Below are 57,671 nucleotides of genomic sequence, written 5' to 3'. Positions count from 1 at the left end.
ACGGCTATATTGTCGCTGTTACCACGATGTTGCGGGGAAGCGAAAGCGGCTGGCAGCCTGAGGAAGTCGCCTTTTTCCAGCCTGCGCTAAGCTACATCGAGCATCATGTAGCCGAGCACGACGCGGCACCAATTCACGCCTGAACTGTCCAACTTGAGCCATCCATGTTTAATATATGGCTATCTGTATTAATCCACGGTCAGGACGAACATGCCTTTTTTTCCATACTCTCGTGCCATCATCATGGCGCCCGTCATGCTGTTGCTATCATCCCAGGCATGGGCTGAAGAGCAGTGGCTGGTTGTCGCACAGGGCGAAACGATCAGCATCGGCCAGCCGGTGTCATTCCAGGTGGTCAAGCCGCAGAACATCCCTGCATGGCCTGCCAGCATGCGCTTGAAGCTTTCAGGCGCCGGCGTCAGCGATGAAATCGAGCTGACGGCGCAGGACGGCAATAGCAACCAAGTGAGCAAGGTGTATAGCGGCACCCCGCGGCAGGATTTCGTCGGCGTAGTGCGCGCGTCCCTGATCGAGCAATCCTCCAATACGGTGCTTCTGGTCGCCAGTAATGAAAATGTGGCGGCAGCGGTTGAGCCGCAGGTGGCGGCGGAGCCCGCGGCAAGCAGCAATGCGGCGCCGCAGGTTGTCATCGCTGCGCCTGACGACGAACCGGCATTGAGCCCCGAGGAGCCCATCTACTTCTTGTTCGGCAACGGCGATGATCATGGCGCAGATGCGCGCTTCCAGATCAGCTTCAAGTACAGGCCGTTCGAGCCCAAGGGTTCCGTGGCGCAATATGCGCCGTTCCTGAGCAACCTCTACTTCAGCTACACGCAGACCACCTTGTGGGACATCGGCGGCGATTCCAGCCCGTTCCGCGATACCAGTTACCGCCCCGGGTTGTTCTACCGCTGGGCGGGCAGCTCCAAGGGATTGTTCTCCGACAGCTGGCGTATCGGCATAGAGCATGAGTCGAACGGGCAGGGCGGGGTGGATTCGCGCTCGCTCAATACCGCCTATGTGCGCCCGAGCTGGCATCTTGATTTTGCCAACGGCCGCCGGTTGACGTTCTCCCCAAAAATCTACGCCTATATCGACAAGGATGAGAATTCCGATATCCAGCATTACCGCGGCTATGCGGACTGGCAGTTGCGCTACGGCCGGGAGGACGGCCTGATGGTCACCGGGCTTTACCGGCAGGGGACGAAAGGCTATGCGACGGGCCAGCTGGACATTTCCTATCCCTTGAGCGACCGTATCCTGTCGCGCACCGGCACCTTTGCACATCTGCAGATTTTCTCCGGGTACGGCGAGACCTTGCTTGATTACGACAAGGACAGGGATACCCAGATCAGGTTGGGGATTTCCGTGACGCGGTAGGGTACAGGCAATAAAAAACCCAGCGGATGCTGGGTTTTTTATATTGGCGTCCCCACGGGGATTCGAACCCCGGTTACCGCCGTGAAAGGGCGATGTCCTAGGCCTCTAGACGATGGGGACTTCATCGTCAGATGCCCGGAACCATCCGGGCATCTATTTTTGGTGGAGATAAGCGGGATCGAACCGCTGACCTCTTGCATGCCATGCAAGCGCTCTCCCAGCTGAGCTATACCCCCGAAAAAGAGCCGCTATATTAATGATCCAGGCCGCGCCTGTCAACGCTTGGAGCGCAATTAATTCAAATAATCCGCTATTTCCTCTTGAACAGGCGCTTGATGGCTTTGCGGCCTACGCGTTTTTTCATGCCGACCTTGAAATCGTACAGGTGAAAGGGCAGGCGCTGGCGCCAGCCGAACTCCTGCTTCATGGCTTTGAGGTACATCCCGACCAGCTGCTCGCGGCTATGCCAGGGCAGCTTGACGCATACGCGCGTGAGGTCTGAAAGCCGCTTGGACAACGGGATGCCGTGGTTGAAGAAATGGGCGCGGTTGGTATCGATGAGCGAGAATGCGAGCTGGCCGTCTTCAAGTTTGGTGACCAGGATATTGCCGCCGGATAGGTCGCGGAAGAATACGCCCCTATCGTGCATATTGAGCAGGTAGCGTGTCAGCTGCGGGTAGATTTGCTCGGCGGTGACGCCTTCGTATGAAGTCTCGCCGTTGTAGAACGCCGCAAAAATGTCGCGGATGGAAAAGTCGGTGCGGACGAATTCGCAGATATAGTAATTCTGCAGCAGGGAGCGGTCGCCGTGCTTCTCGAAATAGGCAATCGGCGCTGCCGCCTCAACACCACGGCGCAGCAGTTCGTTGGTGCCGTTCCAGCTGCGCTTGGCTTTCGAGAGCTTGAACTGGTCGAGCATTTTCTTGTGCACATGCATCTTGACCGGCTGCTTTACCACAAGCTTGCGGGCAGGATCGCGCGGGTCTTCTATGGTCCAGATCGCATTGCGCGCCTTGCGCAGGATGGCGTCCTTGGGCGGCTTGCCCAGCCGGGATGGGTGGAGCGCCTGGCTGAGCAGGGCAGCCTCCTCGTCGCTGCCGGCGACCAGGATGCCGCGCCATTCATCATCCTGGTAGGCGTGGTGGTGTTTGTCTTCACCCTGTTCCCCGTGCCGTTGGATCGACAGGTTCGCAAACAGGCCTTTTTCCGTTTTCAAGATGATGTTCCTTCCTGCTGGCCATGTGATATAGATCGGCGACTCGCTGGCGAGGCCGGGGCTTGTCGCCAGCTGCACTCCCTCGCGGCTGGTGTAGCTGGCATGCTGCAAGTCATCCAGCTGGTAATGGTCGGCCAGCACGGCGCCCTTGCCATTGGTGGTCCAGACCGCATGCACCAAGGTCTGGCTGTTCTTGAAGGCGTGAACCTCCACACCGTGACTGCTGCGCAGCGCCCCCAGGTAATGCCGTCCGGGAATCAAGCGTGCGAAAGCCTGCATGGTGTAGAAGCTCGGCCGTGGCCGAAACAGCTTGATATCGCCCGTGACGCTGGCATAGTGGGTGATGCGCTCCAGTGCCGGATAGCTGTCGCTGCCGTCATCGATCAAGCCCTCGCGATGGCAGATCAATGGGCCCCAAAATGCCTGGCGCAATGCCCCGGATGCCGCGCACAGGATCATGTAGCGGGCAAGATAGTCCGCCTGTTTCTGCTCGCCATCCGGCAGCAGGCGCAGGATGCGTGGCAAGGTCCAGAAAGCAGAGGGCGACATGACTTCGCGCACGCCGTAATCGGCTGTGATCTTGTGCAGCAGGCGCGCCTTCTTCACCAGGTTGAACTTGAGCGCGGTGGCTTGTCGGTATTTCAGGATGCGGTGGTCGAAGCGCTCCGGTTCGGTCGAGCGTTCGCTGAACAGGTTGTTCGTATGGATGTCCGGCAATTGGCCGCGCTGCTGGAAGATTTCCAGCAGGCCGATATTGTATAGCGGTTCAAAATCGCTGATATTTGGCCCGGCAAGGGTAATGTTGCGTTGCTTGACTTCGTGATAGGCAATTTCCCAGGCCTTGAGGAACCCTTGCGGCGTATAGCCGGCCCAGCGTTTGCGATTGACTGTCGAGCCAATCTCGACCATGGAGATGCGGCTGCCATAGCGTTCCAGCACCTGTTGCAGGAATGCCAGCCAGGCTTGCTGCGCTGGCGCTTGCTCCATGGCGATGGCAGCCTCGAACGGCTGCACCAGGTGCAGCATGACGCTGAACCCCTTGTCGAGCAATGTCTCGAGCAAGCGGGCGGCATCATGGTCAATATCTCCATAGCCGAAGTCCAGCCTGACTTGGCGCAGGCCTAACTCGTCAAGGCGGGCAATCACGTAGTCATCCACCTCGGGGTTGCCTGAAGTGGCGACCCCTACACCGGCAAAATCCATAGGCACGTCATGGGCGGCAGGGGGGAGGTGGCTGTCTGGCACCATCATCTTGCCCTTAAGAATGTACGCCAGCCCTTTGCGTATGATCTCCCAGGTCAGCATGGACGGCTGGTGCAATTGCGTCTTGGATCCGGATGGTGGGACGTATCCCTGAATAGGCGTTTTCTCGATCGTGTCCATAACGCTTTACTGAGGTTGGCTTTCTTGAGGCAGGACGTGATAGAGGCGTTCACGGTACAGCAACGACGGCAGCAGGGAGTTCGCCAATGCGCGCGCCTCGAACTCTGTCCGGTCCGCGGCAGGCTGCGCCTGGCTGAACTTCTTTTGCTTGACGTCCCAGGTGCCGTGCGCAGGCTCCTTGCCGGGGCGCAGCACCACTACCTGGTTTCCTTCCATCCAGGCGAAGTTGTTCTCGAACTGCATCATGGCGCGGCCGGGCTGGTCGCCGTTGCCATGGCTCAAGTCCCGTCCCGTCATCGGGTGTTGCGCCTTGATGCCCATGAGGGAAAGCGCGGTCACCGGCAAGTCGATCTGGCTTGCCACGGTCTGTATGCGGCGCGGCTCGATATCCGCACCCAGGATCAGCGCCGGGATATGGAAGTGGTTGATGGGCACCATGTCGTGCCCATGGACGCGGATGTCGTGGTCGGCAACCACGATGAACAAGGTGTCTTTCCAGTAATCACTCTTCTGCGCCTTGGCAAAGAATTGTCCGAGCGCGTAGTCGGCATATTTCACCGCGTTATTGTCGGTCGCCTTGACCGGGTCGTAGAGATCTATGCGGCCGTCGGGAAACTCAAACGGCGCATGGTTGGACGAGGTGAAGACCAAGGTGAAAAAGGGCTTGCCGCTGGCATGGCTGGCCATGATTTCGTCATGCGCCTTGTTGAACAGGTCCTCATCCGAGACGCCCCAGCTGCCGACGAACACGGGCTTTTCATAGCTGTCGAAATCCTGCTCGCGCTGGAAGCCGTTGCCCATGAAGAATCCCACCATATTGTCGAAGTGGGATTCGCCGCCGTAGATGAACTCGGTGCTGTAGCCTTGCTGCTCCAGTAAGGATGCGATGGTGAAAAAGTTGCGCTGCGACAGGGACAGCTTGACGACGCTTTGCGCCGGCGTCGGCTGGAAACCCGTGACGACGGCCTCGATGCCGCGTACGGAGCGCGTGCCCGTCGCATACATCTGCTCGAACCACCAGCCTTGCTCCTTGAGCTTCTCTAGGTTGGGGGTCACGGGCGTTCCGCCCAGCGATTCGACGAAGGTCGCGCCCAGACTTTCCTCAAGGATGATGACCAGGTTGAGCGGGCGCTCACGCGTGCGTGATGGCGTCAGCTGCGACAGGGTGGGCAAGCCGGGATGGTCCACGGGCGCAAAGCTCTCATCGAACCTGGCGCGGGTTTCCCTCACGATACGGTAGATTTCCTCATCCGGAAGGATGCCGTACATCTCGCTCGACTTGTTTTCATGCTTGAGGCTGTATACCGCATGGATGAGCGACCAGGAGGAGTCCAGGATCACACTGTTGACCATGGAGTCCGTCGTGCGCGAAAACATGGCCGGATTGGCCGGGCGGTGGCTGATCGTGCCGCGCACCACCAATGCCGCAACGATGAAAACGAGGGGCCAGCTCAGCCATACGGTCCAGTTCTTCCAGTGTTGCTGCTGCCTGAGCCAGGGGTGCATGAGCCATCCCATGGCCAAGGCCGCCAGGAACGTGCCGAGGACGCCGGCGAACAAATGCACCCTGAAACCATTCCACAGCATGGACCACACTTCGTTCGGGTATTTGAGGTATTCCACGAAAAGCCGGTTGGGGCGTGCATCGTATTCCCCGAGGAAGCCGGGCGTTGCGAGCTCCAGCAGTATCACTAGGCTGACGCAGAGCACCACCCAGGAATAGGTAAAGCCGCGCCACAGGCGCCAAAACTTGCCGATGGCGAGCAAAGGCGCCAGCAATAGCGCAGGCAGCCACATCAAGCCGATCTGGATGCTGTCCACGCGCAAGCCGTTCAGCATGACTTCCTGCCAGCTGGAGACGGCTGCAACCCGGTCATATTGCCAAGCGACCAAGCCTGCCCGGGAGAGGCTGAAGATGATGAAGCTGACCAATGTCATGACCAGCAGCGGCGCATAGGGGCCAAATCTACCAGCCAGTGTCCAGAGTGAGCTGCGGCTACGTTCCAACAAACCGACCATGTGATGACGACTTTCGTTAATTGATGGAATGTTTAACCGCGGATATTCGATTGTGGCGCAAATTCGGCCAGTTCGACGCGAGGCTGCGGCTGCCAGCCCGGCTTGCGGTGTTCGGCAACCACGTTGGTAAAGATGCCGCCGCGCACGTAGAACTTGGCGGTAAGGCGCATGAACTTGGGATCGGTCGCCGCTACCAGGTCATCGAGGATTTGGTTGGTCACGGCCTCATGGAAGCAGCCTTCGTCGCGGAAAGACCAGATATAAAGCTTGAGGCTCTTCAACTCGACGCATTTCTGGTCGGGAATGTAATCCAGATAGAGCACGGCGAAATCCGGCTGGCCGGTTTTCGGGCAGAGGCAGGTGAATTCGGGGATCTCCATATGGATGTGGAAATCGCGGCCGGGATTGGGGTTGTCGAAGGTTTCCAAAGCTTTGCTGGGTTGACTAGACATAAGGGCTACCGTATAAATCGGATTATCAAAAAAGTGTCATTATAGCCAAGACCTCCATCAATTGCGCCTGACTCATCTAAAGCTCGCTGGTTTTAAATCCTTCGTCGACCCCACTACATTGCACATCCATGGCCAGCGCGTAGGCGTGGTGGGCCCCAACGGCTGCGGCAAGTCCAACGTCATGGAATCGATACGCTGGGTACTGGGCGAGTCCAGCGCGAAGGAAATGCGCAGCGAATCGATGGCGGATGTCATCTTCAACGGCTCAGGCAACCGCAAGCTGGCTTCCCGCGCCAGCGTGGAACTTATCTTCGACAACAGCCTGGGCGGCGCGGCAGGGGAGTGGTCGCAATATGCCGAAATCTCCGTCAAGCGCGTGATCGAGCGCGAAAAAGGCTCGAGTTACTTCATCAACAATGCGGCCGTGCGCCGCCGCGACGTGGCCGACTTGTTCCTGGGCACAGGATTGGGCGGCCGCGCCTATGCCATTATCGGCCAGAACACAATTTCCAGGATTGTCGAGGCAAGGCCCGAGGAAATGCGCGTATTCCTGGAAGAGGCCGCCGGCATTTCCAAGTACAAGGAGCGCCGCCGCGAAACCGAGAACCGCCTGCGGGACACGCGCGACAACCTGGTGCGGGTAGAGGATATCCGCCAGGAAATGGACAAGCAGATCATGCGCCTGGAAGCTCAGGCTGCAGTCACCTTGCAATACCAGGGCCTGCAAAACAGCCTGCAACTGGCGCAAGGGCAGCTCTGGCTGTTGAAGAAGCGTGATGCCGGCAACCAGTGGGAGAAGTCGAAGGCCGCCATGAACCGGCTTGGCATCGAGCTCGAGGCGCAGATGGCGGCGCTGCGGCAGGCCGAGAGCGGCCTCGAGGCCTTGCGCCAGCAACACCAGTCAGCCTCGGCGCAACTGCAGGCAGCGCAGGCGGCTTATTACGAAGCCAACGCGGAAGTCTCCAACCAGGAGCAGCAGTTGCGCCACACGCAGGAGGCGCGCTCGCGCCTGCAGGCGCAACTGCAACAGATAGAGTCGCAATCGCACAAGCTCGACCAGCAGCACGAGGAATTCAGCGCCAAACTGCAGGCACTGCAAGGCCAGCAGCAGGTAGCCAGCGCCGAGGAAACCGAGGTCGGCGAACAACTGCAGGCATTGAAACAGAAACTGCCGGAAATGGAGCGCGCCTTCCAGTCCGCGCTGCATATCCACTCCGCCGCGCAACGGGCATTGCATGAGGCGGAGCAGGCCATACGTCTGGAAGAGACCAACCTCAAGCATGCCGAGCGCAGCCTGGAGGATGCCAAGTTGCGCCTGCAGCGCATGCAGCAGGACGCGGGCAATCTGAAGATGCCAGATGAGGGTAAGCTGCATGGGCTTGAAGCCGAATTCAAGCAGGCGGTTGGCCAGCAAGCCGGGCTTGAACAAGACTTGCAGCAACTGCGGGAGCATGAGCAGCAACAGGCCGAGCAGATCCGTGCATTGCGCGATCAACTGCTGCAACATGAACGCTGGTTGGCACAAGCGGAAGCCGAGGCTGCCTCCCTGCGCAAGATACAGGCAGGCCTGGGCAAACAGGGACAATTGGAGGGGTGGCTGCGCGCGCATGGCCTGCATGACAGCGAGCGCCTCTGGCAAAAGATCAGGATCACCCCGGGGTGGGAAACCGCGGTCGAGGCGGTGCTTGGTGCCCGCCTCAATGCGATTGTCGGCCTGCCGGAGCAGGACATGGCACGTGTCGTGGTAGATCGCCCTCCCGCAGCGCTGGTGCTTGTATTTCCAGGCAACCCGGTGTCGGCTCCCGCTCATGCGCAGCAATTGAGCGTCATGGTAGAGGTGCAGGAGCCGGGATTGCAGGGGCTGCTGGAAAACTGGCTGGGCAACGTCTTGGTCGCACAAACGGCGGACGAAGCAGAGAAGCTGCGCTTGTCATTGGAAAACGGGCAGAGCGTGGTCACTGCGGCGGGCGACATCTACGACCGCCATAGCATCAGCCTGCATGCGCAGAACTCGGAATTGCACGGCGTGCTGGAACGCCAGCGCGAACTGGAGATGCTGGAGGCGGGCCTGCCGCAAATGCAGCAGACGCTCCATGATGCCAAGCATGCCTTGCAGCAGGCAGAACTCAAGCAGCAGGAGTTGCGCCAGCAGCAACAGCAATTGCAGCAGCAATTACGCGGCACGACACAGGCGCAACACCAGCGCAGCTTGCAAATCCAGCAACTCACCCAGGAAAGGCAGCATATCGCCCAGCGCCGCCAAGGCCTGGAGAAAGACATTGCCGTCCTTGGCAAGCAGCACGAAGAATTGCAGCAGGCCCGTCAACAGCAGCAGCAAAAGCTCGGTCAGTTGCAGGCATCCCTCGGCCAACTGCAATCCGAGCGACAGGAAACCCAGGCCAGGCGCCATACCGCTGAAAACGAGCTGAATGCGGTGCGGGTCGCTTGGCAAAAAGCCGAGCGTGCCGCACAGGAAAAAACCTTCAACCACAAGCTGCTGGCGACCACCATCGCGGATAGCCAGAGCAGGTTGAACGCCATCCAAGAAGAACAGCAAAGCCTCGTCATCCGCCGCCAGGAAGCGCAGGCGCTGCTCGAGGCTGCGGCAATGGAAAACCTCAAGGCCAATCTGGAAGCCGCGATCGTCCGCAAGCAGCAGCAGGAGGCCGCATTGGCCGCCGCACGCGATGCGTTGGCAGAGGCCGACAATGCCTTGCAGCAGCAAGAGCGCAGCCGCATGCAATACGAGCAGGGTCTGCATCCCCTGCGCGACAAGCTGGAGCAGTCGCGGCTCAATGAGCAGCAGGCGCGCCTGCACTTTGAGCAATGCCAGCAGAACCTGCAGGAATGCGGGCTGGAGGAAGGCGCGCTGGCCCAGGGGCTGACCGTGAATACAAAAACCGGCGACCTGGAACGCAGGATTACGGCATTGGCTGCGGAAATCGAGAGTCTCGGGCCGGTGAACCTCGCCGCATTACAGGAATTGGAAAGCGAGCGCGAGCGCAAGCAATACCTGGATAGCCAGTCGGCAGACCTGGAGCAGGCCGTCGCCACGCTCGAAGACGCGATACGGCGCATAGACCGCGAGACGCGCAGCCGCCTGCAGCACACCTATGACGAGGCCAACCGCAACTTTGCCGAATTGTTCGCGGAATTGTTCGGGGGCGGGCAGGCCAAGCTGGAAATGCTGGGAGATGAAATCCTCGATACCGGCATGCAGGTATTCGCCCAGCCGCCGGGCAAGAAGAATAGCACCATCCACCTGTTATCCGGCGGCGAGAAGGCGCTGACGGCATTGGCGCTGGTGTTCGCCTTGTTCCGCCTCAATCCGGCCCCGTTCTGCCTCATGGACGAAGTGGATGCGCCATTGGACGACAGCAATACCGAGCGTTTTTGCGCCTTGGTGAAAAAAATGTCCGAGCGCACACAATTTTTATTTGTCAGCCATAATAAAATAACCATGGAAATGGCTCAGCAGCTCATAGGAGTCACCATGCAGGAATCCGGCGTCTCCCGTATTGTGGAGGTGGATATTGCGGCGGCATTGCAGATGCATGAAGCAGCGTAAAAAAGATTCCGCCCCTGGCGCCATTGGCATTCATGGCGCATAGGCAACACCCTTGAATAAACCAGGATCATTTATCAGATCAAGAAGCATGGAGTATTAAAATAATGACTGATCTACATTGGGCCTTATTGGGACTGGGCGCCCTTATCATCGGCGCTGTGCTGGCCTTCAACTGGTGGCAGGAGCGCAAGTTCAAGCAGGAGGCCTTCAAGCGTTTCGACGAGCCCAAGTACGATGCCTTGATGGAAGAGGCGCGCACCATCCGCAATGAGGAATTCCATATTGACCCTCATGCCGTACAGGATGACGAGGACGCTTCCGACGCTGAATATGTTGAGCGCACCGATACATCCGCCCAACCGGCGAATAGCCTGGATGATGAACCCCAGTACGAGTCTGAATACGAGCCAGCCGGGGAGGGCGCATCCTTTGCGGCAACGTATGAAGCCAAGGAAGATGCTATAAAGCAAGATGCTCTAGAGGAAACGATAGTTGCCAATATCCCGGAAGAGGCAGAGCTGCCGCCATGGGAAGATGCCATCGAAGAGGAAAACTTAGAGAAGCTCGAGGCACTGCAAGCGGCTGTTCCCGAGCAGGCGCCAGAGCCTGAATATGCTCCGGAAGCGGCTGCCCGGCCCGTCCTGACGATTCCTCCCGAGGTGAATCCCGAGATCGATTTTGTCGGTGTGCTTTCGCTGGCAGCGCCAGCCAGCGGCCAGGCGCTGCGTGAGTTCCTGCTTTCGATCACGGATATCGACAAGCCGGTGTATGCCTACGGATTGGGTGGAGATCAGCGCTGGCATCTGTTGACGAGAGAGCAGGAATCGGCGCATTTCAGCGCCGCCATCTGTACTTTGCAGCTAGCCGACCGCGCTGGCGCGGTCTCGACCGGCACCTTGTCGCGCTTCCACCTGGCAGTCGAGGAGCTGGCCCGCTCCCTGGGTGCGTCGATTGAATGGCTGAACACGGACAACCCATTGCAGCAAGCTGCCGAGCTTGACCAGTTCTGCATCGAAGTCGACCAGATGGTCGGTTTCCACCTCACGCAGGGCACCAGCGGCCCGTTCACCGGCACCAAGTTCCGCGGGTTGGCGGAAGCGGGCGGCCTGACGTTGGGCGAGGACGGCGCGTATCACTACATCGTCGAGGATGGCAGCGGTAATCCGCATGCATTGTTCTCGGTGGTCAACCACGATAAATTGCCATTCAGCGCCGAGATGCTGCGCACATCGGTAATCCGCGGGCTCACTTTCCAGCTCGATATCCCGAGGGTGCAGAACTACACCGATGCCTATCACCATATGGTGCTGCTGGCCAGGCAGATGGAGCATGGCCTGGGCGCCCACCTGGTGGATGACAAGCAGCGCGAATTGAGCGATGCGCAGATCGACAAGATTCGCCAGCAGATCAAGCTGATCCACGACAAGATGATCGCGCACGGCATTGTGCCCGGCCAGGCTTACGCCTTGCGCCTGTTCTCCTGAGATGGCGGACGTGCAAGCGGGCCTGTTTCCTGAGCCCACACCAGCGACGCCTTCCGGCTTGACTGACAAGGCGGAAGCCTTGCGCGCCACGATACGGCGCTACGATCACGAATATTACGTGCTGGACGCGCCCAGCGTGCCGGATAGCGAATACGACCGCGTGTTCCGCGAGCTCAAGGCATTGGAAGAGGCGCACCCTGAGCTGGTCACGCCGGACTCGCCCACACAGCGCGTCGGTGGCGCCGCCATGACGGAGCTCGTGCCGGTGCGGCACCGTATTCCCATGCTGTCGATCGAGACCGAAACCGACATTACTCCACAGGGAGCCTGCAACTTCGACACACGCGTGCGCAAGAAGCTGGGGCTGTTGCCCGACGATGCGCCGATTGAATATGCTGCGGAACTGAAATTCGATGGCCTGGCCTTGAGCTTGCGCTACGAACATGGGCTGCTGGTGCAAGCCGCCACGCGCGGCGACGGCGAGGTCGGCGAAGACGTGACGCACAATATCCGCACCATCCGCCAGATCCCGCTGCAATTGCACGGCGAAGTGCCGGAGGTGCTTGAAGTCCGTGGCGAGGTGTACATGAGCCGCCCGGATTTCGAACGCTACAACGCGCGCCAGCGCGAGCACGGCAAGCCTACCTTGGTCAATCCGCGCAACGGCGCGGCAGGCAGCATCCGCCAGCTCGATCCGCGCCTTGCCGCACAGCGGCCTTTGTCGTTATTCGCTTACGGCCTTGGGGAGACCAAGGGCTGGAAAGTGCCGCCCACCCACGCCCAGGTGCTGGACGCGCTCAAGGCGCTCGGCTTTCCTGTATGCAGCGAGCGCACCGTAGGCATGGGCGCGGAGGCATTGGCGGCTTTTCACCAGTCCATAGCCGCCAAGCGCGACCAGTTGTCATACGACATCGATGGCGTGGTCTACAAGGTGAACCGGCTGGACCTGCAGCGCGAGCTTGGTTTCCGCTCCCGCGAGCCGAACTGGGCGGTGGCTCACAAATTCCCGGCGCAGGAAGAAATGACCGTGCTCGAGCATATCGACGTGCAGGTGGGGCGCACCGGCGCCATCACTCCCGTGGCGCGTCTGAAGCCGGTATTCGTGGGCGGGGTGACCGTCACCAATGCCACATTGCACAACCAGGACGAAATCGACCGCAAGGACGTGCGCATCGGCGATACCGTGGTGGTGCGCCGCGCCGGCGATGTCATCCCTGAAGTGGTGTCCGTCATCAAGGAGAGGCGTCCCGAAGGCTCCCAGCCCTACGTCCTGCTCGATGCGATAGGCCACTTGTGCCCGATATGCGGCTCCCATGCCGCCAGGTTGCCGGACGAGGCTGCCGTGCGCTGTACGGGCGGCCTGTTCTGCCCGGCGCAACGCAAGCAGGCCATTCTGCATTTCGCCTCCCGCCGCGCCATGGATATCGAGGGCCTGGGGGAAAAGCTGGTCGACCAGTTGATCGACCAGAACAAGGTCGAAACCCTGGCCGACTTGTATGACCCGGAGAAAATTAATCTGGAGATATTGTCCAACCTGGACCGCATGGCCGAGAAATCGGCCCGCAATCTGCTGGACGCCCTGCAGAAAAGCAAGCGTGCGACATTGAACAGGTTTATCTACGCGCTGGGCATCCGCAATGTGGGGGAGGCCACGGCCAAGGACCTGGCGCGTTATTTCGGCAAGCTGGACGCACTGCAGGCCGCGGATGCCGAAGCGTTGCAGCAAGTGCCGGACGTCGGGCCGGTGGTGGCGCGCTCGATCGCCGAGTTCTTTGCCGAGGAGCACAACCGGGAAGTGATCAGGAAACTCACCGACGCCGGCATCCACTGGGAAGAAAGCGAAGGGCAGCCAGCCAGTTCCGGTACGCTCGAAGGCAAGACCTTCGTATTGACCGGTACGTTGCCGACCCTGTCGCGGGAAGAAGCCAAGGAGCGCATAGAGGCGGCTGGCGGCAAGGTCAGCGGCAGCGTGTCCAAGAAGACCAGCTATGTCGTAGCAGGCAGCGAGGCCGGCAGCAAGCTGGCCAAGGCGCAGGAGCTGGGGCTGGCGATACTGGACGAGGCGGGGCTGTTGGACCTGCTCGCTGAATGAGCAATAGCCTGCTACCTGCGCTGATCAGGCTGGCGCACGAGGCCGGCGAGGCCGTCATGCAGGTCTATCGTGGCGATTTCGCAGTGCAGCACAAGGAGGACCATTCGCCTTTGACCGAGGCGGATCTGGCCGCCCATCGCGTCATCAAGGACGGCCTGCAGCGCTTGGCGCCGGACATGCCCTTGATCTCCGAGGAGTATGAGCTTGCGCCGTTTGCAGAGCGCCAGCAATGGCAGCGATACTGGCTGGTCGATCCGCTCGACGGGACCCGTGAATTCGTCAAGCGCAATGACGAATTCAGCGTCAACATCGCCTTGATCGATGATGGCCGGCCCGTGCTCGGCGTCGTCCATGCGCCGGCCCTTGGTCTCAGCTATTATGCCGACGGCCAGGCGGCCTACAAGCAGCTGGACGGCCAGGCGGCGCAGCGCATCCATGCTCGCGCGCTTGACCCTGGCCGTATTACCGTCGCCGCCAGCCGCTCCCATCCTGGCAAGAAAATCCAGGCCATGTTGCGAAATATCGGCATCCGGCATAGCGAGCCGCATATTGTGCATATGGGCAGCTCGCTCAAGATATGCCTGGTGGCCGAAGGAAAGGCCGATGTCTACCCGCGCCTGGGCCTAACATCGGAATGGGACACCGCGGCCGGGCAATGCGTGCTCGAATGCGCAGGCGGCCAATTGGTCGACCGGCATGGCCTTGCCCTGCAATACAACCGCAAGGACACTATCCTCAACCCGGAATTTTTTGCCCGTGGCGCGACAGCGCACGATTGGAACCAATACCTGGAGTAACCATGCCGTTTTTTAGAATCCTTCTCATCTGCATGCTGACAGGCAACCTTGCGCATGCCGGCGCCAACCCGGCCGAGAACTGTCTCCGAGCGCTGGATGAAGACGATGCCGACGCAGCCTTGGCACAGGCGGAGCAGGGCCTGGCAAAACAACAAGGGCAGCGCGAACTGTTGCTGTGCAAGGGCAGGGCGGAACTGGCCCTGGGGCGCGGCGAAAATGCCGTCAAGAGCTTTACGGCCGCCGAGGCGCAGGCAGTCACGGCGCATGAGCGCCTGGTGACCCATTTGTTCAAGGGCAACGCCTACAATACATTGCAGCAATATGCGCAAGCCCAATCCAGTTATGAAGCGGCGCTGGCGCTCGCCAAGCAGGAGAAAAACCAGAAATTCCAGGTCATTTCGCACTTGCTGGCAGGCGAGGCACAGGTGCAGCAGGCATTGTTGCCCCAGGCGCAGCAGCATTATGAATCCGCCCTCCAGCTTGCAGGCAACAACAACGAGCGCGCCGATGCCAACGAGCATCTTGCCCAGCTCAAATCCAGGCAGGGGCTTTATGACGATGCCATCGCATACCAGGTCAAGGCCCTGGTCATGCAGGCGAGCGACGGTAGTTTCGACGCCTATGCGAATGCCGGGCTGGAGCTCGGCTCGATTTACATCAATGCCAAGGATTTCAATAATGCCGAGAAAAACCTCAACAGGATCATCGCCAAGGCAAAAGAAGCCGGCGACGGTTACTGGGCGGCCAAGGGCTACTATTACCTGGGACTGAATTTCATCGCTGCCGGGCAATCCGGCAAGGCGAGGGAAGCATTGAGCCAGGGGCTGGAAATCGGCGAGGCGATAGGCGCAGAAAAGTTGACGGCGGAAGTGAACTTGCAGTTGCAAAACCTATCACAGCGTTAATGCCAGCTTGCCTGTTCCAGGCGCAATGGCGCATCCGCGCGAAAGGTAGCCCATGCTGATAGGCAAGTCGTCCGATATCGTCGCTTCCGACATCACCCCAGCCCACTTGTTCAGGCAGAGGCGCGAACTCATCAAGGCCGCGGGCCTGGGCACCATGATGGCATTGGGCGGCTGGAGCAGCCTAAGCCTTGCAGCCCAGACCGAGGAAACACATCAACCCGCCATCAAGGGCTACAAGAAGACCGCCTACGGCCAGGGAGAAAAGCCGACTTCCTACCGCGACATCACTACGTACAACAATTTTTACGAATTCGGCACCAGCAAGGAGCAACCGGCGGAAAATGCCGGCAAGCTCAAGACTTCGCCCTGGACCATTTCCATCGAAGGGGAGGTCCTCAAGCCGCGCAAGCTGGGGATGGAGGAGCTCATGAAGCTTGCTCCCCTTGAGGAGCGTATCTACCGCATGCGCTGCGTGGAAGGCTGGTCGATGGTGATCCCCTGGGTGGGCATACCGCTGGCGCGCCTGGTCAGCCTGGCGCAGCCTACCGGCAATGCGAAATTTATCGAGTTTATTTCCGCAGCCGATGAGGCCGTCATGCCCGGCGTGCGAGCGCCTATCCTGGATTGGCCTTATCTCGAAGCCTTGCGCCTGGACGAAGCCATGCATGAGCTTGCCATTCTCGCGGTCGGGTTGTACGGAGAGATGCTTCCCGCGCAAAACGGCGCGCCAGTGCGCCTCGTCGTGCCGTGGAAATACGGTTTCAAGGGAGGCAAGTCCATCGTGCGCATCCGCTTCGTGGAGAGAATGCCGCAAACCACCTGGATGCGCGCGGCGCCAAGAGAGTACGGCTTCTACGCCAACGTGAACCCTACTGTAGACCACCCTCGATGGTCGCAGGCTAGTGAGCGCCGTATCGGCAGCAGCCTGTTCACGAAACGGATGCCAACGCAGATGTTCAACGGCTACGCCGACCAGGTTGCCCACCTGTACGGCGGTATGGACCTGCGCAAACACTTCTAGTGTGCTGTCCCGTCAATACTTGCATGAAATAAAAGCGATGCATTCGTTCTCCTGGCAAGGCACATATCACAGCGATAGCGGTTGCTATCGCTCGGATTACAACGCCTGCAAGGAGACGATGCACGTTATTGGCGAGACAGTTCACTAGGTATGGTGTCCGTTTAAGTATGGCTCCTGGCAAAATTGCAGTCGCCTGGATTAAGCGCAGCATATTCATCCTGGGATTGCTGCCGCTGGCGAGGTTGTTATGGCTGGGCTTCACGGACCAGTTGGGTGCAAACCCGGTTGAGTTCATCGAGCACTCCACGGGAACATGGGCCCTGGTCAGTTTGCTGCTCAGCCTGGCGATCACCCCGTTGCGGCTATTGCTGGGCTGGGGCTGGCTGCTCCCGGTGCGTCGCATGCTCGGCCTATTCATGTTCTTCTACGCCTGCCTGCATTTCATGGCTTATCTGTGGCTGGACCATTGGTTCGATTGGCCGGAGATAGCCCAGGATATCCTCAAGCATCCCTATGTGCTGGTCGGTTTCCTCGCCTTGATATTGAGCGTTCCGCTTGCCGCGACATCCAGCGACGCCATGATGCGCAAGCTCGGAAAGCGCTGGAAGACATTGCATACCCTCAGTTATCCGGTCGCTATCCTGGCGGTATTGCATTACCTTTGGCTGGTCAAGCAGGATATTTCACAGCCTGTGATGTATGCGTTGATTTTGCTGGGCCTGTTATCAATCCGGATAATTTATAGACTGAGAAATAAATTTAAATTGATTAATAATCAATTAACTAAGTAATTAATCTAATCTTAAATGTTAATATAAAAGGGTTATTTGTTTGCGGCCAATCCGCATTTACGAGAAAATACCCGACCTATCCTGGACGGCCGGGCATTACCGCTCTGGTTCAAAAGGCCTTGCTCATAGAGAACCTGTTCAAGGCCTTTTTATAAGTACGCATGGCTTCAAGATGCGTCTGATCAAGACGCAGTCCGCAGGTAATGCTCATTGCCTTGCCAAGGACTGCAACGCGGAACGGGCGCATCTTGGAGCCATGCCCTTCGGGTTGGCCTATCAAGGCAGCCGCTGCTGCGTTGCAAATCCTCGCCGTGCAATGAGCACGTCTGTGGTTTGCGCCTTGCTTCGACTGCCTTGACAGGTCAACGTATCTTATAAAAAGGCCTTGAACAGGTTCTGGGGTCATCAATAAATAAAAAGGAGTGTGCTTATGCAACAGCAGATTGACATTTTTCTCACATCACTCAATGAATTCTGGAGTCAGGTAGCCTATTTCTTTCCCAAGCTGCTGGCCGTGATCGTCATCCTGGCGTTCGGCTGGGTATGCGCCAAGGTGGCATGTCTGGGCGTCAAGCGCATTCTCGAACTGGCACAGTTCGACAAGTTTGCCGACCGCTCCGGCCTCGAGGCTTTTCTCAAGCACGGGGATTTCGACCTCACCTTGAGCGGCGTCATCAGCCAGGTGATCTATTGGCTTGTAATCCTGCTGTTCGTCATCACCGGCGCCAATACGCTAGGGCTCACCGAAGTCGCCCATATGCTGAACAACTTGGCAAATTACCTGCCCAAGATCATTGTCGCCATCCTGGTGTTGATTTTCGGCACCTTGCTGGCACGCTTCGTCAACCGCCTGGTATTCGCATGGCTGCATGGCATGAAATATGACGGCGCGCTCAAAATCAGCACCACTGTCGAGTACGGCATTCAGATTTTCGCGCTGTTCGTTGCCTTGGAGCAGCTGGATATCGGCACGCAGTTGCTGACTGCATTATTCGTGATCGTATTCGGCGCCATCTTTCTGGCGCTTGCCATTGCGTTCGGCCTGGGGGGGAAGGACAGGGCAGCGCGCCTGATCGAAGAGATACAGTCCAAGCGTAGATAACCCCAAGGATTGCTTGCCGCAATTTTCAAGGGCCGCTTATGCGGCCCTTGGCGTTTCGAACTGTAGGAAAAAGCCTACATCATAATCAGCTATTGCTTATCCGCCCGCCTGCATTGTTGTTTTAGCATGCAATTGCAGTCAGTTAGTTTCTATTTGGGAGAATGATATGGCACTTGGTACGGTTAAATGGTTCAATGATGCAAAGGGTTTCGGGTTTATTTCCCCGGACGAGGGCGGCGATGATTTGTTTGCGCATTTTTCCGAAATTCAGGCAAATGGCTACAAGAGCCTGAAGGAAAACGACAGGGTACAATTCGAAGTGACTCAGACAGCGAAAGGTAAGCAGGCCTCCAATATTCAAAAGGCCTGACAATCCAGACACCTACCAAAGGGCCGATATGAGATCGGCCTTTTGTTTTATTCCTACACTCTCAAGCTCCACCCCATCCCCGGATAGGCCACGCTTGCCCTGGCTTATCCCCGATTTGCCTGCTTTTTCCCCGGCGTTATGTTTTATAGTCACCTATGCTAGAATCTCTAGTTAATATTCATGTCCAATTCTTACCCAGCAATGGGTAAGATTGCAGCGAATGCTGGCGTGAAACTGGAGTTAGGGTTTTGCGATTTTTTAATTTTCAATAAGTTGACTCGCGCGAATGCTGCATTGCCGGCATGGTGCGCTAGGTCAAATAACTCGATTTAAGGAACACAGCAATGCAAGCAACCGTTGAGACCATCAGCAATCTTGAGCGCAGGATGACGGTTTCCGTACCAGTACAGCCGCTGGAATCAGAAGTAACCGAGCGTATCAACCGCCTGGCCCGTACTGCCAAGTTGCCCGGCTTCCGCCCAGGCAAGGTGCCATTGAATATCGTGCGTCAACAATACGGTGCGCAAGTGCGTAACGAAGTGCTCTCCGATGCGGTGGAGCGTAGCTTCAATGATGCTGTCGAGCAAAACAAGCTGCGCGTGGCTGGATATCCCAATATCGAGCACAAGCCTTATGCCGAGGCCGATCAACAGATCGAGTACATCGCGACTTTTGAAATTTTCCCCGAAGTGAAGATAGGCGACCTCTCCAAGGTGAAGATCGAGCGTCCAGCGCTCGAAGTCGGCGAAGCCGAAGTCAAGAAAACCATAGACGTATTGCTGCGCCAGCGCGCCACATTCGAGCCAGTCAAACGCGCCTCCAAAAAAGGCGACAAGATCAACATCAGCCTGATCGCCTCTATTGACGGCCAGGAAGTAGAGCGTACCGATGAGAACGGCCTCGACCTGGTCATCGGCGAAGGCGGTCGCTTCCCAGCATTCGAGAGCGAGCTGTCCGGCAACAAGGCAGGCAGCAACAAGGTGTTCGAGATTACTTATCCTGAAGACCACAGGCCGGAACAACTTGCAGGAAAAACTGTCAGTTACGATGTCACCTTCAACTCGGTTGAGCAGGCGAAATTGCCCGAATTCGATGCCGACTTCGCCCGCAGCCTGGGCGTGGAAGATGGCGACGTGGAAAAGATGCGCGAGGAAATCACTGCCAGCCTGAAGCAGGAAGTAGAAAAGCGCGTGCGCACCAAGCTCAAGGAACAGGCATTCCAGGCCCTGCTGGAGAGCACTGCGCTGGAAGTGCCCAAGGCATTCGTCAATGCGGAAATCGGCCGTCTGATCCAGAGCACGCAAAACAACCTCAAGCAGCGCGGCGTCGACCTCGCCAACGTCAACCTTGAGCCTGCATTGTTCGAAGAGCAGGCAAAGCGCAACGCAAGCCTGCGCCTCATTCTTTCCGAGCTGGTCAACAGCGAGAACCTGCAGGCGAATGCCGAGCAGGTTCGCAATATGGTGAATGTCTTCGCGCAAAGCTTCGAGCGTCCTGACGACGTGGTGACCTGGTACTACGCCGACACCAAGCGCCTGGACGAGCCCGCAGCGCTGGCTACCGAAGACAACGTGGTGGAGTGGGTATTGAAGTCCGCCAAAGTCACAGACAAGAAAGTCAAGTTCGACGACCTGATGGGAAATAGCTAATGATCCATTATCCTGCAACTGCGCAGAGCCAGTTTGAGGCACAAGGCCTGGGGTATATCCCCATGGTCATCGAGCAGAGCGGCCGCGGCGAGCGCTCCTATGACATTTATTCCCGCCTGCTCAAGGAGCGCATCATTTTCCTGGTTGGCCCGGTCAATGACGCCACCGCCAATCTGGTGGTCGCCCAGCTGTTGTTCCTGGAAGCGGAAAATCCTGACAAGGACATCTACTTCTATATCAATTCCCCAGGCGGCTCGGTCACTGCAGGTATGGGCATTTACGATACCATGCAGTTCATCAAGCCTGACGTCAGCACCTTGTGCGTAGGCCAGGCTGCCAGCATGGGCGCCTTGCTGCTTGCGGCAGGCGCGCAGGGCAAGCGCTTCTGCCTGCCCAATTCGCGCGTCATGATCCACCAGCCGCTGGGCGGTTTCCAAGGCCAGGCCTCCGATATCGAGATCCATGCCAAGGAAATCCTGTTCCTGCGCGAGAAGCTCAACTACATCCTGGCCAGCCACACCGGCCAGCCTGTCGAGAAAATCGCCCAGGATACCGACCGCGACAATTTCATGAGCGCCGAGCAATCGGTGGCTTACGGCTTGGTGGATAAGTTGATTGCCAGCCGAGCAGATGCTGCATAACATAGTAGGCAGACTTTAGTTTATTTTTAGGATAGTTTGATGACGACAAAAGCCGAGGGCGAAAAGCTACTCTATTGCTCGTTTTGCGGCAAAAGCCAGCATGAAGTGCGCAAGCTGATCGCCGGCCCGTCCGTGTTTATCTGCGATGAGTGCGTTGACTTGTGCAACGATATCATTCGCGAAGAAATCCAGGACGAAGACGGCCTCAAGCCCAAGAGCGGCAAATTGCCGACTCCTAAGGAAATTTGCGCCATTCTCGACCAGTACGTGATTGGGCAGACGCAGGCCAAGAAGAACCTGGCGGTTGCCGTCTACAACCACTACAAGCGCCTGGAGCAGGGCGGCCAGAAGGATGACGTCGAGATCGCCAAGAGCAATATCCTGGTGATTGGCCCCACGGGCTCAGGCAAGACCTTGCTGGCGCAAACCTTGGCGCGCCTGCTGGACGTGCCTTTCGTCATGGCCGATGCCACCACGCTTACAGAGGCCGGCTATGTCGGCGAGGATGTTGAGAACATCATGCAGAAGCTGCTGCAGAAGTGCGACTACGACGTCGAGAAGGCACAGCGCGGCATCGTATATATCGATGAAATCGACAAGATCTCGCGCAAGTCCGACAATCCGTCCATTACCCGCGACGTATCGGGCGAGGGCGTGCAGCAAGCCTTGCTCAAACTGATCGAGGGCACGGTGGCCTCGGTACCGCCACAAGGCGGTCGCAAGCATCCCAACCAGGAGTTCGTCCAGCTCGACACCACCAACATCCTGTTTATCTGCGGCGGGGCGTTCGACGGCCTAGACAAGGTCATCCGCCGCCGTTCCGAGAAGGGCGGCATCGGCTTCGGTGCCGAGGTGAAGAGCAAGGAAGACGCGCGCGCGATCGGCGAGGTATTGAGGGATGTCGAGCCCGAGGACCTGATCAAATTTGGCCTGATCCCTGAATTCGTTGGCCGTCTGCCTGCCGTCGCCACGCTGGAGTCCCTGGACGAGGCCGCCTTGGTCACGATCCTGGTCGAACCCAAAAACGCGTTGACCAAGCAATACACCAAGCTCTTCAAGATGGAAGGCGTCGATCTCGAGTTCCGTGAAGCCGCGCTCCACCTGATTGCTAAAAAAGCGCTGGAACGCAAGACGGGTGCTCGTGGTCTACGTTCTATCATGGAGCATTCCTTGCTGGAAATCATGTACGATCTGCCCTCCATCCCCAACCTGCGCAAGGTGGTCGTGGACGAAGGCGTGATCAAGGGTGATTCGCCGCCTATCCTGATTTATGCAGACGAGCCCAGGCTCGAGACTGCAAGTTAAACTCGGATCAAAAGGCTGCTCTGCAGCCTTTTTTATGTGAAAATCCAAGCACGGGCACTTGAAGTGACGGTGCTTGTCCCCATTGATGTATAAAGCGGTCGGCATGTTGCCTTGCTGCTGACAACATTGAAAGTTTCCTCATGACAGAACAAACATTACCGGTTTTCTCCCCAGAATCTGGCTTGCTACCATTACTGCCGCTGCGCGATGTGGTGGTATACCCGCATCTTGTCATTCCATTGTTTGTTGGCCGCGAGAAATCGGTGAAGGCGCTGGAGCTTGCCTCCGAGCAGGACAAGCAAATCCTGTTGGTGGCGCAGAAGTCCCCCAACAAGGACGAGCCCGATGCCGAGGATCTGTACGAGGTCGGCACGGTCGCGACCGTGCTGCAAATGCTCAAGCTGCCTGACGGCACTGTGAAGGTGTTGGTAGAAGGCCTGCACAGGGTGAAGGTACTGGAGTTCGTCGAAACCCAGGAATGCTTTGCCGCACGTACGGAGAAGATCGAGAGTCCGGCAGGCGACGACAGCCAGACCCAGGCCCTGATGCGCACCGTGTTCACGCAGTTTGACCAGTACGTCAAGCTGAACAAGAAGATTCCGCCTGAGATCCTGACTTCGCTTGCCACCATCGACGACGCAGGTCGCCTGGCCGATACCATTACCGCCCACCTGACGCTGAAGCTCGAGGAAAAGCAGAAGATACTGGAAATGTTTAGCGTTTCCGAGCGCCTCGAACATTTGCTGAGCCTGCTCGAGTCCGAAATCGACATCCTGCAGGTGGAAAAGCGCATCCGCGGCCGCGTGAAGCGCCAGATGGAAAAGAGCCAGCGCGAGTACTATCTGAATGAACAGGTGAAGGCCATCCAGAAGGAACTGGGCGAACAGGACGAGAATGCCGACATCGAAGAGCTGGAAAAGCGAATCGCCGATGCGCGTATGCCCAAGGATGCGCTGACCAAGGCCAATTCCGAGCTCAAGAAGCTCAAGATGATGTCGCCCATGTCGGCTGAAGCGACTGTAGTGCGCAACTACATCGAAACCCTGGTCGGCCTGCCGTGGAAGAAGAAAACCAAGATCAGCCGCGACCTCGGCATTGCCGAGGATATCCTGGACGCAGACCACTACGGCCTGGAAAAGGTCAAGGAGCGCATTGTCGAGTACCTTGCGGTGCAACAGCGCGTGGACAAGCTGAAGGCGCCTATCTTGTGCCTGGTCGGGCCTCCCGGCGTGGGCAAGACCTCCTTGGGCCAAAGCATTGCCAAGGCGGTGAACCGCAAGTTCGTGCGGGTGGCGCTGGGCGGCGTGCGCGACGAATCCGAAATCCGCGGCCACCGCCGTACTTATATCGGCTCTATGCCCGGCAAGATTCTGCAAAGCATGACCAAGGTCGGCGTCAAAAACCCGCTGTTCCTGCTCGACGAAGTCGACAAGATGGGGCAGGATTTCCGCGGCGATCCGTCTTCCGCGCTGCTGGAAGTGCTGGACCCGGAACAGAACCATACTTTCGTCGACCATTACGTCGAGGTGGAATACGATCTGTCGGACGTCATGTTCGTCGCGACGGCGAACTCCCTGAACATCCCTGGTCCGTTGCTTGACCGTATGGAAGTCATCCGCGTGGCTGGTTATACCGAGGATGAGAAGGTCAATATCGCCATGCGCTACCTATTGCCCAAGCAATTGAAGACGCACGGCCTTGAGGAAAGCGAAATCAGCATCTCCGAAGCGACGATTCGCGATGTCGTCAGGTTCTACACCCGCGAAGCCGGGGTGCGTAGCCTCGACCGCGAGATATCCAAGATTTGCCGCAAGGTGGTCAAGGAAATCCTGACTTCCAAGCCGAAGGCTGGCACAACCGCCCGCAAGGTGACCGTCACGCCGAAGAACCTGGAGAAATACCTGGGCGTGCAACGCTTCGACTATGGCGTGGCAGCGAAGGAAAACCAGGTCGGACAGGTGACAGGCCTGGCCTGGACCGAGGTAGGAGGGGAGTTGCTGACGATCGAATCCGTCCTGCTTCCAGGCAAGGGCAAGGTGATTACCACCGGCAAGCTGGGCGAGGTGATGCAGGAGTCCATCCAGGCGGCGATGAGCGTTGTGCGTAGCCGGGCCAAGCGTTTGGGCTTCCCTGAGGATTTTCATGAGAAGAACGACATCCACATCCACTTGCCGGAAGGCGCCACGCCCAAAGACGGCCCGAGCGCCGGTATCGCGATTTCGACAGCGCTCGTATCGGTATTGAGCAACATACCGGTGCGCTCCGATGTGGCGATGACGGGGGAAATCACGTTGCGCGGCGAGGTGTTGCCGATTGGCGGCTTGAAGGAAAAGCTGTTGGCTGCACACCGCGGCGGCATCAAGACCGTGCTGATCCCGGAGCAGAACGTCAAGGACTTGAGCGATATTCCCGCCAACATCAAGAACCACCTTGATATTCACCCGGTGAAATGGATCGACGAGGTGCTGCAACTGGCGCTTGAGCGCATGCCGGAATCGGCGGATGCCGAGGTGGCAGTGGCAGACGTCAACCCCAAGGGAAAAACCAGCAAACCATCCCCTGTGACCAAACATTAAGGTCGAGGTTGTTGGGAGCCTCTGTATAGCTCCAACGCGTGTCCCATCAACGCGCAGTCCGCAGGTAATGCAAATTGCCTTGCTGGACTGCAGCGGGGCTGTGTTGGAGCTATTTCTTTAGGATTGCCCCGGATACACAGCCGCAGCTGCGTTGCTACTCCTCGTCGGGCGGTGAAGGCTGCAGCGGTTCGCGCCTTACCTCAACTACTCTGCCGGGACAGCGTATCCTATGAAAAAAGATTGTAAACAGGCCCTTAGCGCGGGAAAGGCTTGACACAGCCTTTTTCCGCTTGATATAAAGCAGGGCACAGGGTCTTTTCGCACCTGTTCTTAAACAATGTCGAAAGGGGATTTACATGGCAAACAAGTCTGAACTGATTGAGCAAATCGCTAAATCTGCTGGTCTATCCAAAGCTGCTGCTGGTCGTGCTTTAGATGCTACAACTGCTGCAATTACCAAGTCTTTGAAAAAGGGGGAACTTGTTACCCTGATCGGCTTCGGTACCTTTTATGTTGGTAAACGTGCTGCACGCAATGGTCGTAATCCCCGTACTGGCGCCACAATCAAGATCAAGGCTGCCAATTCTCCCAAATTTAGGGCTGGCAAAGCGCTCAAAGATGCTGTAAACTAGCGGTCTTCGTTGGTTGAGACGGGTGCTTAGCTCAGTTGGTAGAGCGTCGCCCTTACAAGGCGAATGTCGGCGGTTCGACCCCGTCAGCACCCACCATCAATCATCGTAAAAGTCGTTGGTTTTGGAGAAAGCAACGCGAAGTCAAGGAGCGGTAGTTCAGTTGGTTAGAATACCGGCCTGTCACGCCGGGGGTCGCGGGTTCGAGCCCCGTCCGCTCCGCCAAGAAAAAAGCGAACCGCATGGTTCGCTTTTTTTGTTTCCAGCATCGGCTTTTCCCGGCTAGCCAAATCTTCCTTCCAATCCCTCATTGCCTTACTGGGCATGTCGTGCGTCCGGCATGTGTGGTATATTCAAGAGTTAGGTTTACAAGTCAGTCTTGGTTCAGGCTGATCATTTCAAAAGATTGAAAACAAAGAAGGCATATTGTTATGTTGGAAGCAATTCGTGATCGTTCCAAAGGGTGGCTGGCCAAAGCCATCCTAGCTGCCATTACCATCCCGTTTGCATTGGTCGGCGTCGATAGTTATCTGCGCGATGCCGGTTCAAGCGTCGCTGTGGCCAAGGTGGGAGGGGAGTCCATTACCGCACAGGAATACAGCAATGCCTTGCAAAACCTGCGTAACCGCCTGCAAAGCGAGGGCAAGGTCGACCAGTCCGTGATCGACGGCCCTGAGCTGAAGCAAGCCGTGATCGACCACCTCGTCGAAGGCAAGCTGCTGAACAATGAAATCAAGCGGGCCAAGTTTGTCGTCAGCGATGATCAGCTTTCCAACTACATTACACGGGAAGAGTCGTTCCACCAGGACGGCAAATTCTCGCAAGAGTTATACGACCAGTTCCTGGCGGAGCGCCGCCGTACACCTTCGCAGTTTGAAAACGAAGTGCGCGGCGACCTGCTGACGATGCAAGCGCGTGAAGGCCTGTCCGCCCTGGCTTTCGTGCCCAACGGCGTTGCCAACAATGCGATCAAGATCGAGCACCAGTCGCGGGAAGTCAGCATTGCCGAATTCAAGACCGCGGACTACATTTCCCAGGTCAAGGTGACAGAAGAGGAAATCAACGCCTATTACAAGGAGCACCAGGACAAGTTCAAGGTGCCCGAGCAGGTCAAGCTTGAGTTCGTGTTGCTGTCCGCTAACGCATTGATTCCGAGCCAGCAGGTGACAGAAGAGGAAGCGCGTGAATATTACGCCCAGAATGCGACCCAGTTCCAGGGCGATGAACAGCGTCGCGCCAGCCACATTCTGATCGGCTTTGGCGTGAGCCCCACTCCGGAGGCAAAGCAGAAGGCCAAAGAAAAGGCACAGGAAGTGCTGGCCCTGGTGAAAAAAGACCCGGAACAGTTTGAACAGTTGGCCCATCAATATTCGCAAGACCCAGGCTCCAAAGACAAGGGCGGTGACCTCGGCCTGTTCGGCCCTGGCGCCATGGTCAAGCCTTTCGAGGATGCGGTATTCTCGATGAAGCCGGGCACCATCAGCGACCTGGTCGAAACCGATTTTGGCTACCATATCATCAAGCTGACCGAAATCCACGGCAGCGGCCAGTCGTTTGAAAACGCGCAAGGCCAGATCCGCGCGGAGCTGATGTACCAGAAAGCCCTGGCCAAGTTCTCCGAACAAGCCGAGAACTTCAGCAACATGGTATACGAGCAGGCGGATAGCCTGGAGCCTGTTGCCAAGGAATTCGGCTTGCAAGTGCAGAGCAGCGGCTGGCTGAGCCGTGATGACGGCGCAAAGTTCTTCAAGAACGACAAGCTGATGAACCTCGTGTTCAGCGACGAAGTATTGAAGGACAAGCGCAATACCGAGGCCGTCGAGATTTCGCCCAACAACCTGATTTCAGCCAGGGTTGTAGAGCACAAGCCTGCAGCCGCCCGCTCTTTTGAGGAAGTGAAGGCTGGTATCGAAGACTTCTTGAAGCAGGAAAAAGCCGCCAAACTGGCCCGCGAGAAGGGCGAGGCTGCGCTTGCCGACTTGCGTACGGGCAAGGCCGCTGCGCTTAACTGGACTGAGCCGGTTACCGTGGACCGCCGCAACCCGCAAAGCCTGACCGATTTGTCGGTGTCGACAGCGTTCAAGGCGGATGCTGCCAAGCTGCCGGCCTATAACGGCGTGGCGGACCGCAACGGCTATCTCCTTACCAAGGTCACTTCCGTCAAGTTCGCGGTGGAAAGCGACGAGGACCAACGCGTCGCCAAAGCGCAGTTACAGTCGGCGCTTGCGGCAGAGTACAGGCATGCCTATATCAGCTCCTTGAAGCAAAAAAGCAAGGTGACGATCAATAGCCAGCTGCTCAACTCCGACCAAGTCAATCCTTAATACGGCCTTCATACGGACCGAAAATGAAAAAGCCCCGTCAGGGGCTTTTTTTATAATATCAATTGACCGTCATATACGGCCTGTCAGCAGCAAGATGATCAGGATCAGGACGATCAGTCCCAAACCGCCGCTCGGGCCATAGCCCCAACTCTTGCTGTATCCCCAACTGGGCAGGGCCCCGATAAGCAGCAGAACCAAAATAACCAACAATATGGTAGAAACAGGCATATATTCTCCTCCGGTTGATTTAATACATTATTGAGGACGGTCTGCGACCGCTTTCTATCAGCCCATAAGCCAGCAGGCTGTCGTTAATGTAAAACTCTACGGTCATGGTGATTATCCGATTCCTACCTAAACCGCTGTCGGCGATATCTGACATTGTCTACGAAAAACAAGAAGCCACTCCTTACGTAGAGAGTGGCGCACTTGACTGCCAACCTAGTTGTTTTGCTTCAGGAAGAATCCTTCAGGCGGTGGCGCTATCTTCTCGCGCTGGCCATCTTCGGTTTCATTTTCGTCGATGATTTCAGGCTGGACATCAGGCTCGTCAGGCTCCACCGGGGTATAAGGCTTCTCGGGGTCGGGTTTGACGGGCCTGCCGTTATCATGCGGATTGGAAGCTTCTTTCAAAGACTGGATCGCTTCCTTCTCATTGCCTTTTTCCTCGGAGTTTTGCAGCTTGTTGCCGGCATGATGATGGTCGTCCTCTACGGCATTCATCAGGTGGTGGATATGGCTTTTCATAAGATTGCCCCTATTCATGACTGCGATGAATGCACTATAGGCTGGGCCGTGTCATGGACAACATCAGCCAAGCACGCATACTGTTGTAAGAAACTGATACAACGAGCTTATTCAGGCTGCAGGTCGACAGCCAGCGTTGCCCAGGACAGCTTGGAGAACAAGTCGCGGACGACGATCTGCCCGGCATAAATGTGGTACGAAAGGCCGGAAACGATGTTGTAGGCTTCGGTATTGAGTTTTGCCGGCAGATGGACAACGGTGTCTTGCCAAATCTCAGCAGGAATGGCCAATTGTTTCCGCTCTTTCATCAGCGTGGCCGTCAGTCGCGGTACCACCACGATCAGCGACTGATGGCCGTTGGTCCGCATGAAGGCGAGAATATGCGCGGCCCGCGAACCGCTTACCTCCAATGGTTGGTAGTCTCCGCAGTTGAATAAGGCTGGGTGTTGCCTGCGCAACTGCAGCAACTGCTGGATGAAGTGCTGTTTGATGCCGCCGCTCTGCCAATTGGCCATTTTCTCGTCCAAGTTCGTCTGGGCCGCCAAAAGCTGTTCCCTCTGCCCATATTCCACCGCGGAGCGGTTGTCAGGGTCCAGCAGGCTGAAATCCCAGATATCCGTCCCCTGATAAAGGTCGGGAATGCCTGGCGTGGTCATGCGCAGTATTGTCTGGGACAAGCTGTTGGCGGCGCCGACAGCTGAGATTTCCTGCACGAAAGAATACGCGGAGTGCAGGAAGGGCTGGCTTTGCTCTGGGTCGAGGATATTGAACAGCAGGTTGCTGCACGCATTCTCGTATTCCTCGTTCGCCTGCATCCAGCCCGAGAGGCGCTTGGCTTCGCGTATGCTCTTGATTAGCCATTGGTTCAGGCGTTCGGCATAGGCTTTCAGCCCTTCACGGTCATCAGCCTGCAGGTGATAGGGCCAGGCGCCGACGAGAATCTGGTAGAGCATGATTTCGTGCTGGGGGCGGGGCGCGCTGTAGCTGACGGCAAGATTTTCCTCTGGAAAGATGTTCTGGTGGAAGCGGGCGTTCATGACGAGCCATTCCTGCAGTAGCGACTCCCACCGCTGCGGCACCTGGCTCAGGGCGGCAATGCGCATGCGCGTATCCTCGCCGCGCTTGTGGTCGTGCGTGGCCGTGGCGAGCATCGTAGCCGGGAAGCGCTCGCGACGCTGGATGCAGGCCTGGTGAAATTCCTCGGTTGATAGCGAGAACATATCCGGGTTGCTGCCGACTTCGTTGCGCGACAACAAGCGTCCGAAACGGTAGAACGCGGTATCTTCCATGGATTTCGCGCATAACGCAGGCATGAGTTGCTGGAAGCGGGTAATCGCACGTTGCGACAGGTCGGAAAGCGGGCTGTCAGGTTCGGCGACGACCAGGTCGGCGCTCAGCCAACCCAGCACGATGTCCACCAATGGCTTGTCGACCAGGCCGAGCGTGCGGCGTGCCTGGTAGGCGGTCTGCTCGAACAGCTCGCGGTCAACCTGGTCCGGCCCGTTTTTGCCCACGTAGCTGCGATAGACGGGAAAGTGCACCAGGATTTCCGTGAGCACCCGCTTGATGGCCGCCAGTGAATAATCCCGCGTGCGGATCTCGGCACGCGCAATGCGGTGGATAGCGATGGCCGTGGCATTGAACTCGCCGACCAGGTTTTCCGAGAGCAGCTGGTAGCGGGCGCTGCGCACATGGCGGGCAAAGTCGTATTGGTCGCCGGTATATTTCTGCCAGCAGTCAGTCAGCGGCCTCGCGCCGCGCGGGTCGTGCAGGACGGCGCTGACCTGGTCCATGAATTCGTAGCCGGTCGTGCCGTCAAGGTGCCAGCCGCTGCGCAGCCATTCCCCCGGTGCGAGGATTTTCTCGGCGATGATGTAGGGCGTTTGCTGCAAGTGTTTGGGCCTGTGCTTGGACAAGCGCTGCAGGCGTTGCCGCAGCTTGTTGCAATAATCCTGCGGATAGGCCAGGCCGTCTATATGGTCAAGCCGCACGCCATCGACCAACCCTTCGCGGTACAGGCTGAACAGGAGCGAGTGGGTGGCCTCGAACACTTCGTCCAGTTCGACGCGGATCCCGGCCAGTTCGCTGATTTCGAAGAACCGGCGCCAATTGATCTCATCCGCCGCATTGACCCACCACGTGAGGCGGTAATGCTGCCGTTCCAGCAATGCATGGAGCTGCATGCGGCGCTCGCTGTTGTCCCGGTTATAGTAGGCCAAGGCAGACTCGAGCTCGGTGTTGCCAGCAGGCGTGCCTGCCAGCTCCTGCAGCATTTGCCTGGCTTGCGCAGCCTTCTTCTCCAATACTTGGTAGGGCTGCTGTCTTTCCAGCGTATCCAAGTGTTCTATCAACGGCTCCAGCAGCTTGTTGTCGGCACGTTGCAGGATGCCTGCATAGTCGAACGGCGAAACCGGGAATTGGTTGTCGAAATAGGCCACCACGATTTGCCCCGTATCCTGGAGGTAGGTCAGTTTCAGCTCCCCCTTGTTCAGCACGTCGCCATAAGGTTCTCCAAGGAAGGGGGCCAGCACCTTGTTATGCAGGGCGGGGTCGGGGGAGTGCCAGTCGATGTCGAACCAGGAAGCGTAGGGGCTGGCCTGGCCCCATTCGAATACGTGCTGCCACCATGGATTTTCCGCGCCGCCCACCCCCATGTGGTTGGGCACGATATCCATGATCAAGCCCATGCCCGCATTGCGCAGGCCCTCGACCAAGCGCCTGAACCCTGGTTCTCCCCCCAGCTTTGCATCGATCTGGGTCGGGTCGACAATATCGTAACCGTGGGTGGAGCCGCTGCGGGCGCTCAGGATAGGAGATGCGTAAATATGGCTGACGCCCAGCTTGGTGAAGTAGGGGATTCGTTCCAACGCGTCCTCGAAGGTGAAGCCCTGGTGGAACTGCAGGCGGATGGTGGCTGTGATGTCGGTTCTGGGCATGATGCGCCTATCCTTGCGGATGCTCCAGGCAGGCGAAAATGCTGAAGGCAGGCATTTCCCCCGTCTTCAGGGCGGCATGCGCATTGCCGTGGTCCAGCAATATCTGCGCCGGTCCGGATACCAGCTGGTCGAGGTGCTGGGCGGCAGGCTCCGCGCCCAGGTTGGCGACGACGGTCAGCATGTCGCCATTTTCCAGCTGCCATTGGGCATTGACGGCATAAGGCCCGAAAGCGGCATATCGCAGCGCGCGGCACAAGCGCAAGTGCGGCAGCAGGTACTGGTGACGTAGTTGCAACAAATGAGTCACCCATTCGCGCCATGCGGTTTGCGCCTTGGTCTGGCCGTCACGGGGAATCGATTGCTCGAAGCTGGATTCCGCATTGGGGTCGGGAATGCGGTCGGCAAGCGAGGTGTCCTGGAACTGGGGAAAGCTGGCAAATTCGGCCCTGCGTCCTTCCCGCACGGCAGTGGCCAGACCGGGGTCGCCATGGCTGGTAAAGTAGAGGAAGGGTTCCGTCGCGCCGAACTCCTCCCCCATGAACAGCAGCGGCACCTGTGGGCTCAGCAGCAACAGAGCGGTGGCCACCTTGAGCGCGGGTTCCGGGGCCAGCGTGACCAGCCGCTCGCCGAAGGCGCGGTTGCCGATCTGGTCGTGGTTTTGCAGGAACATGACGAAACTGGATGGCAGCATCCCGCTGCTGGGCTCGCCGCGCGGCGAGTTGTGGCGATGCGCCGAGATTTCTCCCTGGTAGATGAAGCCTTCCCCCAGGCAGCGCGCCAGTTGCTCGATGGTGTTGTCCGCGTAGTCGGAGTAATAGCCGCCGGTTTCGCCAGTCAGCAATACATGCAGGGCATGGTGGCCGTCGTCGTTCCACTGGGCGTCATAGCCGTTCTGCAGCAGTGTGACCGAATTGTGGTCGTTTTCCGCTATCAGGTGGATATGGCGCTTGCCGTGGAACTCGGTGCGTATGCGTCCGGCAATACTCACCAGGAACGCCGGGTCCCAGATGGCATGGCAGGCATCGAAGCGCAGCCCGTCGAACTGGAACTCCTCCAGCCAATAGAGCGCGTTCTCGCCATAGAACTCGATGACCTCCTGCTGGGCGAAATCGATGGCGTCCCCCCATGGCGTCTGGTGCTCGTGGCAAAAGAACTGGGGCGCGTAGTGGGCAAGGTAATTGCCCTCCGGGCCGAAATGGTTGTACACCACGTCGAGGTAGACACTGAGACCCAGGCCGTGCGCCTCATCCACCAGTGCCTTGAGCTGGTCGGGCGAGCCATAGCTGAACTGCGGGGCGAACTGCAGCACCCCGTCGTATCCCCAATTGCGCTCGCCGGGGAAGCTGGCAATCGGCATCAGCTCGATAGCGGTGAACCCCATGGCGGCCAATTGCGGCAATTGCGCGCGCAAGCCCTCGAATCCTCCCAGGCAGCCGACGTGGGCCTCATACACGATAGACTCGTGCCATGGCCTGCCTGCCCATCTGGGATGACGCCAGGTGTAAGCCCGCGGGTCTACCACGATGCTGTCGCCGTGCACGCTCTCGGCCTGGGCGCGCGACCAGGGGTCGGGCACGGTGAGCTCGTGGCCTTGCTTGTTGAGGATACGGTAGCGGTAGCGGCTGCCCGCATTCGCGGCGATTTCACTGCTGAACCAGCCTGCCTTGGAGTCGGCCACCATTTCATGTTCTTGCTGCTCGCGCGGTTCGTCGTCCGACTGCAACCCAGATAGAACGACCCACACTTTTTCCGCATTCGGCGCCCATATCCTGAACCTGACCTTGCCAGGCTGCACGATATGCGCACCGGCAGGCAGCGAGCGGGAATGCGTATTCTCTCCCTCAGGCGCACGCGGCTTGGCGTCCTGCTTGTCATCAATGTGCAGTTGCAAGGTCATTGTCTCGTATCCTTAAGGGTGAAGTGAGGGGGAGGGTAGTGGCTCAAGGTTGTTCCGGATTGCCATAGGCCCGTATTTCATCCAGGAGGCCGAGCAGGCCGCGCATGGGTATGCCGATCCAGGCAGGCCGGTTTGCAGCCTCGTAGGCGATTTCATAGATCACTTTTTCCAGCAGGCACAGGTTCAGGATGGCCTGATCCCCGGCAGGCAATTCTTCAGCTAAGACTGGAGCGGAATCAGGCGCTTGAGATGTCGGTGGCAACTGGGAATGTGCAAAGTAAGCCTGCATGAAGGCGCGCTTCGAGCATCCCTCATAATCGCGCAACAGCCCCTGGCGCCGCTCCGCATCCTCGCCGGCAGGCTTGTCCATGTCGCTCTTCTCCACATGGGCGGCCGCATAGGAAAAGGAGCGCAACAGGCCTGCCACGTCGCGGAACGGATGGTCTTTCTGGCGCCGCTGCTCCAGGCTGCGGGCCGGCTCGCCCTCGAAGTCGATGATCATCACGTCGCCGGAAATCATCAGTACCTGGCCCAAATGGAAATCACTGTGGATGCGGATGCGGGGTTGACTAACCACATGCTGCACCAACTCATCGATTGCGTGGAACAACTGCTCCCTGCGCGAACATATCGCCGATGCATGCTGGGCATCCGCATCGCCGGACCATGGTCCGCGGTCAAGCAATGCCAACACATCATCCGCCTGCTCATGCAGCTTATCGCGCCAAGTCTCGACCTGCGCGGCGGAAAATATCTCAGGGCTGAAGCTAGGGTTGTCCGTATCCTTTGTCAGCGCAATATGCAGCTCAGCCAGGCGCTGCCCAAGCATGGCGGCGAAATTGGTCAGCTCCTTGAGCGGGCTGGCGTCGTCCACGGCCAGCGCCTGTTTCATGAGGTCGGCGGAGAGGTTGTCGTGCAATAGGCGATTGAGCCTGTCCAGCGTCCACTGCCATGCGTTGCCCTGGTTGTGCACGAATGCCTGCATGATCACCTGGGTATGCGGCATGCCGTCGGCATCGATGAAGGTAACATCGCCCAGCAGGGGCGGGGTGTTGGCATAGCCGACCTTGGCCAGGTGGCGGGCCACCTCAAGTTCCGGATTGATTCCGGGTTGCACGCGCCGCAGCAGCTTCATGACGGCCAGGTCGTTGATGATCAGGGAGCTGTTGGACTGCTCCTGGTCCGTACGCCTGATTTCAAGCTCGGTTTTGAAGTCGACCTGATGCAGCGATGCCGTGCTGTTGAAATAGATGCTGCCTTGTTCGCTGTCCAGCGTGCTGTCATTCCTCAGGTGGTGGAGCATTGCCCGCACGAAGCCATCGAGCGCGAAAGCGTCGGTGAGGGTGCCTACACGCGGACCCCTCCGTACGTGGGCCAGTGCCAGCCTGCGCACCAAGGCTGGCATTTCCTGCTCGTCGGACACTACGCCCATGGGCAGGAAATACTGGTCGGTTCCTGTGGCGGTGGACGTTTCGACCTGCGCTAGCAGGAATGGAGGTTCAGCAGGGTCGATGGCGTCCAACACACCCAGCAAGGTAAGCTGGATTGCCGCCAGGGTATCTTTCTGTTTGCCTGCGTACCAGCGCTGGCAGGGGAGGTAGGCCGGGAGAATGTCCTGTTCCATGGTCCTGCGCAATTGCGGCGCAAACAGGCTGGTCAGTTGCTGGTTCAGCACCAGGGTGAGGTATTCCGGCAGGCTGCCGTCCTGCTCGCCTGCGCCATTGAGCGGTTGCTTGTTCTTGGTCAGGCGGAACCAATAAAAGTCGTAGGCGCCCAGGGTCAATACGTAAGGCTGCTGCCCGATGCGGGGGAATACCGAGCCTCCCATCATTTCCATCGGGTCGTAGCCGGAGAACTCGGCAAGATCGAGCTCCACCGCCTGCGCAGTGCTCGAGATATTCGCCACGCAGAGGATGATCTGCTCTTCATCGGCGCTCTCGCCGCCAGGGGTATGGGTGCGCAGATAGCTCAATATCTTGCGGTTGTTGGGGTAGAGCAGACGCATGCTGCCGCGTCCGAAAGCATGGTACTGCTTGCGTATCGCCAGCAGGCGCCGCATCCAGTTGAGCAGGGAGTGCGGGTCGCTGCTTTGGGCCTCCACGTTGATGGCGTGGTAGCCGTATTGGGTATCCATGATCGGGGGCAGTACCAGCCGCGCCGGGTCGGCATGGGAAAAGCCGCCGTTGCGGTCCGGGCTCCATTGCATCGGGGTGCGCACGCCGTCGCGGTCGCCCAGGTGGATGTTGTCGCCCATGCCGATTTCGTCGCCATAATAAATGACCGGGGTGCCCGGCATCGACAGCAGCAGGCTATTGAGCAGTTCCAGGCGCCGCCTGTCGCGCTGCAGCAGCGGCGCAAGCCGGCGGCGGATGCCGACATTGAGGCGGGCGCGGCTTTCCGTGGCGTAGAAGTTGAGCATATAGGCCCGCTCCTTGTCGGTAACCATTTCCAGCGTCAATTCGTCGTGGTTGCGCAGGAAGATGGCCCATTGGCAGGTGGAGGGGATTTCCGGCGTCTGCCGCAGGATGTCGCTGATCGGGAACCTGTCCTCCTGCGCCAGCGCCAGGTACATGCGCGGCATCAGCGGGAAATGGAACGCCATGTGGCATTCGTTACTGCCGTCGCCGAAATATTCCTGCACGTCCTCGGGCCACATATTGGCTTCGGCCAGCAACATGCGGTCCGGGTAGTTCTGATCTATCTCGCTGCGGATGAACTTGAGGATTTCATGGGTTTCCGGCAGGTTCTCGTTGGAGGTGCCTTCGCGCTCGATCAGGTAGGGCACGGCATCGAGCCTGAGGCCGTCCACGCCGAGGTCCAGCCAGAAGCGCATGACGTTGATCACGGCTTTGAGCACGCGCGGGTTGTCGAAATTGAGGTCGGGCTGGTGCGAGAAGAATCGGTGCCAGTAATAGGCGCCCGCCACCGGGTCCCAGGTCCAGTTCGATTTTTCCGTGTCGGTGAAGATGATGCGTGTCTGGCTGTAGGCGGTATCCGTATCCGACCAGACGTAGAAGTCGCGTGCCGCGGAGCTGGGCTTGGCCTGCCGCGCCCGCTGGAACCAAGGGTGCTGGTCGGAAGTGTGGTTGATGATGAGTTCCGTGATGACCCGCAGGTTGCGCTTGTGGGCCTCGACAATGAAGCGCTTGACGTCGAACAGCGTGCCGTAGTCTGGATGGACGCCCTTGTACTCGGCAATATCGTAACCGTCGTCGCGGCGCGGCGAAGGGTAGAACGGCAGCAGCCAGATGGTGTTGACGCCGAGCTCGACGATATAGTCGAGCTTGAGGATCAGGCCGGCGAAATCGCCGATCCCGTCGTTATTGGCATCGAAAAACGACTTGACGTGTACCTGGTAGATGACGGCATCCTTGTACCACAAAGGGTCGTCGTTGAAGCGCAGGTCTTTTTCCGTCTTGAGCTTTCTCTGCAGTTGCCGCTTGTTCATTGCACCGGCCCCTTCCTCTGGATTTGCCAGATGGCATAGGGCATTTCGTGCGGGTCCATGCGCAACTGCTGCCATTTGCCATGCCAGTCGAAGCGGTAGCCGCGCGCCAGGTCATCCACCGCAACCGTGTCGTGGTCCTGCAGCCCGAGCAGGTGTAGCGGCAATTCCATGGTGCCTTCCTGAACGTGGTGCGGATCGAGGTTGACGGCAACGACGATCAGCCGCTCATGGGGCAAGGCGGAGCCCGGCTCGTGCTTGGAGTAGAAGATGACCTGGTCGTTATGGAAAGGATGGAAGGCCACCCCCAGGTGGGTCTGCAAGGCCGGGTACTGGCTGCGCAGCCGGTTGAGCGTGGTGATGTCCTCGATGATGTTGCCCGAGCGCTGCCAATCCCAGGCGCGAATTTCGTATTTTTCCGAGTTGAGGAACTCCTCGCTGTTTGGCATGGCTTCCGCCTCGCACAGCTCGAAGCCGCTGGATATGCCCCATAGCCCGGACAATGTCGCCGCCAACGCCGCCCTGACGAGAAACCCCGGCCTGCCGGAGTGCTGCAGGTAGCGGGGATTGATATCGGGAGTATTGACGAAGAAATTCGGCCGGAAGAACTCGACCTGGGCAGGGTCGTTCAATGTCAGCAGGTAGTCGGTCAGCTCCTGCTTGGTGTTGCGCCAGGTGAAATAGGTATAGGACTGGGTGAAGCCTATCTTCGCCAGGCGATTCATCATCTTGGGATGGGTAAACGCCTCGGACAGGAAAATCACGTCAGGGTATTCGTCCTGGACCTCGCGGATGACCCATTCCCAGAACGGCAGCGGCTTGGTATGGGGGTTGTCGACCCTGAAGGTATGGACGCCTTCCTCCGCCCACAGCATGAGCACGTCGCGCAAGGCCAGCCATAAATCCGGCACGGCCTGCGGCGCATAGAAGTCGATATTGACGATGTCCTCGTACTTCTTGGGCGGGTTCTCGGCATAGCGGATGCTGCCGTCCGGCCGCCAATCGAACCATTCAGGATGCTGGGTGAGCCAGGGATGGTCGGGCGCGCACTGGATCGCGAAGTCCAGGGCCAGGTTCATCCCCATCGCAGTGGCTTGTTTCCTCAAGCGGCGAAAAGCTTCCCAGTCGCCCAGCTCGGGATGTATCGCGTCATGGCCTCCTTCCTCGGAGCCGATCGCATACGGGCTGCCCGGGTCCCCAGGCTGGGCCTGCAAGCTGTTGTTGCGGCCCTTGCGGTTGAGGCGACCGATAGGGTGGATAGGGGGAAAGTACAAGGTATCGAACCCCATGGCGCGAATCGCTGGCAGGCGCTCGATCACGTCATCGAAAGTGCCATGGCGGGAGGCGTCTCCGCTTTGCGAGCGGGGGAACATTTCGTACCAGCTGGAAAATGCCGCTGCCTTGCGGTCGATGCGCAACGGGAAATCACGGCTGCGCACTACGAACTCCCGGGTATGGACGTAGCGGCCCAGTTCGCTCGAAAGCAGTATGCGCAGCTGGTCTTGCTGGCTTTCTGCATAGGCCGGCAGCAAAGGGGCAAGGTCGGAAGGCTGCGAAGACTTCAGCTTGGATGCAAATTTTTTTGCACTCTTTGGCGCTTCCAGCGCCTTGACGGCCTCGGCCAGGAACTCCTGATCCTGTTCATGACCTGGATAGGCCTGTAGCCGCGCCAGCAAGAGAAGGCCTTCCTGTATTTCAAGCGCGACATCTGTTCCAGCGCGGACTTTTTTCAGCAAACCGTCGCGGTAGGTGGCGAATTCGTCCTGCCAGGCTTCGACCGCGAATTGGTAAAAGCCGGGAGCGGAAGGCGTGAAGCATGCGCTCCAGCGGTGGTTGTCCACCAGTTGCATTGGCACCGCGTGCCAGGTATCGATATCGCTTTTCCGCCATAGGAGCTGGGCTCCCAGCTTGTCATGCGTGTCCATGAAAATATCGGCTTCGACTACAACGGGCCGGTCGACGCATCTCTTGACCGCGAACCTTCCCTCGTCAATAGCAGGGCTGACCTGCTCCACTACAACCCTGGGGGCTTCCAGCAAGGTCAAATACTCCAGATCGAGGCTGACGGCGCCTTGTGCGCCGGTAGGCTTTGTTTGGGCATCGGAACGCCGGGCTGATCTCGCCATAGTCGATGATTTCCTGCGTGAATCGGTTAAAAGGAAGGTGGTGCAGAACATTGCCTCAGGCATGAAAAACGCCAGGCAGTGGGATTCATCATAAGAATGGGAGTGAGCTGCTACCGATCAGTGCACTACTGATTTGTTTGTAGGATTTCTTTTATGAGCTGATATTTTATTTTTATAAATCAATAAATTAATTGGTTTTTATGTCTACTTTGCCGTGTTGCAAGCAATCGAAATAAGCGGTTTCATAGGCATAAAGTTAGTCAGTCCGTATAGCGGCTAGCATGGTTTCTACTTTGACGGTAACGACAAGTACTGGAGGATTAGGAAATGAAACATGGTCCGATATGCCTTGCTGCCTTCCTGCTGGCGAGCGTCATGGTCGTCGGCGTGCAGGCAGACCCCGCGCCGATAGACAATGCCGTGCCGCCTTGCGACCACAATGCCGCGACGAACAAGCCGGATTGCAATATGGATTCCGACAGCCTCAAGGTCCCGCCTCCGGTCCCGGGCGAGCGCGACAGCGTGATCGTCCCGCCCGAAGTGCCGGCAGAGGGATTGCCCAACGATCCGCCTACCCGTAACCCGGACATCGACGAGAGAAATATCCGGAACAAGTGATCATGCCATCAATGCCAATAATTTATTGCCGTGCCTCAGGGGCAAGCCATGCAAAGTAATCCAGCCCTAGATTCTTCCCCCGCCGACGCATTGTTCCGCCTGGGGCACAACTGCTGGAAATATTCGCATGCCAGCTACATGGCGCCGGTGGTCGACTGCGCCAATTACTATCGCGCCCTGCATGAGGCCATCTGCCGGGCGCAGCATTCCATTTTCATCCTCGGCTGGGATATAGACAGCCGCATCGACCTGATCCGCGGGGCCGAAGCGGAAGCGCAGGCTTGCCCGACGGCGTTGTTCGAGCTGCTGCAGTGGAAGGCGCGGCAGACGCCAGCAATCCAGATTTACCTCAACCGCTGGAACTACTCCGTTTTCCTGTCTGCGGAGAGGGAAAGCTTTTCCGAGGCGAAATGGAAGCTGAGCGGGGCGGATAACCTGCATTTCATCTTTGACGGGCAATTGCCGCTGGGAGCCAGCCACCACCAGAAGGTGGTCGTGATCGACGACGAGTTGGCGTTCTGCGGCGGCATGGACGTGGCGATCGCGCGCTGGGATAACCGCCATCACCATCCCCGCAATCCAGACCGGCTGGATCCGGACGGCAGCATGAAGATGGGGCTGGAAAAACGGTTCGACCCTTACCACGACGTCCAGGTACTGGTGGCGGGGCCGGTCGCCGCCGTGCTGGCCCGCCTGGTGCGCTACCGCTGGCATTTCGGCGGCGGAAAGAGGGCCTTGACGTTGCGCCAAACCCGCCACCACGACTTGCCGCCCAGCTGGCCGGACAGCGTCAAGCCGGTCATGGAGCGGGTAGGCGTGGGCATCTCGTTGACCATGCCGCGCTTTCACCGGCAGCCCCAGATCCAGCAGATCGAGCGCCTGTACGTCGACATGATCGCCAAGGCGGAACGCTTCATCTACATGGAAAACCAGTTTTTCACGCGCCGCGCCGTCGCGCAGGCCTTGAACCAAAGGCTGAGGGAAAATCCCAGGCTGAAGGTATTGCTGGTGAGCTGCTACAACGCTCAAGGGGTAATGGAGCGGAAATCCATGTTCCATGCCAGGTTGATATTCCGCAAGATCGTCGAGTCGCACGGCGTGGCCGACCGGGTTGCCCTGGCTTATCCCCTCAGCCGCGAGCACGGCGAGGAAACGCCGGTACGCATCCATTCCAAGGTCATGGTGGTGGATGACCGCTATATCCGCATAGGCTCGAGCAATATCAACAACCGCTCCATGACGCTGGACAGCGAGTGCGACCTCGTCATTGAGGCAAGGGACGAAGTGCACCACAAGCAGGTCGCCGCCATGCGCAACGACCTGATTCGCGAGCATACCGGCCTTGAGCTGGAGGAGATCGAGCGCATCGCAAACCAGGAAGACGCGCCCGTCGAAGCGTTTCTCGTCGAGCTGGAGCACAGCCGCCAGCATCTGCGCAGGATAAACGACGACCGCTACCGCAACGAACGCTTCACCCGCCTGGCACGGCGTTTTGCCGACCCTTCGCGTCCCATACTGCCCGACCTCTTCACTTCGCGCCGGGTATTTGGGGCAAGGAAGCGCCGTATGCCTTTCCGCCTTATCGCCAGCATCCTGCTGGTAGCCGCGATTGCGTTGTCATGGAAAGTCACGCCGCTCGCCGAGTATGCCACGCCGGAAAAGATCGTCCCGCTGCTCGAGCAGGTGCAGAACACCGCCTGGGCCTTTCCTGCCGGGCTGGCTGCCTATGTGCTGGGTACGCTGGTCTTCCTGCCCCACATGGTCATGACCGGGACGGTCGTGGTCGTCTTCGCGCCCCTGGAAGCCTTCCTGATCGCGATGCTGGGTTCGCTCATCAGCGTAAGCGTCGGCTGGATGGCGGGGCTGGGCTTAGGAAAGAAATCGCTGCAGGCCATGCTGGGCAGGCATGCGGAGAAAATTTCGCAATATGCCCGTAACGGCGGCGTCATGGGCCTGACCCTGTTGCGCTTGCTGCCGATCGCGCCGTTCACCGTGGTCAACCTGGCGCTGGGCATGATGAAAGTGCCTTTCGTCACGCTGCTGATCGCCACGGTACTGGGCTTATTGCCCGGTACCCTGGTCTCGGTGTTCATCGGCCAGTCCGCATTGGCCTTGTTCAAGAACCCCGATCCGCATAATGCCGTGCTGGTCGGCGCAGGCCTGTTGCTGTGGGTGCTGGTGATCGTCAGCACGCATTTTCTTTCACGGCATTGGCAGCGCAAGCTACAAACGAATTAGGGCAGCTAACAAATGTCAGCGGAGCAATCCTGGCTAGGCGCTCTGCCGCAGGCAGTACACGTGACGTGGTACGGCAAGCCAGAGCAACAACTCAAGGAGAGTTTTGTTCGCCCGATCTTAATACACTTTTCTTGTTTCAAAGCGATCATGCATGCAAAGAATAAGACTGCTCTGTTTCAACATTCATGGCGGACGCAGCCTGGATGGCACGCGCGACCTGGGCCGGGTGCACGGCCTGATGCAACGGCTGGATATCGATATCGGCGTCTTCCAGGAAATGGAAACCCGCCCGTCGCGCGGAGGTTTGTCAGGCGACCTACAGACGCTGGCCGGACCGGAGCGTCCGCACCATTTGATCTGCCCCAGCATGGAAGAAGGGGCGGGCTGGTACGGCAACCTGATCGTCAGCCGCTACCCAATCGTCCGCGGATTGCTGCATAACCTGGAAACGCACCCCAGCCTGGAGCCGCGCCATGCGGCAGATGCCCTGGTGCAGCTTCCATGGGGGAGGCTAAGGGTGATCGGCACGCATCTCTCACTTTCCATTTTCGAGCGCCGATCCGAGGCGAAGAACTTGTTGCGGCTGATGCAGGCGGTAGAAGAGGAGGAGCGCAGCCCCATCCTGCTCATGGGCGACATCAACGAATGGCAGGTGCCGTCTTCGCTGCTGCGCTATCTCAATCGGCATCTCACTCCGTTGCACTGCAAGCCCACATTCCCTTCGGTATGCCCGGTATTCCGCCTGGATCGCGTATGGCACGACGCGCCCGGAATCAAGGTTACCGCCCACCGGTTGCCGGGGAAAGGCATTAGGAAATTGTCCGACCACTTGCCTTTGGTGGTTGAGCTTGAGTATTGAGCGCAGGAGAGGCAGGCAGGGCCCTCACGTATCAGGAATATAAAAGCAAGGAGTTGGCATGGATTATCTAGATTGGCTGCAATGGCCCGCAATGGTGGTCACGATTGCGGCAGCCTGGCTGGTGGGCTCGACGTCCAAGTACCGGCGCAACTGGGGCTTCTGGGCGTTCATCCTGAGCAACCTGTTATGGATCGCCTGGGGCTGGCATGCGCATGCGTATGCCCTGATCGTCCTTCAGTTCGGGTTGGCGGTCATGAATATCCGCGGCGTATGCAAGAACGCGCCTCCAGACCAAGAAGCAGAGATACCGTCACGAGATGCCCAGGCACGCTGACCGTGCCGTCCGGCAGGTTTGCTCAATTAAGCCATTGCGCCTTGAACATGCGCGTGGCGGCAAGCCCTACGGGGTGGTGATGCAGGGCGGGCGACATCCATGAACCCAGGAACTGCATCAATGCATCCTTGTCCCTGAGCGACGCCAGCTGCTGGTTGAACAAGTGCTGCTCGTCAATCTCAGGCACAGGCTCTGGTTTTGCCAAGTGGATGATGTTGGAAGATTTACTGCCGGCTCCGGGAACCTGCTGTCGTTTGGCCTGCCGTTTCTGGATGCGCCAGGGTTCGCCAAGGCGTTCGCGCTTGGGCAGTTGCTCGAGGGCGTCGCCTGCAATCCAATCGTAAAGCACCTGCTTCTCGTAGGGGCTGAATACGCCGAACATCTGGCCCTGGCCGCCGTCGATCAGCTTCCAGAACCTGGAGTTTTTCGGGTCTTGGTGCCGGTTGATCCAGCCTTGCTCTTCAAGCGCTTTCAGCAGTGAAGGCATCTGGCTGCCGTCGGACAGCCACTCCCTGAGGTTGCGCCCGGCGATGCGGCAATGGTGGTGGTGCATGAACTGGCCGATCGTGGCTTTCTGCCGGAATATCTCCGCCAACTCGTCCTCCAGATTGAAGGACTTGATGATGTCGACCGAGCCGAGCCCGGCATTGTTGAGCTTGGCGCCGTTGACCACGCGTTGCATGAAATTCTGCTGATGGGCGAAATGCGGAAGCAGTTCGCGTACAGCATCGACCGACTTGACCGCATGCCCGGACAGAGCATTGTCTATGGTGATATGCAGGGTGAAGTAATACGGGTCTATATTGAGTTCGTCCAGTTCCGCAGCCGTGATCAGCAAGTGCAGCGGCAATTGCTCGTAGGCCAGGTTGAAGCCGATGACCTCCGGCAGGAACTGGTCCGCATGCACGGACAAGGCTAACTGGGTGGCGCCCTGTACGAAGTATTCGTCTTCCAGCGTCTTCCATTGCTCGCATCCGTGGGCATGGATCAGTTTGCGGTAGATGGCGACATGATTGTCTTCCTCGACGCCGTCGCCGAGCTCCTCGAGGTAAATATCGAGCAAGGCGCTGAATCCAGGGTCTTTCCAGCGCCGAACCAGGCCATACAGCCAAGACCCGTCCACCATCTTGGTGGGAGCGACCGACTTGATGAAGTTGAGGGCATGCGCCTTGCTGCCGAAATAACGGCGGGGAGCGCCGTCCTGGCGTTCCTGCAGGTATTGCTGGTATCGCTGGCCTGTCTCCAGGCTGCCTTGCAACATCCAATCCACCAATTGCTCGATATCGGACGGAAAAGGGGCAGAATCGTCGGCACAGGCTTCCAGCTGCTGATGCAGGAATTCGAGCGCGTCGGCATGATAGCTTTCCGGCGACGGGCCATGCGCCCCGCCGTGGCTCAACAAGCCGAAATACAACTCGCGCGGCAATATCCCTGGCTTTTCAGCATCATGCAACGAGGTGGAAGGCGCTGTACTCAACATAGGATGGGTGTCTCGAAAGCTTTAGATAGCCACATTCTCTTTTCCATATGCACAGCCGGTTATCGGTCATAGGATTAATCTCGTGTCAGACTGAGACGACAGGCAAGACTAGGTTATTTTGTTAAGCTGCTAGGCTTCCAAGCTGCCGAACAGTGATATGCATAAGGACCTCACCTGATGACCATTGCCCCCGAATCAATGCCTAGACCGGGCCAGGCAAATGCCGCCCTGGTTGCCTTGATTGAGTGGTTGCGACAGCAATCATATGCGTTCACCACCATTTCCCCGGCCAGCCATGCGCTGGTCAACGGGCGCCCGGGCAATGAAACCGCGAAGGATATGATTGGCGCGCTCGGCTGGAGCAGGCCGTTTGCGCCAGAAGCGGTCGGTGAACGGTTGTTCGCCTTGCTGGAGCAGGCCCATGCCTTGAAGCAAGACGGCAGCCTGTGGCGCAGCAAATTCCGTGTCTCCAGCCTGGCTGGGCAGTTGTTCCTGCACTCGGCATTTCCTACCGCCGAAAACGACGCGATCTTCTTCGGGCCGGATACCTACCGCTTCGCCCGTGCCATTGAGCGGCATCTGGCGTTATTGCCACCGCAGTCACTCTCTCAAATCCAGCGTGCCGTGGACATAGGCAGCGGTAGCGGGGCAGGGGCCATCCTGCTCGCACAGCATCTGCCGCAAGCGGAAGTGCACGGCGTAGACATCAACGACAGGGCCCTGGCCTTGGCAGCCGCCAACGGCATTGCCGCAGGCTTGAGCAACCTGCATTGGCACCATAGCGATCTCTTGCAGGCGCTGGACGGCGAGTTCGACCTTATCGTCTCCAATCCCCCGTTCCTGGTGGATGCGGCCGAACGCGCCTACCGCCATGGCGGCGGCCCGCTGGGCGCCGGACTGTCAGTGAAAATCGTCGACACGGCGCTCGACAGGCTGGCGCCGCAAGGCACGCTGTTGCTTTATACCGGGGTGGCGATAATGGATGGCCGGGACCCGTTTAAAAAGGAAGTGGAAGCCAGGCTGGAGAAGAGCGGCTGGCATTACGAATACCAGGAAATGGATCCGGATATTTTCGGGGAAGAGCTGGGCAACCCGGTTTATTCCAATGCCGACAGGCTGGCAGCCGTCGTGCTTACCGTGCAACGGCCGGGTTAATGCTGCCAAGAACCCAACTACAAGAACTCAATAGAAGAAAGACGTTGAGACGGATTCCAACGTGCAAGCAGCCAAGCCATACGCCCGGCAGCAAGCCGGGCAGGCAAGGCGCTGTACGTCATCGGCGCAGCATCCTCTTTAGCCATTGACGATAGAGCCGCCATTGGGGTGGATGATCTGCCCGGTCAGATATGAGCCGTCATTGGAGGCAAACAACACATATGCCGGCGCGACTTCGCTAGGCTGTCCAGGCCGTTGCAGCACGGTGTTATGGCCGAATTTTTCCACCTGTTCGGCACTGAAGCTTGCCGGAATCAGCGGCGTCCAGATCGGGCCTGGCGCCACCGCGTTCACCGTGATGCCGCGCTCTCCCAGCTCGATTGCGAGCGAACGCGTAAATGCGACGATCGCCCCCTTGGTTGCGGCATAATCGATCAGGATAGGATGGCCCTTGTATGCGGTGACGGAGGCAGTATTGATAATCCTGCCTCCCTTGCCCAGCAGCGGCAATACAGCCTTGGTCAGGTAGAACATCGAAAAGATGTTGGTGCGGAAAGTATGCTCCAGCTGCTCGGCAGAAATCTGCTCGATGCTGGGTTGCGGATATTGTTGGGCCGCATTGTTGACCAGGATGTCGATCTGGCCCAATTCCTTCACTGTCCTTGCTACCAGTTCCTCGCAAAATTTCGGGTTGCCTACATCGCCTTTGACGACTATGGCCTTCCGCCCTTGCTCGCGAATCAATGAAAGTGTTTTTTCCGCATCCTCGGTTTCATCGTCGCTCAGGTAATTGATCGCGACATCGGCTCCCTCGATTGCGAAATGGATAGCGACGGCCCTGCCGATGCCGCTGTCGCCGCCGGTGATGAGGGCAGTCTTGCCTTCAAGCTTGCCGCTGCCGCGGTAAGACGGGTCTATATATTGCGGGCGCGGCTCCATTTCCGCTTCCACGCCCGGCTGCCGGTCCTGGTGCTGGGCTGGCTGGTCAATATCGCGATGGTCCTTGTCTGCATCGTAATCTAGCGTCATTTTGTCCTCCGTCGGGAATATATAAAAGATAGGGGAGCAGCGGCTTGCGCTCGCCCGGCCTGACTAAGTAACACGTTGATATTCCCTTTCAAAGAAAGCATCCGATGAAAGGTGAATCCATGCTAGAACACTCAGACAAGGGCGGTCATCGTCATGCGTCCTATTCGATTGTGAGAATCTGCAACAGCGCGCCAACTCAGGCTTTGCAGTGGAGTCAAGGCTCAGGAAGAGCTTCATGGATGAGGTTGTCAGCGCTTTCCGTCAAGAGATTCAGGCTTGTCCGCTCACGGAGTTGGATTTGCGGAGGATAGAGTCGGCGTCATCACCTTGACCGTTGTTTATCTGGCTGGCTTCACCCTGTTTCCAACCCGGCAAATGCCAAACACAAGGAGAATAGAGATGGATCCCGTTTATCCTGCAGGTAGCGGTACAAAAGCCGCCGTCAGGCGCCACCCCATCCACCCGATGCTGGTTTCCCTCCCGATCGCGTTCCTGATGGGGGCGTTGCTGAGCGATATCGCATTTGCGGTTTTAGAGAATACGTTCTGGGCAGAGGCCTCGTTCTGGCTGTTGGCGGCCGGCCTGGCCGGCGGGGCGCTTGCCGGCGTATCGGGCCTGGTCGAGTTGCTGGGCGTGAGGCGTGCACGGCGGCTTCCCATGGCCTGGCTGCATGGCAGCATCAACCTTGTTGTCCTTGGGCTGGCATCCGTCAACTTTTACCTGCGTATGGATGATATGCTGGACATCCTGCCGCTCGGCCTGGGATTGTCGGTAGTGACCGGCGCCTTGCTCGGCGTCTCGGGATGGCTGGGAGGCGAAATGACATTCCGGCACGGAATAGGCGTGTCGGAGCAAGTGGGCGGTTTCGAGCCTAAGTCAAACAAGCCCAGGCCGCATATGCGCCAGGGATGACATCGCACGGGAGATTATTGCCTTGACGAGCCGGTACTTCATGTTGTGTTGGTTGCTGCTGCTTCCTTTCTCGGCGCTAGGCCACAGCAAACTGGTTTCCTCCGACCCGGAGGAGGGTGCTGTCCTCTCACAGCCGCCATCCATCGTCACGCTGCGCTTCAACAAACCGATTGAATCGCGATTCAACCGTGCCGAATTATGGCAAGGCGGAAAATGGGTTTCCCTGACTTCGGAGGCGGAACCGGAAAAACTGGTCATCAGGCTGGACAGTGCCACCGCCAAGGCCGAGTACCGCATCCGCTGGAGCGTGATGTCGCATGACGGTCATCGCCAACAAGGAATATTGCGCTTCCTCGTCAAATAAGCATGCCATCCATCTTAGACCATGCCCATTTGCTTGACGGCGCGCTCGCCCGGGCTTGTGCCTATATGGCAGTGGCCATGCTTGCCGGCATGCAATTATGGGAATGGCGCCTCCGTCGCCCGTTGGCATGGCGGCAATATTTCAGCTGGACCGCATTCGCGCTTGGCAGTGCGGCCTTGCTGCTGGCATTGAACAGTGCGGCCTTGAGCGGCGAGCAGGCTTCCGATGCGGCGGCGATGTCCCTCGCCAGCCCAGGAGAGATGCTTGAGCTGATGCGGTTCAGTTCCTTCGGCCAGGCGTGGCTGGGGTTCTGGCTTTTTCTATTAGTCGCCATTTGCTCCTGGAAAGACTGGATGGTTCGTATCGCCCTCCTGACAATGTCTGCGGCACTGGCATTGGCGTCGCATGCGGGCGAACTCGGAATGTGGCACTGGCTATACTGGATAGACTTGGTGCATATGGGTGGCGCGTTGTTCTGGCTGGGAGGGATGAGCCTCATGCTCGTGCTCAGGCTTGCCGGTGATTCATGGATCACAGCGCACGAACTCAGCTTTTTCTCCCGCCTGGCGCTGCCGTTGTTCCTGCTGACGATTGCCAGCGGCATGTTGAGGCTATTGCTGCAGTATGTAGAGGAGGACGGGCTGGCCTGGACCTACGTCGTCATGCTGGGGCTGAAGCTGGCGGCGGTGGCGGCAATTGCGGCCTGTGCATGGAAATTGAGGCGCTTGCTGCGACAACCGGGATCCGCCACGGCGGCTTACGATACCGGGCGAATTTCAGATAATGGGTTCGATAATGGACTGACTTTGGAGTTCTTCTTCGCGCTGGTGCTGGTGCTGTTCACTGCGTTGCTGACGCAGCTTGCGCCGGGTTAGATGCCGTCGGCTGCGAGTTCACTTCTTCGCCGCCGTGACGGCTGAATATCTGCTCGATACGCGCAGCCTCTTCAGGCGGCTGCAGATATACCAGCAACAGCATGGCGTCATTCCGCTGCAAGGCGCGCTGCATTACCACATTGGTATCGCTGTCGCGCAGCCAGCCGTATAACGCCCCCAAGGCTGCACCGACGATGATGCCGATGTCGGGTCCCAGCAGTTGCACGAGCGCCATTTTTTCCGTCACCTCATATCCGGCCAGCAGGATAATCGCCAGGGTGAGGGCAGAGCTGATCAGCAGGCCTGCCAGCGCCCCCCGGCCGGTCCAGGCGAACCAGCTGTCGGTGTTCTTTTTGGCGCGCAGGGAAGGAAACCTCGCCGCCGCATCTTCCGAGAGCGCGACGTCGATGAGGTCGCGCGGAATGCCGAGCCGCAGGCATTCCGTCAATACGCTGTCCACCTGGCCTTGTTGCTTGAAGAAGCCGGATACGGTAAAGGATTCCTTGAGTCTGGCATGCGGCTTCATCTCTACAAGGCCTCCAGCTCGGCTGCCGTCCATGGGGTCTGCCTGTCCTTGGTCTGCTCGCGTATCTTCTTCACAAGCGCAGCGTTGACCTTGTCCGCCTTGTTGTCCCCGAGCTCGCTGCGGATATAGCTGGCGACCGCCGCCACTTCCTCGTCTCCCAGCTGCGAACCCCATGGCGGCATGATGCCGTTATAGGTTTTGCCTGCCACCTCGATCTCGCCCTGCAGCCCATGCAGGATGATGTTCACCAGCACCTCAGGGCTTTCAAGCACGTATTTTGCTCCCACCAGCGGCGGAAACGCCCCTGGCACGCCCTGGCCGTTGGCTTGGTGGCAGGTAGCGCAGCGGCTGCTGAAGATAGAAGCGCCGGACACGGTGGACGCAGGGGCGCTCTCCTGCGCCTGGCCGCCTTGGTTGCCGCCATCATGCAAAAAGCCGATATGCGCCGCCGTATCCATCCTGCCCATATGCCGCCCCAGGTAGAATGCGCCGACGACCATGGAGAATACGACGAACAGGTAAAACCAGACGGGGCCCTTGATCGTATCCTCAAAAGGCTCGGCGGTTTCATGCATGACATCGTCGTGCAGGGCCAGGGTGGATACTTCGTTGTTCTCCGACTGGATAGGGTGGTCATGGTGACGGTTTTCATCAATCATGGCTGCGCCTCCTCGGGGCTTTCATTCCGTGAATTGTCGTTCTCTGGGGTGTCGTTGGCAGGCTTCAACGGGTCGTTGGGGGCCGGGTAGTCATGCTTCAGGCTGAGCAGGTAAGCCACAAGGGCTTCAGCCTCTTCAGTCACGACAATCACGCCATCCGCTGGCGCATGGGGTTTGGGCACGTCCAGCACCTTGTCTCCGGGCTCTGCCGCGGCTTTATGCCGGAACAGGAACGGAAAGGCGGGCATGATGGACCATGGCACCAATGCACGCGGCTGGTAGAGGTGCAGCAGCTGCCAATTGCGGTCGGGCAGGCGCGAGCCTACATTGAACAGGTCCGGTCCGGTGCGCATGGTGCCGAGCAGGTGGGGATTGTCGTGGACGTAATCCTCGGGCACGGAAGGCCTGGTCCCCATGCCCTTGCTGATGTCGGCGGTAAAGCTGGGGTCGCGCACCTGCTGGGTATGGCAGTAGATGCAGCCATTGCTGATATAGAGCTGGCGCCCGGCCAACTGCTGCGTAGTCGGCTCCTTGAGTTCGGGCGGCGCCTGCAGCCCAGAAAGCATGCTCTTGGGCAGCACTACCAGGATAACCAGGGCGAACATGACTGTCGCCATCGCCCCCATGATCAATACCAGCAACCTGGTCATGGCGCCTTCTTTCTCACCAGCACCGGCTTGATCTCAAAGAAGGGCGGATGCCGCCTGATGCTGCCATGTCGGGTAAACGCCAGCAGGTAGGCATGGTAGGCAAACACGATATGCCCGGCGGAAATGATCACGGCGGCCACGCTGCGCATGAGCAGCCATGGGCGGGTGCTTTCCACGGAGGCCTCGAAACCCTGGCCGGGCGCCAGCAAGCTCAGGCCTTGCAATACGCCGCCTATGCCCAGCGCCACCACGTAGAGCACCATGCCGCCGCCCACCAGCAGAATATGCGCACGGATCAGCCGTGTGCTCGGCCATTCCTTCTTGAGCACGCGCGGCAAGATGTAGTACATGCCGCCGAACAAAGACAAGGTCACGAACATATAAAGCCCGAGGTGGGAATGGGCGATGGTCCAATGCGTGAAGTGGGTGATGCGGTTGACGCTGACCAATGCCGTCAGGATGCCTTGCAGCGACACCGCGGTATACGACATCGCCGCGATGACGGCCAGGGTCAGCGCTGGCGAATAGCGCATGGCGCCGAAGCGCCCGACTACGGTCATATGCTGGTTGATGCCGACCGCGACCACCGGCACCACCATCATGATGCTGGCAGTGATCGAGGTGGCAATCATCCAGGAAGGCAAGGGCCCGCCAATCAGGTGGTGCATGCCGTTGAGGGCGTAGAACAATGCCAGTCCCCAGAACCCGATCAGGGAAAGCCAGTAGGAATAGATCGGCCTGCCGATGATCTTGGGCAGCAGGTAGTAGATAAGGCCAAGGTTGACGGTGGTGAGCCACAAGCCCAGGGCGTTATGCGCATAGAACCAGTTGACCGCCGCCGACTCCACGCCTTGAAAGATGGGCAGGTTGCCTGCGATGAAGATAATCAGGAACCAGGGGTAGGATGCCGCGACATACCATACCGACACATACAGGTGATGCACGTTGCGCACTGAAAGCGTCTTCCAGATCGACGCGCCTACCAGGGCGGCGCCCAGCACCAAGAGCGGATCGGCCCAGGTGCGGTCCAGTTCCAGCCATTCCAGGCCGTCGCTATGGCCGGCCAGGAGCAGGGCCACGCCCACGCCCAGCCCCACGGTCCAGATCAGGATGCCGGCAATGGCGGCCTTGGCCCAGCGCAGCTGGGTACGGCATAGCCTGGGCATCAGCCAAAGGGAAACCGAGAACATGGCGGTGCTGGCCCAGCCATAGACCATGACGTTGAGGTGCGCCGGCCGGATGCGGCCAAAGGTCAGGTAGGCCTGCTCGGTCAGGAGGTCGGGGCGGTCGAACTTGAAGCTGCTGATGTCGCCCAGGACGGTGCCTGCGAGCAGCCACACCACGGCAATGAAAAAACCGAGCAGCACCGGCTGACTGCCGGAGTGGTCGTAAGCCGCGACTTCATCGGCGCTTATCCTGAGCTTGCTGTGATCCAGCGTGCTGTCTTGCTGGGTACGGGGCGAGGCGACTGCTTCCGTCATAGCCAGCGCTCCCATTCGCGTTGGGGATTGGGGAGCAGGCCGCCGTGTTGCTGCATGCGCTCCTCAGCCTGCTTGCGCGTTTCCCAGGGACGGGAATAGCGCAGCTCTTCCACCTCGAAAATCGAATCCGCGGTTGCCCCTATATTGTCGAATTGACCATGGGCGATGGCGAGAAACAAGAACACCAGCGGCGGGATACCCACTACAAGGCTGAGCAGGATGATCGCAAACGAATTGGCAAGCATTCGGACTCCTGTAGAGGAAAGGAATAACCACAATGAATGTAGAGGTGAATCTATAGCGGTGCAGTACTCAGTTTTCCTAAAGCCTTGTCAGAAAAACCAACAATATCCATTTAGAAAGCATGGATGAATTGCCGGCGGTTCCTTGTCAGGCAACGGCTCGCGCAAGGGTGGGAGGTATCGGAAAGCGCAGCTTCAAAGCGGTTTTGCCGTCATCAGGTAAAACACGCACAACAAGGCGACGAATGCAGGGATGCCCAGCAGCACCCAGTAACGCAGGTACCGCTGGTAAAGCGGGGGCAAGGGCTCGCGCACATGGGCGGCGAGCACCGCTATCTTGTGCATGCGTATCTGTAGCCACACCACCGGCAGCCAGCAAGCGCCAGCCAACAGGTAAAGCGCGACGGACCATATGATCCAGCCCTGCATGACGGAGTAGCCGGCATGGTGCACGAGGTAGAAGCCGGTGACGGGCTGCACGATGATGGCGGGCGTGGTGAATACCCAGTCCGCAAGCACGACCAGGCGCGCAACGCCGGCAACCTCCCTGGCATCGGCTTTCAGGCTGGTAGACAGCATGTAGAAGGCGGAGCCGATGCCGGTGCCGAACAATATGGTGGACGAGACGATATGCAGCCACTTAACGACGAGGTAATCCATCCTGGCGTTCCAGTGTCATCAACGTGTAGATCAGTGCCAACATGGGCAGGTTCTTGAGCAGGGGGCCGAAAGGATGCAGCCAGAATGCCGGGATGAACCAGCTCAGGATCAAGGTATAGCCCACGATCACGGCAATCTGCAATTGCCAGAGCAAGCGCCGCTTGCGCAACAAAAGCGTGGCGATGCCGAAGCCGATATCGAGCGAGGCCGCACCGTACAAGGCCACGCTCGCCATCGTTCCTTCCAGGCCGACCTCGGCAAGCAACGCATAGCTTTCCTCCACCGGGTAGATACCGAGCGACAGCAAGCCGGTGACTATCCATACCACGGCAATGCTGAACCTGAGCAAGGGCATCAGCCAGCCGAGCAGCGCAAGCGAACGCCATCCGTCGGCCTCCGCCGGCTTGATGAAGGATTCGGCTGGCGTCGGGTCGCGGCCCAGGAAGAAACGCATATCCTCAATCTCCGCGGCATTGCCGCGTTCCAGCATTGCCAGCGTCTCGGGGGTCAGCAGGCTGGAAGGCGTCCATCGCCCGGCCTGGGCTGCCAGCTTGGCGACTATGCGGTGCAGGCTGAACGTCCTGAGCCGTCCAAGGCTCATCTGCCGCCGCAAGGCATCGCAATATTCATGCAGGGTGAGCGCCTGCGGGCCAGCTACCGCAATGGTAATGGCGCCTGCGGGGTTGAGCGGCACCAGGGCCTGTATCAATTCCGTCACGTCACGGATATGCACAGGCTGCAAAAGCTGGCATCCCCCTCCCGGCAACGGCAGTACCGGCATGCTGGCCAGCACGGCGAACAGGCGCGCGCTCGAGCCGTCCTCTCCGAAGACCAGCGAGGGTTGCAGGATGAACGTGGGAATATCCAATGTCCTGAGTACGTCGTCGGCCGACTTCTTGCTCAGGTGGTAGGCGCTGGCAGCCTCTTCATCGGCCCCTAATGCGGATATCTGGATGACCAGTCCCACCTGGGATTGCTGACAGGCCCTGAACAATGCCGCAGGTGCCTGCTCATGCAGGGTGTGGAATGTCTGCCCGCCGTGTTCGCGCAACAGCCCGACCGCATTGATGACGACATCCACGCCCTCGAGCACGGGCAGCCATTCCTGAGTTTCGAGGCCCTTGGCGAAATCCGTTTCGATATAGGTGATATCTGGGTGGCTGGCTGCCGGCAGCTTGCGCACCCCGGCGATGATGCTGTGGCCTTGCTCCTTCAACGCCGCCACGATGTGCCTGCCGAGAAAACCGTTTGCCCCCAGCACCAGCACGGTCCTAGGCTTCGCCAACTCCTCAGGCAATGGCGATGCCGCCGTTGAACTTGCGCTCCATGCCATGGCTCTATGAAGGGAGCCGGAGACGCTGGCTGCGAGTTTCTTCAACCAAAGACGGGGACGCATCATGCCAACAGGATTATGCAGGCGCGGGTTGAGTACCGGAACATATGCCAGTGTGAGTTCGGCATTGGCGTTGGCCATCGGTGGAAAGCTGGAGAACGGGTCATATGTGGCTCCTATCAATGCAATCAGTCATTGGGTATGGGGTGACGATGCGGCCCGGCACGACGGCGTGGATGTCAGGCACACCATGCTGGGCTATACGATCCACCATGCCTCCGCCACTTTCTGGGCCCTTATCTACGAGCAGGTGACCAAGGAGAGGCAAGAAGGCAATGCCTTGCAGCTCTATGCCGATGCCGCCGTCATTGCAGCCTTGGCATGCTACGTCGACTACCACCTGACACCGCGCCGACTGAGGCCAGGCTATGAAATGCGTCTCTCGCGCCTGTCGCTGCTCGTAGTGTATGCCGCATTTGCTTTCGGGCTTGCCCGGCAGAAGCTGGCCAGGCACCGTCTACAAACCCGCAAAAATCGTCATCCGGCACGCCAGCTCAGTACACGCCAGCTCAGTAAGTGATCTGCCGGCACACGATCTTGTCTATCATCCCGTTGGGCAGGCGGTTGGTTTCGATACCGTAATCGCTGCCTATGCTGCCGAAGACCGCCATGACGATCTTCTGGAAACCCTCCAGGGCGTCGAAAGAATCGTCGACGGGCTTGATCACGAAACCATGGCCTTCCGGCATGTTTTCTGCGAGATGCAGCGGGGAAGACACCTTGAATTCATCTACTCTTGCCATGATGGTTCTTTCTCTATCTGAATGAGGTCGCACGCCATTGTCGAGGCGTTCCTGCTAATGCAAGCCCGGGGTCAGCACGACCTTGCGGCAGTTTTCCTCCGCGTCGTTGAAGATGCGGTAGCCCAACGGCGCATCCTCCAGCGACATGCGGTGGGTGATGATGTCGGCCGGGTGCAGGTCGCCGTTTTCTATGAATTCCAGCAGTTCTGGCAGGAAGCGGTGCACGTGGGTCTGGCCCATCTTGAATGTCAGTCCTTTGTCGAAGGCATCCCCGAGCAGGAAGCCGTGGATGAAGCCTGCATACACGCCGGGGATGCTGACCGTGCCGCCGCGCCTGGTGGCGGCAATGCATTGACGGATCACCTTGCCGCTGCTGGTTTCCAGCTTCAACGCGGTGAGGGCGGTTTCCACCACGCTGCCTTTGGCCTCGAAGCCAACCGCGTCGATTGAAGCGTCCACGCCGCGGTGCGCGGTATGCTGCAGGATATATTCAGCCGGATCCTCGACGTCGTCCAGGTTGATGCTGATGGTGTTGTATTGCGCCTGGGCAAAATCGAGCCGGTATTGCAGGTCGTCGATCATGAAAATCTTCTCCACGCCCAGCATGCGGGCACAGGCCGCCGCCATCAGGCCGACAGGACCCGCGCCGAAAATGGCCAGGCTGTCGCCTTCGCCCACTTCGGCGTTGAGCACCGCCTGGTAGCCGGTAGGCAGGATGTCGGTCAGAAACAGCACCTGCTCGTCCGCCAGGCTGCCGTTGACCTTGAACGGGCCCACGTTGCCTTGCGGCACGCGCACCAGCTCGGCCTGCCCGCCGGGAATGCCGCCGTACAAGTGGCTGTAGCCGAACAGGGCGGCGGGCGGCGTGGCGTTTTTCTTGTTCAGGCTGGCGCCACGTCCGGGGTTGGTGGTTTCGCATGCGGCGAATTGCTGCTGGTCGCAAAAATAGCAGTGCCCGCAGGCAATCACGAACGGGATGATCACGCGGTCGCCTTTTTTAACCTGGGTAACGCCGTGGCCCGCATCCTCGACGATGCCCATGAATTCGTGCCCCAGGATGTCGCCGTCGTGCAGCTCGGGAATCTTGCCGCGGTAAAGATGCAGGTCGGACCCGCAGATGGCGGTGGAGGTGACGCGGATAATGACATCGTCGGAGGCCTGCAGGATGGGGTCTGGAACCGTTTCGATACGGACATCTTTACTGCCGTGGTATGTCAATGCGCGCATGTAGTGCTCCTTTGCATGAAAAGTGAAAACAGTAGCGCAGCTGCCAGCCGCCATATTCAGGTGGCCGGAAGGGCAGTCAGGCCCGGCAGCAAAACTTGATGTGATGCTAGCCAAGCGCGCGCAGCCCGATCATCCGCGCTTTGCTGAAAGCGCTGTAAGAATTCCATTCCTTTGCCGATGCATCCAGCAGAGCAAAATGGGTTCGGTAATATCCGCTGACACGAGAATCCGACAATGGCGCCTACCAAGGTCTAGCACTGCCTTGCAGCATTTGACGTAGCGGCAGGTTGCCGCTTTTGTTTTCCTTCAATGCTTTTGATTCGCTCAAGAGGAGCTCCATGACCAGCCCTCCGCTTGAAAGTACCTATGCGCTATGGAAAAAAGGATATGTCTTCATCGACAGCACTTGCCACGTGCTGGGAGTCAAGGCGTTCAAGACTCGCTTGCTGCTGCATCCCACTATCTGCATGCAGGACGAAGCCGCCGCCAGGCTTTTTTACGATAACGAAAAATTCATACGCTCAGGCGCCATGCCTTCACGTGCGCAGAAGACGCTTGTCGGCGTAGGCGGGGTGCAGGGGATGGACGGCCATGCCCACCGCCACCGCAAGCAGTTATTCATCCGCGAACTCATGACGCACGAGCGTATCGAGCAGCTTGTGCGCCTGCATCAGGACCATTGGCGCGAAGCCATGCAGAAATGGAAACCCGGCAGTGAAATCGTGTTGTTCAGCGAGGCCCAGAAGCTCCTGTGCAAGAGCGTATGCGCCTGGGCGGGCATACCCCTGGCCAGCCAGGAGCTGGGCCGGCGCGCAAGGGAATTCGGCAACATGATAGATAGCGGCGCGGGGCTGGGCCTGCATCACTGGCGCGGCAGGATGGCGCGCAAGTCATGCGCGCGCTGGATCGGGCAACTGGTCGAGGATATCCGCCATTACGGCAAGCCGGAACAACCGGCCAGCATATTGCAGGCGGTCGCCTGGCACCGTGACGAGCAGGGACAACTATTGCCACTGCATGTGGCGGCTGTGGAGCTGATCAACATATTGCGTCCTACCGTGGCGGTAGCGCAGCTTGCCGTATTCAGCGCGCTGGCATTGCACTCGTTCCCGGCTTGCCGGCAAAAGCTGCAGCAGGGCGACGAACATTACCTGGATTGGTTCGTGCTCGAGGTCAGGCGCTTCTACCCCTTTTTCCCTTTCCTGGCCGCCATGGTGCGCGAAGACTTTCATTGGCAAGGATTGGAGTTCAGGCGGGGTCAGCGCGTGCTGCTGGATATCTACGGCACCCACCGCGACCCGGCATTGTGGCAGGACCCGGCTCAATTCATGCCTGAGCGCTTCAAGGATTGGGACGGCAACAGTTTCGGCC

Annotated in this window: 47 protein-coding genes and 4 tRNA genes (2 of these 51 running past the window's edge); 29 read left to right on the top strand and 22 right to left on the bottom strand. The window is 58.7% G+C overall.

Going from position 1 to position 57,671, the window contains the following annotated elements; genetic code table 11:
* Nucleotides 1-143 carry the 3' portion of a hypothetical protein gene (locus ACW4YW_RS00835; protein WP_457135813.1) on the top strand. It extends 343 nt beyond the left edge of the window, so only the last 143 of its 486 coding nucleotides appear in the window; the start codon falls outside the window, past its left edge; the stop codon is at nt 141-143.
* A gap of 67 nt (nt 144-210) precedes the next feature.
* Nucleotides 211-1,380: a phospholipase A gene (locus ACW4YW_RS00830; protein WP_457135812.1), complete on the top strand. Its 1,170-nt coding sequence runs from the start codon at nt 211-213 to the stop codon at nt 1,378-1,380.
* A 44-nt stretch (nt 1,381-1,424) separates the two neighbouring features.
* Here the strand turns inward: ACW4YW_RS00830 and ACW4YW_RS00825 are convergent.
* The 5 genes from ACW4YW_RS00825 to queF all read right to left on the bottom strand — a co-directional run bounded on the left by ACW4YW_RS00825 (nt 1,425) and on the right by queF (nt 6,450).
* Nucleotides 1,425-1,500 (bottom strand) — tRNA-Glu (locus ACW4YW_RS00825).
* 40 nt (nt 1,501-1,540) lie between these two features.
* Nucleotides 1,541-1,616, bottom strand: a tRNA-Ala gene (locus ACW4YW_RS00820).
* A gap of 74 nt (nt 1,617-1,690) precedes the next feature.
* The gene (locus ACW4YW_RS00815) at nt 1,691-3,979 is read right to left on the bottom strand and encodes a lipopolysaccharide kinase InaA family protein (RefSeq protein WP_457135811.1); all 2,289 of its coding nucleotides are present in this window, start codon (nt 3,977-3,979) and stop codon (nt 1,691-1,693) included.
* A gap of 6 nt (nt 3,980-3,985) precedes the next feature.
* Nucleotides 3,986-5,998, bottom strand: a complete 2,013-nt coding sequence (locus ACW4YW_RS00810; protein WP_457135810.1) for an LTA synthase family protein — start codon at nt 5,996-5,998, stop codon at nt 3,986-3,988.
* A 32-nt stretch (nt 5,999-6,030) separates the two neighbouring features.
* Nucleotides 6,031-6,450, bottom strand: a complete 420-nt coding sequence (gene queF / locus ACW4YW_RS00805) for a preQ(1) synthase (RefSeq protein ID WP_457135809.1) — start codon at nt 6,448-6,450, stop codon at nt 6,031-6,033.
* Between the two features lie 61 nt (nt 6,451-6,511).
* Between queF and smc the strand changes: the two genes are divergently transcribed.
* From smc to ACW4YW_RS00720, 17 genes are all read left to right on the top strand, one after another.
* Nucleotides 6,512-10,018 (top strand): chromosome segregation protein SMC, encoded by a 3,507-nt coding sequence (gene smc / locus ACW4YW_RS00800; RefSeq protein WP_457135808.1) that lies wholly within the window; start codon nt 6,512-6,514, stop codon nt 10,016-10,018.
* 104 nt (nt 10,019-10,122) lie between these two features.
* Nucleotides 10,123-11,502 carry a cell division protein ZipA C-terminal FtsZ-binding domain-containing protein gene (locus ACW4YW_RS00795; RefSeq protein ID WP_457135807.1) on the top strand — a complete coding sequence of 460 codons (1,380 nt, stop codon included), beginning with the start codon at nt 10,123-10,125 and terminating at the stop codon, nt 11,500-11,502.
* 1 nt (nt 11,503) lies between these two features.
* Nucleotides 11,504-13,594 carry an NAD-dependent DNA ligase LigA gene (gene ligA / locus ACW4YW_RS00790; RefSeq protein ID WP_457135806.1) on the top strand — a complete coding sequence of 697 codons (2,091 nt, stop codon included), beginning with the start codon at nt 11,504-11,506 and terminating at the stop codon, nt 13,592-13,594.
* Nucleotides 13,591-14,391, top strand: a complete 801-nt coding sequence (gene cysQ / locus ACW4YW_RS00785; RefSeq protein WP_457135805.1) for a 3'(2'),5'-bisphosphate nucleotidase CysQ — start codon at nt 13,591-13,593, stop codon at nt 14,389-14,391. The genes ligA and cysQ overlap by 4 nt, the downstream gene beginning before the upstream one ends.
* Before the next feature lie 2 nt (nt 14,392-14,393).
* Complete coding sequence (locus tag ACW4YW_RS00780) at nt 14,394-15,296, top strand: hypothetical protein (RefSeq protein WP_457135804.1); 903 nt, start codon at nt 14,394-14,396, stop codon at nt 15,294-15,296.
* 52 nt (nt 15,297-15,348) lie between these two features.
* On the top strand, nt 15,349-16,317 hold the full coding sequence (gene msrP, locus ACW4YW_RS00775; RefSeq protein WP_457135803.1) for a protein-methionine-sulfoxide reductase catalytic subunit MsrP: 969 nt from the start codon (nt 15,349-15,351) through the stop codon (nt 16,315-16,317).
* A 167-nt stretch (nt 16,318-16,484) separates the two neighbouring features.
* Nucleotides 16,485-17,108: a sulfite oxidase heme-binding subunit YedZ gene (locus ACW4YW_RS00770; RefSeq protein WP_457135802.1), complete on the top strand. Its 624-nt coding sequence runs from the start codon at nt 16,485-16,487 to the stop codon at nt 17,106-17,108.
* A 430-nt stretch (nt 17,109-17,538) separates the two neighbouring features.
* Nucleotides 17,539-18,210 carry a mechanosensitive ion channel family protein gene (locus tag ACW4YW_RS00765; protein ID WP_457135801.1) on the top strand — a complete coding sequence of 224 codons (672 nt, stop codon included), beginning with the start codon at nt 17,539-17,541 and terminating at the stop codon, nt 18,208-18,210.
* A gap of 166 nt (nt 18,211-18,376) precedes the next feature.
* Complete coding sequence (locus tag ACW4YW_RS00760) at nt 18,377-18,580, top strand: cold-shock protein (RefSeq protein ID WP_309565239.1); 204 nt, start codon at nt 18,377-18,379, stop codon at nt 18,578-18,580.
* A gap of 344 nt (nt 18,581-18,924) precedes the next feature.
* Nucleotides 18,925-20,229 carry a trigger factor gene (tig, locus tag ACW4YW_RS00755; protein WP_457135800.1) on the top strand — a complete coding sequence of 435 codons (1,305 nt, stop codon included), beginning with the start codon at nt 18,925-18,927 and terminating at the stop codon, nt 20,227-20,229.
* Nucleotides 20,229-20,870 (top strand): ATP-dependent Clp endopeptidase proteolytic subunit ClpP, encoded by a 642-nt coding sequence (gene clpP / locus ACW4YW_RS00750; protein ID WP_309565241.1) that lies wholly within the window; start codon nt 20,229-20,231, stop codon nt 20,868-20,870. Before tig ends, clpP begins: the two co-directional genes overlap by 1 nt.
* 39 nt (nt 20,871-20,909) lie before the next feature.
* Nucleotides 20,910-22,175, top strand: coding sequence for an ATP-dependent Clp protease ATP-binding subunit ClpX (clpX, locus tag ACW4YW_RS00745; protein ID WP_457135799.1), 1,266 nt, complete (start codon nt 20,910-20,912; stop codon nt 22,173-22,175).
* 140 nt (nt 22,176-22,315) lie between these two features.
* The gene (lon, locus tag ACW4YW_RS00740) at nt 22,316-24,751 is read left to right on the top strand and encodes an endopeptidase La (RefSeq protein WP_407996596.1); all 2,436 of its coding nucleotides are present in this window, start codon (nt 22,316-22,318) and stop codon (nt 24,749-24,751) included.
* A gap of 356 nt (nt 24,752-25,107) precedes the next feature.
* Complete coding sequence (locus ACW4YW_RS00735; protein WP_011479634.1) at nt 25,108-25,383, top strand: HU family DNA-binding protein; 276 nt, start codon at nt 25,108-25,110, stop codon at nt 25,381-25,383.
* Nucleotides 25,384-25,403: 20 nt separating this feature from the next.
* Nucleotides 25,404-25,479 (top strand) — tRNA-Val (locus ACW4YW_RS00730).
* 49 nt (nt 25,480-25,528) lie between these two features.
* A tRNA-Asp gene (locus tag ACW4YW_RS00725) sits at nt 25,529-25,605 on the top strand.
* Nucleotides 25,606-25,811: 206 nt separating this feature from the next.
* Entirely contained in the window at nt 25,812-27,704 is a 1,893-nt protein-coding gene (locus tag ACW4YW_RS00720; protein WP_457135798.1) for a SurA N-terminal domain-containing protein, read from the top strand.
* A 69-nt stretch (nt 27,705-27,773) separates the two neighbouring features.
* Here the strand turns inward: ACW4YW_RS00720 and ACW4YW_RS00715 are convergent, their stop codons facing one another.
* The 6 genes from ACW4YW_RS00715 to ACW4YW_RS00690 all read right to left on the bottom strand — a co-directional run bounded on the left by ACW4YW_RS00715 (nt 27,774) and on the right by ACW4YW_RS00690 (nt 38,855).
* A complete protein-coding gene (locus ACW4YW_RS00715; protein WP_457135797.1) occupies nt 27,774-27,932 on the bottom strand; it encodes a DUF3309 family protein in 159 nt (52 codons plus the stop codon).
* Nucleotides 27,933-28,145: 213 nt separating this feature from the next.
* Nucleotides 28,146-28,451 carry a hypothetical protein gene (locus tag ACW4YW_RS00710; protein ID WP_457135796.1) on the bottom strand — a complete coding sequence of 102 codons (306 nt, stop codon included), beginning with the start codon at nt 28,449-28,451 and terminating at the stop codon, nt 28,146-28,148.
* Nucleotides 28,452-28,558: 107 nt separating this feature from the next.
* On the bottom strand, nt 28,559-31,387 hold the full coding sequence (treY, locus tag ACW4YW_RS00705; RefSeq protein ID WP_457135795.1) for a malto-oligosyltrehalose synthase: 2,829 nt from the start codon (nt 31,385-31,387) through the stop codon (nt 28,559-28,561).
* Between the two features lie 7 nt (nt 31,388-31,394).
* On the bottom strand, nt 31,395-33,284 hold the full coding sequence (treZ, locus tag ACW4YW_RS00700) for a malto-oligosyltrehalose trehalohydrolase (protein WP_457135794.1): 1,890 nt from the start codon (nt 33,282-33,284) through the stop codon (nt 31,395-31,397).
* 43 nt (nt 33,285-33,327) lie between these two features.
* Nucleotides 33,328-36,732 (bottom strand): maltose alpha-D-glucosyltransferase, encoded by a 3,405-nt coding sequence (gene treS, locus ACW4YW_RS00695; RefSeq protein WP_457135793.1) that lies wholly within the window; start codon nt 36,730-36,732, stop codon nt 33,328-33,330.
* Nucleotides 36,729-38,855: an alpha-1,4-glucan--maltose-1-phosphate maltosyltransferase gene (locus ACW4YW_RS00690; RefSeq protein ID WP_457135792.1), complete on the bottom strand. Its 2,127-nt coding sequence runs from the start codon at nt 38,853-38,855 to the stop codon at nt 36,729-36,731. Before ACW4YW_RS00690 ends, treS begins: the two co-directional genes overlap by 4 nt.
* 327 nt (nt 38,856-39,182) lie before the next feature.
* Between ACW4YW_RS00690 and ACW4YW_RS00685 the strand changes: the two genes are divergently transcribed.
* The 4 genes from ACW4YW_RS00685 to ACW4YW_RS00670 all read left to right on the top strand — a co-directional run bounded on the left by ACW4YW_RS00685 (nt 39,183) and on the right by ACW4YW_RS00670 (nt 42,904).
* Complete coding sequence (locus ACW4YW_RS00685; protein ID WP_457135791.1) at nt 39,183-39,473, top strand: hypothetical protein; 291 nt, start codon at nt 39,183-39,185, stop codon at nt 39,471-39,473.
* Nucleotides 39,474-39,521: 48 nt separating this feature from the next.
* Nucleotides 39,522-41,711: a VTT domain-containing protein gene (locus tag ACW4YW_RS00680; RefSeq protein WP_457135790.1), complete on the top strand. Its 2,190-nt coding sequence runs from the start codon at nt 39,522-39,524 to the stop codon at nt 41,709-41,711.
* Between the two features lie 151 nt (nt 41,712-41,862).
* Nucleotides 41,863-42,570, top strand: coding sequence for an endonuclease/exonuclease/phosphatase family protein (locus tag ACW4YW_RS00675; RefSeq protein ID WP_457135789.1), 708 nt, complete (start codon nt 41,863-41,865; stop codon nt 42,568-42,570).
* 58 nt (nt 42,571-42,628) lie between these two features.
* The gene (locus tag ACW4YW_RS00670) at nt 42,629-42,904 is read left to right on the top strand and encodes a hypothetical protein (RefSeq protein WP_457135788.1); all 276 of its coding nucleotides are present in this window, start codon (nt 42,629-42,631) and stop codon (nt 42,902-42,904) included.
* Nucleotides 42,905-42,926: 22 nt separating this feature from the next.
* Here the strand turns inward: ACW4YW_RS00670 and ACW4YW_RS00665 are convergent, their stop codons facing one another.
* A complete protein-coding gene (locus ACW4YW_RS00665) occupies nt 42,927-44,384 on the bottom strand; it encodes an iron-containing redox enzyme family protein (RefSeq protein ID WP_457135787.1) in 1,458 nt (485 codons plus the stop codon).
* 177 nt (nt 44,385-44,561) lie between these two features.
* Here ACW4YW_RS00665 and ACW4YW_RS00660 point away from each other — a divergent pair, with 177 nt between their 5' ends.
* Entirely contained in the window at nt 44,562-45,539 is a 978-nt protein-coding gene (locus ACW4YW_RS00660) for a methyltransferase (RefSeq protein ID WP_457135786.1), read from the top strand.
* A 138-nt stretch (nt 45,540-45,677) separates the two neighbouring features.
* On the opposite strand, the gene ACW4YW_RS00655 is transcribed toward ACW4YW_RS00660, so the two are convergent.
* Nucleotides 45,678-46,568 carry an SDR family oxidoreductase gene (locus ACW4YW_RS00655; protein ID WP_457135785.1) on the bottom strand — a complete coding sequence of 297 codons (891 nt, stop codon included), beginning with the start codon at nt 46,566-46,568 and terminating at the stop codon, nt 45,678-45,680.
* Nucleotides 46,569-46,967: 399 nt separating this feature from the next.
* Here ACW4YW_RS00655 and ACW4YW_RS00650 point away from each other — a divergent pair, with 399 nt between their 5' ends.
* From ACW4YW_RS00650 to ACW4YW_RS00640, 3 genes are read left to right on the top strand one after another with little or no spacing between them, the layout of a single operon-like run.
* Nucleotides 46,968-47,480 carry a DUF2231 domain-containing protein gene (locus tag ACW4YW_RS00650; RefSeq protein ID WP_457135784.1) on the top strand — a complete coding sequence of 171 codons (513 nt, stop codon included), beginning with the start codon at nt 46,968-46,970 and terminating at the stop codon, nt 47,478-47,480.
* 40 nt (nt 47,481-47,520) lie between these two features.
* Nucleotides 47,521-47,844 (top strand): copper resistance CopC family protein, encoded by a 324-nt coding sequence (locus ACW4YW_RS00645; RefSeq protein WP_457135783.1) that lies wholly within the window; start codon nt 47,521-47,523, stop codon nt 47,842-47,844.
* Between the two features lie 2 nt (nt 47,845-47,846).
* Nucleotides 47,847-48,719, top strand: coding sequence for a CopD family protein (locus ACW4YW_RS00640; RefSeq protein ID WP_457135782.1), 873 nt, complete (start codon nt 47,847-47,849; stop codon nt 48,717-48,719).
* On the opposite strand, the gene ACW4YW_RS00635 is transcribed toward ACW4YW_RS00640, so the two are convergent.
* The 7 genes from ACW4YW_RS00635 to ACW4YW_RS00605 all read right to left on the bottom strand — a co-directional run bounded on the left by ACW4YW_RS00635 (nt 48,685) and on the right by ACW4YW_RS00605 (nt 54,270).
* Entirely contained in the window at nt 48,685-49,245 is a 561-nt protein-coding gene (locus ACW4YW_RS00635; protein WP_457135781.1) for a hypothetical protein, read from the bottom strand. The genes ACW4YW_RS00640 and ACW4YW_RS00635 overlap by 35 nt on opposite strands.
* 2 nt (nt 49,246-49,247) lie before the next feature.
* The gene (locus ACW4YW_RS00630) at nt 49,248-49,904 is read right to left on the bottom strand and encodes a c-type cytochrome (protein ID WP_457135780.1); all 657 of its coding nucleotides are present in this window, start codon (nt 49,902-49,904) and stop codon (nt 49,248-49,250) included.
* Complete coding sequence (locus tag ACW4YW_RS00625) at nt 49,901-50,554, bottom strand: cbb3-type cytochrome c oxidase subunit II (protein WP_457135779.1); 654 nt, start codon at nt 50,552-50,554, stop codon at nt 49,901-49,903. Before ACW4YW_RS00625 ends, ACW4YW_RS00630 begins: the two co-directional genes overlap by 4 nt.
* Nucleotides 50,551-52,035, bottom strand: a complete 1,485-nt coding sequence (locus ACW4YW_RS00620; protein ID WP_457135778.1) for a cbb3-type cytochrome c oxidase subunit I — start codon at nt 52,033-52,035, stop codon at nt 50,551-50,553. Before ACW4YW_RS00620 ends, ACW4YW_RS00625 begins: the two co-directional genes overlap by 4 nt.
* Nucleotides 52,032-52,280, bottom strand: coding sequence for a hypothetical protein (locus tag ACW4YW_RS00615; protein WP_457135777.1), 249 nt, complete (start codon nt 52,278-52,280; stop codon nt 52,032-52,034). The genes ACW4YW_RS00620 and ACW4YW_RS00615 overlap by 4 nt, the downstream gene beginning before the upstream one ends.
* Nucleotides 52,281-52,472: 192 nt before the next feature.
* Nucleotides 52,473-52,937, bottom strand: coding sequence for a DUF2269 family protein (locus tag ACW4YW_RS00610; RefSeq protein WP_457135776.1), 465 nt, complete (start codon nt 52,935-52,937; stop codon nt 52,473-52,475).
* Nucleotides 52,918-54,270: an SDR family oxidoreductase gene (locus tag ACW4YW_RS00605; RefSeq protein WP_457135775.1), complete on the bottom strand. Its 1,353-nt coding sequence runs from the start codon at nt 54,268-54,270 to the stop codon at nt 52,918-52,920. Before ACW4YW_RS00605 ends, ACW4YW_RS00610 begins: the two co-directional genes overlap by 20 nt.
* Before the next feature lie 91 nt (nt 54,271-54,361).
* Here ACW4YW_RS00605 and ACW4YW_RS00600 point away from each other — a divergent pair, with 91 nt between their 5' ends.
* Nucleotides 54,362-54,850, top strand: coding sequence for a hypothetical protein (locus tag ACW4YW_RS00600; protein ID WP_457135774.1), 489 nt, complete (start codon nt 54,362-54,364; stop codon nt 54,848-54,850).
* Here ACW4YW_RS00600 and ACW4YW_RS00595 read toward each other — a convergent pair.
* Nucleotides 54,840-55,073, bottom strand: a complete 234-nt coding sequence (locus tag ACW4YW_RS00595) for a hypothetical protein (RefSeq protein WP_457135773.1) — start codon at nt 55,071-55,073, stop codon at nt 54,840-54,842. The two genes, ACW4YW_RS00600 and ACW4YW_RS00595, sit on opposite strands and share 11 nt — an antisense overlap.
* Before the next feature lie 54 nt (nt 55,074-55,127).
* Nucleotides 55,128-56,300 (bottom strand): zinc-dependent alcohol dehydrogenase, encoded by a 1,173-nt coding sequence (locus tag ACW4YW_RS00590; protein ID WP_457135772.1) that lies wholly within the window; start codon nt 56,298-56,300, stop codon nt 55,128-55,130.
* Nucleotides 56,301-56,638: 338 nt separating this feature from the next.
* On the opposite strand from ACW4YW_RS00590, the gene ACW4YW_RS00585 reads away from it, so the two are divergent.
* Nucleotides 56,639-57,671 carry the 5' portion of a cytochrome P450 gene (locus ACW4YW_RS00585; RefSeq protein WP_457135771.1) on the top strand. It continues 236 nt past the right edge of the window, so the window shows 1,033 of its 1,269 coding nt (coding positions 1-1,033); its start codon is at nt 56,639-56,641; its stop codon lies beyond the right edge, outside the window.

Source organism: Methylobacillus pratensis, assembly GCF_054072455.1.
This window is presented reverse-complemented; position numbering and strand designations above follow the sequence as displayed.

Bases quoted from the DNA above. Each gene is read 5' to 3' on its own strand.
- ACW4YW_RS00830 (WP_457135812.1), top strand. From the start codon at position 211: ATGCCTTTTTTTCCATACTCTCGTGCCATCATCATGGCGCCCGTCATG.
- ACW4YW_RS00815 (WP_457135811.1), bottom strand. From the start codon at position 3,979: ATGGACACGATCGAGAAAACGCCTATTCAGGGATACGTCCCACCATCC.
- ACW4YW_RS00810 (WP_457135810.1), bottom strand. From the start codon at position 5,998: ATGGTCGGTTTGTTGGAACGTAGCCGCAGCTCACTCTGGACACTGGCT.
- queF (WP_457135809.1), bottom strand. From the start codon at position 6,450: ATGTCTAGTCAACCCAGCAAAGCTTTGGAAACCTTCGACAACCCCAAT.
- ACW4YW_RS00795 (WP_457135807.1), top strand. From the start codon at position 10,123: ATGACTGATCTACATTGGGCCTTATTGGGACTGGGCGCCCTTATCATC.
- ligA (WP_457135806.1), top strand. From the start codon at position 11,504: ATGGCGGACGTGCAAGCGGGCCTGTTTCCTGAGCCCACACCAGCGACG.
- cysQ (WP_457135805.1), top strand. From the start codon at position 13,591: ATGAGCAATAGCCTGCTACCTGCGCTGATCAGGCTGGCGCACGAGGCC.
- ACW4YW_RS00780 (WP_457135804.1), top strand. From the start codon at position 14,394: ATGCCGTTTTTTAGAATCCTTCTCATCTGCATGCTGACAGGCAACCTT.
- msrP (WP_457135803.1), top strand. From the start codon at position 15,349: ATGCTGATAGGCAAGTCGTCCGATATCGTCGCTTCCGACATCACCCCA.
- ACW4YW_RS00770 (WP_457135802.1), top strand. From the start codon at position 16,485: ATGGCTCCTGGCAAAATTGCAGTCGCCTGGATTAAGCGCAGCATATTC.
- ACW4YW_RS00765 (WP_457135801.1), top strand. From the start codon at position 17,539: ATGCAACAGCAGATTGACATTTTTCTCACATCACTCAATGAATTCTGG.
- ACW4YW_RS00760 (WP_309565239.1), top strand. From the start codon at position 18,377: ATGGCACTTGGTACGGTTAAATGGTTCAATGATGCAAAGGGTTTCGGG.
- tig (WP_457135800.1), top strand. From the start codon at position 18,925: ATGCAAGCAACCGTTGAGACCATCAGCAATCTTGAGCGCAGGATGACG.
- clpP (WP_309565241.1), top strand. From the start codon at position 20,229: ATGATCCATTATCCTGCAACTGCGCAGAGCCAGTTTGAGGCACAAGGC.
- clpX (WP_457135799.1), top strand. From the start codon at position 20,910: ATGACGACAAAAGCCGAGGGCGAAAAGCTACTCTATTGCTCGTTTTGC.
- lon (WP_407996596.1), top strand. From the start codon at position 22,316: ATGACAGAACAAACATTACCGGTTTTCTCCCCAGAATCTGGCTTGCTA.
- ACW4YW_RS00735 (WP_011479634.1), top strand. From the start codon at position 25,108: ATGGCAAACAAGTCTGAACTGATTGAGCAAATCGCTAAATCTGCTGGT.
- ACW4YW_RS00720 (WP_457135798.1), top strand. From the start codon at position 25,812: ATGTTGGAAGCAATTCGTGATCGTTCCAAAGGGTGGCTGGCCAAAGCC.
- ACW4YW_RS00715 (WP_457135797.1), bottom strand. From the start codon at position 27,932: ATGCCTGTTTCTACCATATTGTTGGTTATTTTGGTTCTGCTGCTTATC.
- ACW4YW_RS00710 (WP_457135796.1), bottom strand. From the start codon at position 28,451: ATGAAAAGCCATATCCACCACCTGATGAATGCCGTAGAGGACGACCAT.
- treY (WP_457135795.1), bottom strand. From the start codon at position 31,387: ATGCCCAGAACCGACATCACAGCCACCATCCGCCTGCAGTTCCACCAG.
- treZ (WP_457135794.1), bottom strand. From the start codon at position 33,284: ATGACCTTGCAACTGCACATTGATGACAAGCAGGACGCCAAGCCGCGT.
- treS (WP_457135793.1), bottom strand. From the start codon at position 36,732: ATGAACAAGCGGCAACTGCAGAGAAAGCTCAAGACGGAAAAAGACCTG.
- ACW4YW_RS00690 (WP_457135792.1), bottom strand. From the start codon at position 38,855: ATGGCGAGATCAGCCCGGCGTTCCGATGCCCAAACAAAGCCTACCGGC.
- ACW4YW_RS00685 (WP_457135791.1), top strand. From the start codon at position 39,183: ATGAAACATGGTCCGATATGCCTTGCTGCCTTCCTGCTGGCGAGCGTC.
- ACW4YW_RS00680 (WP_457135790.1), top strand. From the start codon at position 39,522: ATGCAAAGTAATCCAGCCCTAGATTCTTCCCCCGCCGACGCATTGTTC.
- ACW4YW_RS00675 (WP_457135789.1), top strand. From the start codon at position 41,863: ATGCAAAGAATAAGACTGCTCTGTTTCAACATTCATGGCGGACGCAGC.
- ACW4YW_RS00670 (WP_457135788.1), top strand. From the start codon at position 42,629: ATGGATTATCTAGATTGGCTGCAATGGCCCGCAATGGTGGTCACGATT.
- ACW4YW_RS00665 (WP_457135787.1), bottom strand. From the start codon at position 44,384: ATGTTGAGTACAGCGCCTTCCACCTCGTTGCATGATGCTGAAAAGCCA.
- ACW4YW_RS00660 (WP_457135786.1), top strand. From the start codon at position 44,562: ATGACCATTGCCCCCGAATCAATGCCTAGACCGGGCCAGGCAAATGCC.
- ACW4YW_RS00655 (WP_457135785.1), bottom strand. From the start codon at position 46,568: ATGACGCTAGATTACGATGCAGACAAGGACCATCGCGATATTGACCAG.
- ACW4YW_RS00650 (WP_457135784.1), top strand. From the start codon at position 46,968: ATGGATCCCGTTTATCCTGCAGGTAGCGGTACAAAAGCCGCCGTCAGG.
- ACW4YW_RS00645 (WP_457135783.1), top strand. From the start codon at position 47,521: ATGTTGTGTTGGTTGCTGCTGCTTCCTTTCTCGGCGCTAGGCCACAGC.
- ACW4YW_RS00640 (WP_457135782.1), top strand. From the start codon at position 47,847: ATGCCATCCATCTTAGACCATGCCCATTTGCTTGACGGCGCGCTCGCC.
- ACW4YW_RS00635 (WP_457135781.1), bottom strand. From the start codon at position 49,245: ATGAAGCCGCATGCCAGACTCAAGGAATCCTTTACCGTATCCGGCTTC.
- ACW4YW_RS00630 (WP_457135780.1), bottom strand. From the start codon at position 49,904: ATGATTGATGAAAACCGTCACCATGACCACCCTATCCAGTCGGAGAAC.
- ACW4YW_RS00625 (WP_457135779.1), bottom strand. From the start codon at position 50,554: ATGACCAGGTTGCTGGTATTGATCATGGGGGCGATGGCGACAGTCATG.
- ACW4YW_RS00620 (WP_457135778.1), bottom strand. From the start codon at position 52,035: ATGACGGAAGCAGTCGCCTCGCCCCGTACCCAGCAAGACAGCACGCTG.
- ACW4YW_RS00615 (WP_457135777.1), bottom strand. From the start codon at position 52,280: ATGCTTGCCAATTCGTTTGCGATCATCCTGCTCAGCCTTGTAGTGGGT.
- ACW4YW_RS00610 (WP_457135776.1), bottom strand. From the start codon at position 52,937: ATGGATTACCTCGTCGTTAAGTGGCTGCATATCGTCTCGTCCACCATA.
- ACW4YW_RS00605 (WP_457135775.1), bottom strand. From the start codon at position 54,270: ATGGCATGGAGCGCAAGTTCAACGGCGGCATCGCCATTGCCTGAGGAG.
- ACW4YW_RS00595 (WP_457135773.1), bottom strand. From the start codon at position 55,073: ATGGCAAGAGTAGATGAATTCAAGGTGTCTTCCCCGCTGCATCTCGCA.
- ACW4YW_RS00590 (WP_457135772.1), bottom strand. From the start codon at position 56,300: ATGCGCGCATTGACATACCACGGCAGTAAAGATGTCCGTATCGAAACG.